The organism is Streptomyces sp. NPDC053069 (genome assembly GCF_044546895.1).
Taxonomy (GTDB): domain Bacteria; phylum Actinomycetota; class Actinomycetes; order Streptomycetales; family Streptomycetaceae; genus Streptomyces.
On record NZ_JBITZN010000003.1, the window covers coordinates 1 to 56,443 of the forward strand.

The window sequence follows — 56,443 nt, forward strand, 5'->3', positions numbered from 1 at the left end:
TGGTCCACGTGGACGTCAAGAAACTCGGCCGGATCCCCGACGGCGGCGGCCACAAAGTCCTGGGCCCACAGGCCGGCCGGGCCCGGCGAAACAGTATGGGCTTCGACTACGTCCACTCCGCCGTCGACGACCACAGCCGCCTGGCCTACAGCGAGATCCACAGCGACGAGAAGGCCGCTACCTGCGCCGCCTTCCTGCGGCGGGCGGCAGCCTTCTTCGCCACCTGCGGCATCGACCGCGTCGAGCGGGTCCTGACCGACAACGCCTGGCCCTACCGCAAGAGCTTCGCCTGGCGGCAGGCCCTGGCCGACCTCGGCGCGGCCGGCAAGCTCACCCGCATCTACCGGCCGCAGACCAACGGCAAGGTCGAACGCTTCAACCGCACCCTGCTCGACGAATGGGCCTACCTGCGGCCCTACACCACCAACCAAGAGCGGACCGAAGCCCTGTCAGACTTCCTGCACACCTACAACCACCATCGCTGCCACACAGCACTCGGAGGCCAGCCACCGATCAGCCGTGTGAACAACGCTTCAGGTCAATACAGCTAGGACCTGTCCGGCCGATCACGCGGAGAGCGTCGACGTGAGCGTGGGTGATCCGGTTGCAGTCGTTGATGTCGTCGGCCGGCTGGAGTCAGGGTGCACAGAGACACCGAACGGCAGGGCCGTATCCTGAGGCAGGCGATGCAGGCACCGCCGATGCGTCGCAGCCGCCCGTCGAGCCGGGCGCCGCCCCACTCCGGGTACCTGGTACCCGGCAAACGATCAGGAGTTGACCGGTGATCAGTCTGGCCGCAGTGGGGGGAGTGGCCCTGGTCGAACTGGGCATGGCTCTGACTCCGGGACCGAACATGATCCACCTCGCCTCTCGCGCGATCACTCAAGGCCGCAGGGCGGGTCTGGTCAGCCTGAGCGGGACCGCCGTGGGATTCCTGTGCTACCTGCTGGCCGCAGCCGCGGGCCTGTCCGCGTTGTTCGCCGCCGTGCCGCTGGCGTTCATGGTGGTCAAGCTCGCCGGGGCCGCCTACCTGGCCCACCTGGCCTGGGCCATGCTCAAGCCCGGTGGCCGCTCGCCCTTCGCCCCGGCTCAGGACCTGCCTCCGGTCTCTGACGCCCGCCTGTTCTCGATGGGGCTCCTGACCAACCTGCTCAACCCCAAGATCGCTCTCATGTACGCCGCTCTTCTGCCCCAGTTCATGGATCCGCAGGCGGGCCCGGACTGGGCGCAACTGCTCCAGCTCGGTGGTGTACAGATCATCGTGGGGATCTCCGTGAACGCTCTGATCATGCTGGGCGCAGCACGGGTGTCGGGGTTTCTGGCCGCCCGGCCCCGCGTGATGACCGCTCAGAGGTTCGCGTCAGGCGGCTTGCTCGGCGTCTTCGCGCTGCGCACCGCCCTGTCCCGTACGCCTGTCTCGGCCTGAGCCATACCCGCGCCCCTGACACCGGTAATGCTGGGGTCAGCCGAACATGTCACAGTCCGCCCGCTAACCTGGAGTGACGGACACGGAGAGCGGGCGGCAGTGCCCGTCCGCGCTCGGGCGGGCGTGCGCAGGGCGCTGTGGCGGTCAGGTCTGACACTGGGAGGTCGCGGCGCCGGTCCAGTTGCTCCAGGCGCCTCCTGCGGGTTTGACGTGGACGCGGATCTCGACCTTGGCGTTGACGACGAAGCAGACGCGGGTGGTGCTGCCGATTTCGGTGGGGCCGGTGGTGGTGCGGCGGGGGACGAGGGTGCGTCCGTTGCCGATTTTGACCCAGTGGCCGCCGGAGACGACGCGGAAGAAGGCTTCGTAGTCGACGTAGGCGGCGTGGGGGCGGGTGTTGGTCAAGACGACGTGGGCTGTGATCTCGCGGGTGTAGATACGTCCTTCCTTGCCCTTTTCGGCGCTGATGCAGCCGTTGGCGGCGATGCCCTGGGTGGAGACGGATCCGCCGCAGGCGATGGCGGCGGCGTGGGCGTTGGCGGCGGGAAGCAGCAGGGCGAGCGCGGTGGCGGTGGTCAGGGCTGCGGTGCGCGTCAGGCGCATGGGGAGGTCCTTCCGGTGGAGGGAGGTCTCACCTTCCCGCGAAAGTTCGTCCTGGGAAAGGGAGTCTTCGAATGGGAAGGCGTCCACGACCGCCGGTGGCATGCGGCAGCGCGGTGCGTACGGCGGAGGGGAACGTGGCACACAGGTCGATGGCGACGTAGCGGATCGAAGTGGTCCACCAGGTCGGCTGGGCTGTCAGCCAGGCAGCAACGGCGGCGGCGTTGCGTCCCTCGATCTGCCGGGAGTCCATGATGGCCATGAACGGAGTCACCGGATCCACCCGGTGCGTGCTGTCCTGAAGCATCGAGTCGACCCGCTGCGCGGCCTGGACGTGATGGACTTCGACGTCGAGGTCGCACCCGACGTCTGGATCGCGGGCAGGCAGCCATGCCGGAACCCGACTACGCCTACGTCACCGCCGGCAACGCGACTGCCGACGAGGCCGCCCTGTTCGCGCAGTGGCTTCGCGACTCCTACCTCCCTCACCGGCCGTCGTGTGGTTCAACACCAGCGCCGCCATGGAGAACGGTATGGAGACTCCCTGTCCCTTGCCCGCCAGCGGCGACTCATCCGAGATCGAGGCCTTCTTCCGCAATCACCTCGCATCTGCCGGGATCGAGTGACGCCGTCGGTACCAGCCGTGACCACCCATACCGACGACACCGGCGCACCGCGCCGTTCACCGGGAAGCTCTGCGCTCCTGCACGGGGCGCCCACCAGAGGCGGCGTTCTAGCAGGTCAGCGAATTCCGTCGGTTGGCCAGTAGTTGGTTGGGGACGATGCGGATGACGGTGTGCCGCACTTCCCGCAGGGCCAGGCGCGATCCGCACCGGCCACCGCGATCCCATGGACGAGAGGACCGAGCAGCCCTGCCAGGTGTGGCTGGCACTGGAGTTCATGCAGCACACCGGATCCTTCAAGGCCCGCGGCGCGCAGAACTTCCTCCAGTCCCACCGCGACGCCGGCACCCTGCCCAAGGCCGGGGTGACCATCGCCTCCGGCGGCAACGCCGGCCTGGCCTGTGCCTGGGCTGCCCAGCAGCGGGGCATCACGGCCACCGTCTTCCTGCCCGCGACCGCCCCGCAGGTCAAGGTCGCCAAGCTGGCGCTCCTACGGTACCGGCGTACGGCTTGTCGGTACCGAGTACGCCGACGCCTTGGCCGCCTGTGAGGACTTCGCCGCCATCACCGGCGCGCTCGCCTCCCGCGCCTACGACTCACCCGCTGATCGCGGCGGGAGCCGGCACACTGCTCGAGGAGATCCACCAGCAGATCCCCTACCCGGACACCGTCGTGGTCACAGTCGGCGGCGGCCTTCTCACCGGCGTCGCGACCGCCGCCCAGCAGCACTGCATCCGCACCGTGGCCGTCGAGCCGAAAAACTGCCGCGCCCTGAATGCAGCCCTGCAGGCCGGCCGCCCCCTCGACGTCACCATCGACTCCATCGCCGCCGACTCCCTCGCCGCCCGCCGCGCCTCCGCCGTGGCTCTGCACGCCGCACAGCAGGACCGTGTGCACTCCGTGCCGGTCCCCGACACGGAGATCGTCCGCACCCGGCAGGCACTGTGGGACCACCGCAAGCTGGTTGTCGAACACGGCGCCGCCACTGCCCTCGCCGCGCTCACCTCGCCCGACCACCACGTGCCCGACCGTGACATGCCGTCCCGGCCGGACATCCCGGCCAGCAGCTACCGGCCGGCCAGCGGCGAGAAGGTCTGCGCCGTGCTGTGCGGGGCGAACTCCGACCCCACCTAAAGGGTGTTGCACAAGGCCGTGAGCTGGGCATCTCCCTTGTATGGCCGGGGTGTTACGTGCTGAGCGGGTGTGGGTGGAGACGTTAACGGGGCTGCGGATGGCGCAGTTTTCGGGTCTGTTGAGGGTGGTGCGGGAGCGGGGCGGCAACGGCACGCTGCGGGGCCGGCCGTGGTCGTTGCCGCTTGCCGAGCGGGTCCTGATGGTCGCGGTGTACTACCGAACGAACCTGACCATGCGGCAGCTGGGCCCGCTGTTCGGCGTCTCGTCCTCCACGGTGTGCCGGGTCATCCAGCGGCTGGGACCGTTGCTCGCGCTGGAGCCCGTCTCCCGCCCGGCCGATGCTCCAGATCGGATGTGGATCGTGGACGGAACGCTCATCCCGGTCCGCGACCGGAGTGTGGCTGCCTCCTCCCGTAACTACCGGTTCTCCGCGAATGTGCAGGTCATCGTGGACGCGGACACGCGGCTGGTGATCGCGGCCGCGCGTCCGGTGCCGGGAACGACGGCAGACGGGCATGCCTGGCGTGCCTCCGGGCTCAGCGAGCACTGCCAGGGCGTGACCGTGCTCGGTGACGGCGCCTATCTCAACTGCGGGATGGCGGTGCCGCACCGAAAACGCCCCGGGCGACCTCTACTGAAGGGCGAGAAGGACGACAACGCCGAGCACCGCAGGGTCCGTGCCCGCGTGGAACACGTCATCGGCCGGATGAAGAACTACAAGATCCTCCGCGACTGCCGCCAGCGCGGCGACGGCCTCCATCACGCAGTCCAGGCCGTCGCCCACATGCACAATCTCGCCCTCGCCTCATGAGCAGACAACCCCGTTCACCGGCCCTGACCTGCCCGAGCACGGCCTTGTGCAACACCCTTTAAGCGTTGTCCCGTATTAGGAGGAGTATCTCTGCGGCTCAATAGCCTTGAGCAGGCACTCGCGGTCGGCCCCGCTGATCAGCCCGCCCGGAAGAGTCTCGTCTGCCAACAAGGCGCGCAGCGCAGAAGCGTGTGCAGCGAAGGCGGCCCTGCACCATTCGCGTTCGGGGTGATCGCATTCGTTGCCGAGCAGCAGGACCTGGCGTTCGTTGTCCGCGTCGACAAGTTGAGACAGCTCCGCGGCAACGACCAAAAGGTCGACCAGGCCGGAGCGCACCACCATGTCAGGAAGGGCTGCCAGGCGGATGAGGAAGGGCAGGGCGGCCGACATCGCGGGGCTCACGTGAAAGACGCTGTTCAGCAAGACGTTGTCCAGCACGCGCAGGGCCTCGGGGCCGGCCACCTGATCGAGGAGACCACGGAGCAGGGCCGGGAGCCCGGCAGGGCACCCGGGGATCTGTGACCAAGCGACATCGGTGCAGCCCAGAAGCGCAGGGTGGTCGTCAACTTGCCCTGTCTGCGGGTATTCGCGGAGGAACCGAGCGACGGCAGCCTCCTTGGCCGCCGTATCCACTACGCACATCCTCTGCCCCTGCCCCAGCTCGCACGACATCGCCCCGAACGGCGTCCACCGGATGAAACTCTTCCCAGGGCGCGCGTCGAAGGCAAGCGCCGAGGTCACATCCGATGCCTCCTGCTCTGGGGATAGTGGCGTGACACCGCATTCCGGGACAGCCCTTAGGCGATCACGTAGAAGGGGTCGTGGTCCATGACGTGCATCTGGCCGCGCCATGCAGTGATACGTCCGCCCTGGGCCTTATTCTCACTTGACGACTATGGTGACGACGATGCCATGACAGCGGAGCTTCAAGGTGTACACCCGAAGCCCGCGTCGGGATCCTGCATCGTGATCCAGTCCTCACGCTCGGCCTGAACGTTACCCCCAGCACACACAGCCGCTTGACCTCTGCGGCCGCGTTGAAAATTTCCTTCCAATGGTGTGGTTTTAGGTGCCAACAATTGAACCTTGATAGTCGGAACCCTGAAAATTCCCCTGCGGGAGCTGGAAGGCGAAGGGAGTAAGATCCATGAGATCGCCGAAATGGGGAGCTTCAGTAGCTGTTGCGGTATGTGCACTCGCGGCCGTGTGCACTCCGGAAGCAGCAGCAGGGGATGCGTCCCAGGTTGATGGCATGGGCTGCATGTATCTTCGGACCGAATACCACATCAAGAGGAACGCGGTGAGTTGGCATAAGGGCGTTTCGGACGTCTTTAAAGATGGCCCGGGCGGGACAGTCAAGGGCGCCAATACGGTGACCACGACAGTAGGGGCTACCACCTCCGTGGGAGGAGAAGTGGCAGTCGCTGCGACCGTCGCGGAAGTCAAGGCGACATATAATCGTCAAGCGTCCGCCAGTAAATCGGTCACTGTCACTCACGAATACAGTCACGCGGTGCCGGATGGGAGGTACGGAAACATCCAGTATGGCGTTTGGATGTACCGGGTCGGAATGTACGAGGAAGCCGTCTACGACAACTGCCCCTCGAAAATCACTCAGTCGGGGACTGCGAATGTCCCCTATGCCATCGGTTGGCACTGGTGGGTGACTAACAGATAGTCGCGGCGCGGATTTTTCGCATCTCGCGAGTGCATGGGCGGGGCGGGCGGCCGCGATGGGATCATGAGGTCGGACGCGGGATGCACTCCCGACGGAGGACGGCCGCGGCCCGCCCCAACAAGAGCCGTAGAAAGAGCCCGGCACCGACGGGGGATGCGGTACCGGACCTGCGAATCACCGTGTTCGCTGGTACCGGAGTAATTGTCAAACAGTGTGGTTGACGTTCACGGCCGCCTCCCCGTTTCGGAGGCCACAGCCGCTCATCAAGTCGACGATCAGCATGGAAGGATCGCGCGCAGTTTGCCGAAGGCGTTGGCCTGGGTGGCCAGACCCGCACCGTTGCGCTCCCTGAGGCGGAGGCGAAGCCGTCAACCACCTTGTGGTCGAAAGAGTTCATCCGTCGGCTGGCGAGCGCCGGATGGAAATGGTGCTCCAGGAGGGAGTCGAGGTGTCGCACCGACGCGACAGACAGGTGCCGTTGCCCGGCCTCCACTGCGCTCCGCCTTCGACTGAGACCGCGGTGCCGCCTTCTTCTCGTTGTAGATCTCCGTCAAACGCCCAATTGACCTTGTCGCGGACCACGAACCCCGACTCCTCCATCTGCTTGCCGGCCGCCGACCGGTACCGGATCTTGTAGGTGTGGGGGCACTTCGACCGCCGAGACCGCGGATGCTCCGTCGCCCGCACCCTCATCTGCTCGAGGAGCCAAGGGCGGCCGCACTGCCGCAGCAACACCAGGCACCGAACGGGCAACATGAGTCAACCCCCGAGCGGGAGGCCCGCCTATCATTCCTGTCCATGTCAAACCTCCCCGACGTCGTATTCTGGTCCATACCCGCCTTTGCTCTGCTAACCGTCGTCGAAATCATCCTCGTCCGGTTGCACCCCGACGACAAGGACGCCGGATATGAGGCCAAGGACGCGGTGACCAGTGTCAGCATGGGGCTCGGCAGTCTCTTCTTCGGCTTCCTGTGGAAGTTCCAGGATGTCGCGATCTACAGCGTCATCTACGAACTGACGCCGCTTCGGGTGCCGTTACTGTGGTGGACCCTTCCGCTGATGCTGATCGCGCAGGACTTCTTCTCCTACTGGTCCCACCGAAGCCACCATGTCATCCGGATTCTGTGGGCCTGCCATGTCGTCCACCACTCCAGCCGGAAGTTCAATCTGACCACCGCGCTGCGCCAACCCTGGATGACGTTCACCGTCGGGTTCTTCTTCCTCCCGATGGTCGCTGTCGGTGTGCACCCGGCGGTGCTGGCATTCTGTTCCTCCTTGAACCTCGTCTACCAGTTCTGGGTTCACACCGAGCGCATCGACAAGATGCCCCGATGGTTTGAGTTCACCTTCAACACGCCGTCGCACCACCGTGTGCACCACGCGTCCCAGGGCGGTTATCTGGACCGCAACTACGGCGGGGTCCTCATCGTCTGGGACCGGCTGTTCGGAACGTTCGTCGCGGAAACCGAGCGGCCCGTTTACGGGCTGACCAAGAACATCCGGACGTACAACCCCCTGAAGGTGGCCTCGCACGAATACATGGCCATCGCCAAGGACGTCAGGATGGCCGACGGTTGGAGCGAGCGGGTCGGTCGCGTGTTCCGCAACCCCGGGTGGAGCCCGCAGGACGGGAAACCCAGCTGGGCTCCGTCCATGGCCAGGGAACCCGTCGAGTGAGACCGCTACGATTTTCCGGTCAGCTTCCGCTGAGGCGCTCCGGGATCGATGGCGGATCCGCCTGTCCCGGAGCGCTTCACCGCCACAGGGCGTGACCGGGGGACATGGCTCCGGGAGTCTCAGGCCGGAAGGGATCGCTGCCGGTACTGCAGCGGTGAGCAGCCCAGGTGTTTCTTGAAGACGCGGGCGAAATTCTCCGGATTGGGGAAGCCGCAGCGGCTGCCGACCTGGGATATGAGTTCGTTGCTCGCGGTGAGGAGACGACACGCGGTTTCGATACGTAACTCGGTCAAGTACTGTACGGGCGTTTTTCCCGTGGCGGCGGCGAACTGGCGTACGAAGTGGTAGCGGCTGAGCAGGGCCTCTTTGGCCATGTCTTCGAGTGTGATATGCGACGCCAGGTGGTCGTGCATGTAGTTGGTCACTGCGAGGAGTCGCTCCGGATTCAGGCCCGGAGTCTCCGACTTCATGTCCTGGTGCGGGTGGAGCAGATGGGCAGTCAGGTAATGCGCCGCTCTGTACGCGTAGTGCTCACCCACCCCCGCATGGTGGGCGCGGAGTAAACCGGGGGCCATGGCCGCGGCCACGGGGTCGAAAACCCGTGGAGTCTCCAGGGCCGACAGATCACGCAGGGTGACTTCCGGATGTTTGTCTGCGTAGCACCGAAAGTGCTGCGTGGGCAGGGCGATGAACGCCACCTCGACTCGTTGTTTCCCCGACCGCGGCCGCCAGAGCCGAACCGCGCTCTTGTCGACGAGGCGAGAGGTGTCTCCGCAGGCGAGTGTGGTCTGGTGCCAGCCTGAACCGTCCGGGTATTCACACTGGCATAAGCCTTGCAGAGGAGCCACGATGGTGAACCAGTCCTGGCGTGGTTGATAGGTCAGACGTCCCTGATCAGGGATCAATCGCCTCTCGATGGTCAGGGAACTCCAAGGCGGGATGCCGCGGGGGTCGGCCATTTCGTGTCGCCTTTCTGGTAGCTACTGCTCGGGCACCCACTACCTGAGAGCGTTCTCACGGTCTGGTTGAGTGGGTGAGATCGCTGGTTATCGAGTGGTGGAGATCTCCGACGGGTGCGGTGCGCACGGATCGAGGCTCCCGATGCAGACGGATGACTTTGCCAGTCTTCGCCTTGAACCGGAGCCTCAATGTGCCGCCAGTCTGCCACTGTCTGTCTCGTCAAGTCACTTGCAAAGGGGCAAAGTTCAGCCGTGTCGTGGCCCGATCGACCGGCGACGGCTGCCGGCCCCACGCTGTCGTCGTGGCACGTGTCACCGGGTGGCGGAGGCGCTGCTGATCGCCGCTTCCACGGTGGTGGCGAGACGCGCTCGTATGTGGCGATGGGGCAGTGGAATGGGAGCGGGAGACCGCCCAGGGACCCGGGCCAGGGTCGACGTCCGCCTGGTGGCCCAGCCGAGATGACAGGAGCTGATCCGTCCGATGCCCGGTTGAGGCTCCCTTGTTGCTCAGGACCCGCTGATCAGCTGGTCAGAGAGGGGGACAGTTTTCATGTTGGCCATGGCCGGATAGTGGTCGAGGTTCTGGCGACCACCGATTCCGGCTCGGCCTCCGGACTCACGACCGCCGCCGCGCCGTTGGGCATCGGACGCGGGACGGTGAGAGACGACGACAGCCACGGTCCGAGTGCTTCGAGCCGATCGTCCTGATCGCGCGTCGTCAGTACTTCGCCGACGCCTGCACCCACCACCACGGCCGGCCGGACCGGACCCACGTCTGGAGAGCCCGCACGCGTCCACGCCCCACGGGCGGAGATGAGTGCGGCTTCTCGGCTGCGATCCAGCCGCCGTGCTCGCAAGCGGTGCACGACCCGAGCGGGGTCGAGGTACCCATGTCGGCGACCACGGCGTCCGCGCTTGACGGGTTGTCGGCAGCGGATCGGTCAGTCCGCCTCATACGCACGTTTCGCGAGAGCGTCCGCAGCCGTGTAGCCACCATCCACCGTGATTTCCGTTCCGGTGACGAAGCGAGCCCCGTCGGTGAGCAGGAACACCACCACCGAGGCGATGTCGTTCGGTACACCATTGCGCCGCAGGGGAGTCAGTCCGGCTGATTCCGCGGGTGCGTCGGCATCGATGTAGCAGGGCGAGACGGCGTTGACGCGGATTCCGGACGGCCCGAGCACGTTGGCGAGGCTCTTCGTCAGGTTGGTGAGCGCGGCCTTGCTCGCGGAGTAGGCGAGGGAGGTGAAGGAGCCTGTCGTCCCGGCCGTGCTGGAGATGTTGACGATTGAGCTGTCGGGCGGCATGCCGGGGGCGAGCGCGATCGCGGTGGCCAGCGGGCCCCGGAGGTTGACGTCCAGCACGCGGTCCCACGAGTCCAGGCTGGACTCCCAGGAGGCAAACTCGATCACTGCGGCGTTGTTCACGATCCCGTGGAACGGGCCGCTGTCGGCCAGTCGGCTGAGCGTGGCTGCTGATTCCTCCCGGTTCAGGTGGTTGAGGTGCACCATCTCCTTGATGCCGAGAGCAAGGAGTTCCTCCGCGTCGGACGCGCCGGTGTTGTAAGTGCCGACGACGGTGGCTCCGTGCTTGGCCAGGTCGAGCGCGATGCCCCGGCCGATGTCCTTCGAGGCTCCGGTGACCAGGACGCGCTTGTCCGTGAGCATCACGCGTCCGCCTCTGATGTCACCAGGTGCGGCTGCCGGCCGTGAGTGGCGGCCAGGACATGGGCCAGTCGACGCGCGAGAGCCAGGGTGGTGAGCGAGGGGTTGGCAGCACCCATGCGGGGAAAGGTCGCCGGCCCGCAGGCGTAGAGACCCGGGACGGCGGCGAACGCGTGGCGTTCGTCGAGTACGCCCCCCAGCGGCAGCGTGCAACCCTCGTGGTCCTCGGTACCCAGCGGGCTTGACCACGTGAAGGGCCCTTCGGACGTCTCCGCGCCGATCGACTCCGGCAGCACGAACGCGTTGGTTCGAACCGGGTGGTCGAAGTCGTCGAAAGCCAGAGGCGTAGCGGTGAGACCGAACCCGGCGGCCAGCTGGTTCCAGACCTCTTCCAGCACCTCGCGCTGGCGTCCGATGACACCCCGGTCGGCGTGGGCCAGGTCCGCGGTGACGGTTGTGCGCCACGGGTATGTGCCGGTCGGCTCGCATGTGACGTGACTACCGGTGCCGGGCATTTGCTCCCCGGTGAGCCGTACGTCGAACAGAAGGAGGCCGGGCTCAGGCCGTTCAACCGTGATGAACAGGTTCGACCGGGTTTCGTCCTTGCACGCAGTCACATACGAGCCGGGTGTGACATCTGACAGGCCACGAGGCGCCCTGTCGTCGCCCGAGTCGCGCACACGCAGAAAGAAGCCCTGGACGATGTGGTCAGTGAGCCCGTCCAGCCGGGGCGGGCGGCTAGGGTCGATCGCACACAGCGCTTGGATGGCCAGTCTGCTGCTCTCGATGGTCCCGGCGGCCAGGACCACCGAGTCGGCGGCGATCCGGCGGCCCTTGGCGTTCGTGCCGGTTTCCCGGACGTGGACGCCACAGGCCCGCCCGTCTTTGATGTCAGCCGAGAGGACTTCGGTGTCGCACAGGAACCGGATACCGCGCGGGCCGTCCAACGCGGCGCCCGTTACCGGGTGCCGCCAGTGGTCCAGCGGCGAGTAGGCGTACCAGCGGCCATCGTCACCGAAACGGGTTTCGGCCTGCGGGGTGCGCACGAGGCGGAAGTCTCCGACCTTCAGCACCGGTTCCTGTGAGTCGAGTCGGCTCGGATCCACTCCGAGGTCTGCCGCGACCTGCTCGTAGAGCGGTACACCGCCCTGCCAGGAGTCGCGCAGGTCCGTCGCAACCGATTCCGGCCAGTCGGTCAGTGCCCACTCCTCGACCGGCAGGGACGCGCCGTACCAATACAGTGAGCGTCCACCCAGGCGCTTCCGCAGACCGGCGTTGACGGCGTAGTGCGGGGCGGATTCGGATGTCCAACTACGCTGGAAGTGAGGGTCGTCGGCGGGATCGAGGAAGGTGCGCAGCGCTTGATCGGGGTTGTGCGCGGAGTTGATGTGCAACAGATCACGCGCGGGTCCAGCCTCGATGACCAGGACATCGTCGACACCGAGAGTGGCCAGGTGCCGGGCCACTTCGAGGCCGGCGAGCCCGCCTCCGACGATCACCACCCGACCATGCGGGTCTTCGGTGTCCGGTGCCGTGGGCCACTGCCATTCGGCGAGATCTGCGGGGAGATCAGATGTCGACACAGTAGTTCTCCCTACTGAGTTCGTCGGGTCCGTGCATCTGGCCTGCGGATCGGAGGGTGTGATGTGACCGGGCGCGAAAATCCGGGTGAGTGAGGCGGGCACGTCGAAAGCTGTGAACCGAGGGAATCGCGCCAATTCCCTGGAAGTGACGCGTGTTTCTCCACCTGGGGGCGGAATGAATATCGAGCTGCATCCTCCGTTCCGGGGCCGTGCCTGTCAACCCCCGCCTGCCTGCGGTTCCGATGGGCCTCAGATTTCCTGATGGAATCCGTCAGCCGTGACAACTGTGGTAGCCGGCCACGCCCATCCCTAGGCAATCAAGCGGGTTGCAGTTGGCCGGAGTTGCGCGGTCCGTGGCTGATATTGCGAATGTCTTTCCCGTGCGACCGCAGTGCCCGGGGATGTCCGCAGGGCGTCCTTCCGTGGAGATCGCGTGGCGAGCAGCCCCACCGGCACTGGTACCGCCTCAGTCTGAACGCCGTCTCGACATGCCGTCTCAACTGCGCGAACACCGGGCCGTGTCATCATGCGGCCCCTACAATCACCCGCAACATCGGCCATGGAACGCGCAACTCTGGTCAACTGCAATCCACTTGATTCCCTAGAGTTGTGCCCAGGCAGCGAACAATGGGCTCGCCTGCCATGGTCGGCGTGCTTTTTGCATCACGAGGGAAGGGGATGCGGCGGACGTGGCGGCGGCCTTCCTCAGGAGTCCTGGCTCTTTCTGGCCACCGTGTCGAGACGGCACATCCTGAATGTCCCGCTGACTGGCGCAAAAGAGACCCGTCTCTTCCGTCAGGAACGTGCTCGGCCGAATACGGTCTGCCGACCTCGTGCCTCAGGGACACCACTGTGACAATCGGAGGGTGACTTGGGCTCCGTGAAATCGGATGCGGACGTATCAGACGGAGAGACTTCGTCACTCCTGAAGGAAGGTCGCGACGTGGCCGGCAAGTCGCTGGGCCGTGCCCATGCATGCACCTCGGTCACGGCCTTCGACCACATCAGGCTGGACGTGGCGGACATCGACATCGCCGAACGGTTCTATGCGGAGGCCCTCGGGCTGTCGATCGTTGTGCGCTACGAACTGGCCGATCGGGTCATCCTGCAGATGGCGCCGGGCGGCAGACCAGCGGGCGTGGAACTGTGGCAAGAGCGAAACCTCGTGCCCACGCCGCACCCTACGCAGCATGTCGCGTTCCGCGTCGCCGACGTTTCGGCACTGGTGGAACACATTCGCGCACTCGGCTACCGAGTGGTCACCGAACCACACCGAATCGAGCAGGAGACGGTGGCGTTCGTGGCCGACCCCGATTGCCACACCATCGAACTCAACGACTTCCTGGGGCGCCCAACAGGAGGAGCACCGGCATGACGGCCGACACCTCGACCGCTACGTCCTACCTGAAACAGCTCACCACGGCCCTGCCCGAGCTCAATCTTTCCCGGGTCGTCGACTGGGGGGCACGGCTGGCTCGGCTGGGCGGCGACGGCCGGCGTCTGCTGGTGGCCGGCAACGGCGGGTCCGCGGCGCAGGCCCAACACCTGACGGCTGAACTCGTGGGCCGATTCCAGGCGGAACGCGAGCCGATGTCCGCGTTGTCGCTGCACGCCGAGACGTCTTCGGTCACCGCGATCAGCAACGATTACGGCTACGAGCAGGTCTTCGCCCGGCAGGTCCGGGCGCACGCCCGGCCCGGCGACATCGTGCTGCTCATGTCGGGCTCCGGCCGCAGCGCAAACCTGTTGCGCGCCGTGGAGGCCGCGCGTGAGGTCGGCGCGGTGACCTGGGCTCTGACGGGACCGGTGCCCAACCCGTTGGCAACGGTGGTGGACGAAGCGGTGACCGTGGAGGCGCAGGCGCTGTCCACGGTGCAGGAATGTCACCTCGTCGTGATTCACCTGATGTGTGCTGCCATGGACGCCGCCGTCGCCGCCGTCTCCGCCAAGGACGACACTGCCACGCACGCCGTCGGTTCCACCCCGTCGGTGCCGCCGCCCTCGTCCGCCTCGTCATCGGAGCCGGCAGGGGAACGACGGCCGGGTGCGGCACGTGGAGACGGTACGAACCTTGTGGTGGTCGGCGACGCCTTCCTCGACCGCGACCACATCGGCCGTGTGGAGCGGGTCGCGTCCGACGAGCCGGCCCTGGTGGTCACCGGCGGCACCACGCACGCACGCCCCGGTGGTGCCGCGCTGGCCGCTGTACTGAGCGCGGGACAGGGCTACCCGGTCACCCTGGTCACCGCGCTCGGCCAGGACGCGGTGGGCGACCAACTGCGGACACTGCTGGACGAAGCGCGAGTGACGGTGGTCGATCTCGGGCTGGACGGCTCGACCGCGGTGAAAACGCGGATCCGCGCCGCCGGGCGCACCGTGATGATGCTGGACGAGCACGATGTCTGCCCGCCGGTCGGGCGGGAGGGCGACACTGCACTCGCCGCCGCACGGCGCGTGCTGATCGAGGCCGACGGCGTCCTGGTGTCCGATTACGGTCGAGGAGTCGCCGCACACACCGGCCTGCGTGCCGTACTCGCTGAGGCGGCCCGGAGAACCCCGTTGGTCTGGGATCCGCATCCGCGCGGTACGGTGCCGGTCGCCCATACCGCGGTCGTGACGCCGAACAGCCGGGAAGCCCGGGTGATCGCCTCCTTCACAGGCGGCGACACGTTGTCCGACGACGTCGAAGCGGCACGTGCCGTAGGACGCAAGTGGGGGCCGGTCCAGGTGGCGCTCACCCGGCACGAGCATGGCGCTGTCCTGCTCGCCGACGCGGATCTGCCGCCGCTGGTCGTACCCACGAAGGTTGCCGTGGGACTGAAGGCCGACCCCTGTGGTGCCGGCGACTTCTTCGCCGGTCACCTCGCCCTCATGATGGCCTGCGGCAAGTTGCCCAGCGAAGCGGTGGCATCGGCGGTAGAGGCGGCCTCGGCGTACGTCGCGGCAGGTGGTCCCAGGACCGTGGCCCACCCGTCCGATGGCGGCTCGCCCAGGACGGGGCTTTCGAGCGCCGGGCTCGCGACGGGCACTCAAGGCGCGATCGAACTCGCCGACGCGGTCCGCGCCAGTGGCGGTACTGTGGTCGCCGCCGGTGGCTGTTTCGACCTGTTGCACGCAGGACATGTCCGGCTCCTCGAACAGGCGCGCGAACTGGGTGACTGCCTGATCGTCTGTCTGAACAGCGACGATTCGCTGTCCAGGCTGAAAGGCCCGTCGCGCCCGATCGTGCCGGCGGCACAACGCGCTCAGGTGCTCGCAGCACTCGCATCCGTGGACGCCGTCCTGGTGTTCGAAGAGGACACTCCTGAAGCGGCCATACGCTCGCTGCGACCCGCGATCTGGGTCAAGGGCGGCGACTACTCGGGGATGCAGATTCCGGAAGACGCACTGGTCAGCTCCCTGGGCGGACGGACCGTCGTCGTCCCCTTCGTCGCCGGCTGGTCGACGTCGTCGCTGATCGATGCGGCACGGACACGGTGATGACGAATCCCCATCCCCTTCACTTCCGCACGGCCTCTCCGCCTCGGCCAACGCGGACCGGACCACAAGGACGGCAGGCGTGAGCCAACGGAGCGTGCTCGTCACCGGAGCGGCCGGGTTCATCGGGAGGCACGTGGCACGGGCCTGTCTGAACGCCGGGTACCTGGTGACCACGGTGGACCTCGCCACGCCGCCGGCCGACGTGTGCCGGGACACCACCGTCCACACCGGTTCGTTCGACGACCCGACGATCCTCCACGCCGTGGATGCCGGGCAGTTCGCAGCAGTGGTGCACCTCGGCGCGATCAGCAGCACCGTCGAGGAGAACTGGCAGGCCCTGGAGCAGACGAACGTCACCGGGCCCGCGGCGCTGGCGGAGAGCTGTGAGCGCAGCGGCACGCGTTTCGTCTACGCGTCCTCGTCAAGCGTCTACGGCGAGATCGCCGACCGGCGGCCCCTGCCGGAATCGGCATGGGGGTCTTCGGCGTGCTCCGGCCCGCTGAATGCCTACGCCCGGTCGAAGGCCTTGTTCGACGCGCGCATGACCACGCGGTTCGATGTCGACGGCGAACCGGGATGGGCGGGCCTGCGGTTCACCAACGTCTTCGGCACCGGGGAGCGGCACAAGAAGTCGATGGCTTCCATCATCGGCCAGCTGCTCCTCGCAACCGCGCGGCAGGAACCGCTCAGGGTCTTCGCCGATACCTTGGAGGCATGCCGGGACTATGTTCCCGTCGCCACAGTCGCGCAGACGTGCGTCCTCATGGCTGATCCCGCAGCGCCCTCCGGCATCTTCAACCTCGGGTCGGGCCACGCGACCAGCTTCGCCGAGTTGCTCCGCTGGTGTGCGGAGTTCGCGGAGGCACCGCTGAACGTGCGGTTGGTGCCGAACCCCCACATCGGCCGTTATCAGTACTGGACCTGCGCCGACATGTCCGCTCTGGACACGGCGCTCCCGACGCGGCCCCGGCCGGGTTCGCGCGATCTGCGGAGCGCTGCCCATGAGCTGTACCTGCATTTCAAGAATGCGGAAAAGCGTAGCTGAAGGTACGTCAGCCCTGGTACGGGACCAGCCGATCGATGGAATCACCACAGGAGGATGGAGAACACATGGGTCTGGAAACGGTTGTGGTGAGCAAGGATCAACTGGACATGCTGATGCCTCTGATTGTCGAGCAGCAGCATGACTGCGGAAAGGAGGTCGATCTGGCCAGTACCCGCACCTTCTTCGAGGGCATTGTCGGCCAGGAGGCGAGCTTCCAGATCATGGCGGTCGAAGAGGGCACCGCCGTGGGTCTGGTGATGGTCGATCCTCTTCCCAACCTCCAGTTCGCCGACAATGTGGCCTATGTGCACGACGTCTATGTGACCGAGTCCCTTCGCGGCAGCCGGGGCATCGGCGCACTTCTGGTAGCCGCAGGCTTCGTTGAGGCGATGCGGCGAGGCTACGAGTTCGCCGAAGGCGAGACCGAGCCGGACAACCATCCCGCGCGGAAACTCTACGCCCGTATGGCGAAGAAACTGGGAGTCGGCTGCAAGGAAGTGGACTCGGTGCGTTACCTCTTGGACCTTCGTCCCGCCATCGAGCGGGTGCGCAACGAGCCCGACTTTCAGGACCAACTTGCCACCCCTCGGCTCCTGGGCCGTCTCAGTGCGCGATCGGGAGCCGACGGCTGAATGCGTACGGCAATGGTCGTCATAAACGAAGGCGTAGGCAATGGAATAATTGCGGCGCCACTGCTGGCGGCGTTCGAGCGGGCTCATCCGGGTTGGCGCTACTTCATGGCACCGAACATCGCACTCGACACCGAATGGGTACGCAGGGCAGTCGGCATGCAGGGTGCCTCCGGGACCTTTCCGGCCCTGTGGCGACGGTTCCTGCCGGCTCACCGGGAGGAACTTTGGGACTTCCTCGACCGCAACGGTGTGACACTGGTCGTCAACCTGAGAATGGAGTCTGCCGAAGAGGACGGAAACTACTTCGGGTTCCGGACGGACGCCACTGAAAGGGGAGTCGAGTGCTGGGATCTGCACGAACTCGGCGAACGGCCGCAACGGCTGCCCTTCGGTGAACAGGCCGCCGGACTCCTACGTGCGCACAATGTCCCTGTCGACCCGAACCCGGCCTGGCTCACCGACCGGCGACAACCACGCCCCGGCGTGGCCGGCTGCTACGTCGGTGCCAGTGCCGCGGTCAAACGTTGGCCCGCGGACGAGTGGTCGACTCTGATCACGCGGCTGGACGACCGAGGGCTCGACGTCGAAGTCGCGGTCGGCCTCGCAGAGGACGAGCAGGTACTGGCACGGCGGCTGTCGTCGGCGCCGGGTGTCAGCGACACGGTGTTCCTGAACTCGCTCGAAGCCCTCCGTGACTGGATCGCCGGACTGGACGTGCTGGTCAGCAACGACACGCTGGCAGCCCATCTCGCGGCCGCACTCGGTTGCCCGGTGGTGACGCTGTACCTGGCGACTGCCGGTGACATCTGGTCACCGATGGCGGCCCCTGAGGTCTCGCGGGTCGTGCAGAGCGCGGTGGCGCTGTCTTGTTCCTACATGAAGCCGAACGGCACCTGCCGGCGCTACTACACCGGCTGCCCGGCGCCGTGCGCGTCCGGTGTCCGACCGGCTGACGTGCTGATCGAACTGGACCAACTGGAGTGGAGTATGCGGCAAGCCGGTCACCGGGAGATGGCCAAATGACCCGCCGACGCGCGATCGCGGTCCTCGGGGGCCGGCCCGGCAATGCGGGAGCCGACGTCCTCCGGCTGGCGGAGATGATCGGCAAGGAGCTCGCTCAGCGCGGTTACGGCCTGGTGAGCGGCGGCGAGGGAGGCGTGGCGGCCGCGGCCAACAGGGGCTGCCAGGCGGTCGGCGGCGACACACTCGCGTTGTTGAAGTGGAACCGTCTGTCCGACGCCGAGGACGGGACCACCTGGGCCCTGCCCACGTCGATGGACTTGGCCCGGAGCAACATCCTCAACTGGTGCGGCGACGGCATGATCGCGTTCGAAGGACGTTACGGCACGCTCACCGAGATCGGTCTCGCCCTGGACACGGGACGCCCCTTGCTGGTTCTGGGCAACCATCCGTTCCTGACCGCCGAGGCGTTCGCGGCGCCCACATGTCGCGTCGTGCCGGACCCTCGGCCGGAGCACGCCGCCGAGCTGGTCGACCTGCTGGAGACCCTGATCGAGGCCGGCGAGCAGGCATCGGTGCGGCCCGGTGCCGCCGTTGTCGAGGACGACCAGGTCGACGAGAGCGGTATCGGGCTGCGACGTGCGATTCCGGGGGACATCGAGCTGTTCCGCCGAACGTTCAGCGACGCCGCCGTGCTGGCGTGGCGAGCGCTGGAACCGACCGACGGGGTGCTCAGCCGATTCCAGCACGAACGCTGCCTGGTGATGCTCGAACGGAATCGCCCCATCGGTTTCCTGGAGTACCGCAAGGAGGCCGATCCGGAGTTCGACCACATCCAGGTCGCGGCACTGGTCGTGTCCGACGCGGCCGACCGGGGCCGGGAGATCGGGACTCGGGCGCTGAGACTGTTCGCCGGGTCGGTGTTCACCAGCGGCGGGCACCGCATCACCGCGGCGCCCAATGCCGACAACGCGGCTGCCGTGCGATGCCTGGAGAAGGTGGGTTTCCGGCGAGTCGGCCGGATGAGGGCGTACGAACACCACCGCGGTACGTGGCGGGACGCGCTGCTGATGGATCTGGTCCCGAGCGACGTGGCCACCGGGTCGTCGAAGCCACCACGGACCGCGGTCGGGCACAGGTAGCAGGACAGAGTCGCACGAGAGGAGGGATCGCCATGGCAGGACCAGGAGTTTCCCGTATCGGCCCGGAAGAGGAGGCCGAGGTGCTGAGCGTCGTACGTGAGCGAGAGCTGAGCCGGTACCGATTCGACGACCACGACGGGTCCGCGCTGCCGTCGAAGGTTTCACGGTTCGAGCAGGAATTCCGCGCCCTGACCGGTGCGCGCCACTGCCTGGGCATGAACAGCTGCACCAGTGCCCTGTACGCCGGGCTGCTGGCCGCCGGCATCGGTCCGGGCGACGAGGTGATCGTGCCGGGCTACACCTTCATCGCCTCGATCGCCGCGGTCGTCCACACGGGCGCCGAACCGGTGCTCGCCGAGATCGACGAGAGCCTGCTTCTCGATCCGGTGGATGTGGCCGCGAAGATCACCCCGCGCACGAAGGCGGTGATCGCCGTCCACATGCTCGGAGCGCCGTGCGACCTCGACGCCCTGGACGCCGTCACACGTGAGCACGGGGTGCTGCTCGTGGAGGACTGTGCGCAGTCCGGTGGTGGCACGCACCGCGGCCGGCACCTGGGCACAGTCGGTGGATTCGGCGCGTTCAGTCTCAACGTCTTCAAGACCTTCACGGCAGGCGACGGCGGCATACTGCTCACCGACGACGACGATCTGTACGAGACGGCGTTCGCCCTGCACGACCACGGGGCCGCGCCCTTGCGGCAGGGTGTCACCGATGGGCCGCCGCTGTTCGGTCTGAATCTACGGATGCACGAGTTGACCGGTGCGTTCGCGCTCGCCCAGGTGCGCAAACTGCCTGACATCCTGCGGACGTTGCGAGCCAACCGGGACAAGCTCGCGGACGCGATTGGAGACTTGCCCGGAGCGACGCGTCGCCGACTGCACGATCCGGACGGAGACTGCGCCACGGTGCTCGCGTACACCTTCGCCTCCGCGGCCATGGCCGACGAGGTGGCAGCCCGACTGGGCACGATCACCCTGAGCCGGTCGGGCAAGCACAACTACGCCAACATGTCCCAGCTGCGCCCGGCGCCGGCGGCCCCGGCGGATTCCGGGACGCGCCGGCCGGATCGTGCCGTCCTGCGTCGGTCGTATCCCCCGGGCAGCCTGCCGCGTACGGACGATCTGCTCAGCCGCAGCATCGCGTTGAGTGTCGGGGTGGTCGACTCCTATCTCGGCAGCGGAGTGGGCATCGACGCGACCGCCGGGGACGACACGATCGAGACGGCGGCGCGGCTGTTCAGGACCACGGTGGAGGACGTGGCCAAGGCAATGTCATGAGCGGGGCCCGGGACCTGAAACCGGTACCGCCGGCCCACACCGAGCAGGCGTTGCGGTGGAAGGAACACACCGGATGAATGCCGTTGCGTTCGAGTACGGTGCACGGGCGACGACGGACTTCCTGGACGCGCACCGGCTCTCGGTGCGGACACCTTTCCAGACGAGTGGTTGGTGGCGGGCGTGGATTCGTGAGGCGGCGGAGGCGGAGGGAACGATCCCGGTACTGGTCCGCATCACACGCACCGACCGGCCCACCCTGGTGGTTGGCCTGCAGTTGCACCAGGACGGCAGCACGACGCTCCTGCGCCCGTTGTCCTGGCCGTGGGCCGACTATCACGAGGTCGCCGAGGTGGGGGACGGGCCGTTCACCGGACCGGGGCCCGACATCGGCAGGCTGGCCGAGGCGATCGACGCGTGTCAGCGGGAGTTCGGCGCCCGGCTGGAGCTGAGCAACCTGATCGCCGATGGACCGCTGCTGCGCGCCATGTCCGAGCTGGGCGCCACGCTCCGGCCGTCAGAGACGGTATTCCGCCTCGACCTCACTGACCCCGACGTTGTCCGACGCGTCAGCGATCGGCGGGACATGCGGCGAAAACGCCGCAGGATCGGGCGGCTCGGCAAGCTCCGGCTCACCTGCGCGGACACCTCGGCGCAGCTCGCCGCCCGCCTGCCGGCCTTCATCGAACTGCATACCCAGCAGTGGGGTGACCGGCCGGACGCCGTGGCGCCGTTCGACGGCGGCGTGGTCGACCGGACGTTCGAGGCCGTCGCGGCCGAGCCGTCCAGCACCGCGCGATTGCACGAGCTGTGGCTGGACGAAACCCCGATCGCCGGGTGGTTCGGCTTCTGGCACGACCGCACGTACTACGCCTACCGAGCGGCCTACGACCTGGGTCACGGTCGCGACTCGCCGGGGCACCTGCTGACAGCCGCGATGGTCAGCGAACTCGCCGTCCAAGGGACAAACACCTTCGATCTGACCCGCGGTGCCTACGCCTACAAGCTCGAACTGCCCTGCAGCCGCGCGCCCACCATGACGGCGAGTCGGGAGCGACCGTGCCGGGCGTGACCAAGTTTCCTCACCGCCGAATGACAACGCTCAGACCGCAAACAACCTTGGGGTGTCAGTGGAATCGTTGGCCGACGTCGAGACACTCGTGGTCGGTGCCGGAATGGCGGGCCTCGCCACGGCGGCGGAACTCGGCCGGCGGGGCCGGGGTTCGGTAGCCGTACTGGAGGCCGGACCCGACCGGGGACGCACACACATCCAGAACGCATACTCCTCGACCGAAGCGCTCCAGCTCTGGCTGCGCCCGGAGACCGACCCTGACTTCCACCGTCCCTATCAGACAGCCGACGGGGCCTACCGCGGCTTGGCCGGCCTGCGTCGACGGGTCGGCGGCCGCTCGCTCTACTGGGGTGGCGTACTGCTGCCCATCGAGCGCTGGGCCCTCTGCGAGCACTGGCCGGAAGCGATCGTCACCGAACTGACAGAGACATGGGACGGGGGGCCGTCGTTGTACCAGCGGGTCGTCGACGATGTGGTCGGCTGGGGTGCCGAGCCTCCTGGAGCACCCGGGCTGACCCTTGGCACGCTGGAGTTCGATCGCACGCCGCACGCCACCCGCACGGAACGCACCGGAAAGTGGAGCGCTTTCAGCCCGTTGGCATGGTGGGAAGACGACGGCGACCCCAGGGTGCGCCGCGTGCCGATCCTCGCCGGCCATGAGGTTCTGGGAGTCCGTGTCGAACACGGCAGGGCGACCGGCGTGCTGGTACGCACCGCGGACGGTGAGCTGGGCGACCTGCGTGCGAAGCGGGTGGTGCTGGCCGCCGGTACGATCGTCAACAGTCGGCTGGCGATCCAGGCACTGGCTGACACCGATGCCGCCGCACCGCGTGAGCTGCCGGGACTCGTGGACAAGATCTCACAGGGGTTCACGGTCGCCTTCACCGATACCGAACGGCTTCCCGATGCCGTCCGGGCGGCCGCTCACGAGGGCCACGTCTACCACCGGACCGGTACCGCCGGTACCCGGTCCAACCACTTCGTACGCTTCACCGAAGGGGTGAACGGCGCGATCAACCTGGACAGCTGGACCATGGGCGAGCAGCGCCGCGGCCCGCACGGCCAGGTGCGGTGCGACGGCCACCACGCATGGCCCTGGCCGACGACCGTGCACGCCCCGTTCGACACGGCCGATGAGACAGTGCTCTCCGCGCAGCGATACCTGCTCGGCGAACTGTGGGCCGAAATGGCGCGACTCCTCGGTGTCCCGGCCGAGCCGCTCCAGTTCTCGACGCGGCATGGTTCGCCCGACCTGGCCGACCGGCTGACAGCGGTTCGCAGCCCGACACCACTGACCTACAGTTTCCCGCTCGGTTCCGAGCAACACGAGGCCGGAACGCTGGCTTTCGGTGAGGTCCTCGACATCAACCACCAGTTCACCGCCGTAGAGGGTTTGTACGCGTGTGGGCCGTCGGTGATGCCACGTACCGGAGCGGCGAATCCGTCGATGACGACACTCGCGCTCAGCAAGCGGTTGGGAGCGGCACTCGCCGGGTGACAGGCAGCGAGCAGAGAGGGAATCCAGATGCAGGGCATGGCGATCGCGGTATCCGGCACCGAGTTCACGGACACCGACGGCGTGGACGGACTGATCGAAATGGCCAGGTCTGCCCAGTGCGAGGCGGTGGAGTTCTGGTACCCGAAAAACGCCCTGCGCGACGGTGTCGACGCCGCACTGCGCAAGCTGGACCGTGCCGGGCTGCGGACAGCCTGCGTGTCGACCCCCAGCCAGCTCTACGGTCCCGGCGAAGCGGACTCGGTCGCGCTTCTCCAAGAGGCGATCATGCTGGCGGCACGAACCGGTTGCAACCGCGTGAACACCTACTTCGGCCACGCGCCGCTGGTCGACGACCAGCGTGCGACCGAGGCATACGCCCGCGCGCTGGCACCGGTCCTCGACCTCGCCGCGACGGAGAACGTGGTGATCGTGCTGGAGAACGAGTTCGACGCGTTCGGCTGGGACCCGGCCGGGTCCGACATCAGCAGGCGGCCGGCAGCACTGGCGGCGCTGTTCGCTCGGGTCGACTCACCCTGGTTCGGCTTGAATTTCGATGCCGCGAATTTCTTCTGCGCGGCGGTTTCCCCGGTCCGCGACGCATTGCCCCTGCTCCTGCCGTGGGTGCGCTACGCCCATGTGAAAGACGTACGTCGAGCGTCGGTGGCAGAGCCCCCGCGCGACGGCTGGATCCGCTACACCGATCACGGCAGGGCCTATGACACGGCGCCTCTCGGCACCGGGGAACTGGACTGGCCGGAGCTGATCGGAAGCCTTGCGAGCGCGGGTTACGACGGGCACCTCACCCTCGAACCACACTGCGTGCCGTCGATTCTCCTGACCGAGACGGCCGGGGCAGCCGGCTACCTGCGCGAGGTGATCAAAGTTCACGCGCCGTCCCACCGATGAAACGGAGAATCCCTCTCACCAGGCCTGATCTGCTCCCGCGTGTGCTGCGGCAGGCGGCCGTGTGGGGGTCCGTCGGGCAGGACACCGAGGTCGTAGCGGTCGCGTCAGCCACCGGTCGTCAGTGACCGGAGCGTTCTGGGAAGGACCTTCGATGAGGAGTACATCGCCTTGCTCAGCCGACACCGTGAATCCGTCCCCGCCCTGCGGCACGTCGCCACACTGTTCCGTGCCGTTCCCGCCCCCGACCCGACGGAGGGGTCGTGACCTCCACGGCCGCCGAGCCGTCGCTGTGGCGGAACCGCGACTTCGTCACGCTCTGGAGCGGTCAGGTCGTCTCCACCCTCGGCGCCCGGACGAGCGCGACAGCGATGCCGCTGCTCGTACTGGCCACAACCGGCTCGCCCGCCGACGCGGGCCTGGTCGGAGCCGCCGGCACGCTGCCCTTTCTCGTCGCCTACTTACCGGCCGGACCGCTGGTGGACCAGTACAACCGCCACCGGATCCTGCTGACCAGTGAGATCCTGGCCGGTCTGGCTCTGTCCACCGTTCCGATCGCCCTGTGGCTGGGACTGCTGACGGTTGCTCAGCTCATCGTGGTCGCATTCGTCCAGGGGCTGTGCTTCGTGTTCTTCAGCGTGGCGGAGACGGCCGCCCTTCCCAGAATCGTGCCGGCCGCCCTGCTGCCCGCGGCTGTGGCCCAGAACGAGGCTCGCAGCCGGGGCGCCGCTCTGGCCGGTGGACCGCTCGGCGGCCTGCTCTTCGGAATCGACCGCGCCCTGCCCTTCCTGGCCGATGCGATCTCCTACGCCGCCGCCTCCGTCGCGCTGCTGTACCTCCGCAAGGACCTTCAGAGCAAGACGACCGTGCCGAGCGAGCCGCTGTGGCAGGCGACGTTGACAGGACTGCGCTGGATCTGGCGCCACCCACTCATCCGCACCGCCGTCCTGCTGATCACCGCCACCAACCTGGTCTTCCAGGCGTTCGTCCTGACTGTCGTCGTTCTCGCCCAACGCCACGGTGCCACTCCCGGCGCCGTCGGCACGATGCTCGGCATCTACGCCGGCGGCGGGCTCGCCGGCGCCCTGGTCGCCGGCAGGGCCCACCGCTGCTTCACGCCCAAAATGGTGATCATAGGCGTCAACTGGATCTGGGCCGCGCTCCTGCCGCTCTTCCTGCTCACCACCGACCCCCTGCAGATCGGGGTGATCGGCGCGGCCACCTCGTTCCTCGGACCCGTGTGGAACGTCGTGATCTTCAGCTACACCGCTCTCCTGGTCCCCGACGAAATCCTGGGCCGGGTCACCAGTGCCGCGATGACCCTCGCCTGGGGCGTCATGCCCATCGGTTCGCTCGGCGCAGGGCTGTTGCTGACAGCCGCGGGCCCCGACGGTGCCGTCCTCGCTCTCACCGCCGTCATGGTTGTCACCGCGGTCGCCGCGACGATCAGCCCGGCCGTTCGCCATGCTCCGCCGCTCAGCGCACCCAAGGAGGCGGTCTGAGGGTGCGCTCCGTCGCAGCCACCGCGTTCGTGAGGGCGACCGACCTGTTCCACGCCGTCGGCACCCGTGCAGTGGTATGACCGGCCCGGAGCACACCAGCGCCGTTCGGCGGCCGGCGGTGTTCCTCGACCGCGATGGCACCCTCACCGAGCCCCGGCACTATCCGTCCCGCCCCGAGGAGCTGGTGCTCCAGGCGGGCATCGGGCCACCGCTGCGCGCTCTCCAGCAGCATGGTTTCGCCCTGATCGTGGTCACCAACCAGAGCGGACTGGCCCGCGGCCTGATCGACGAGGCCGCCATCGCGCCGATGCACCAGCGGCTGCGGCAGCTCCTGGCCCGCCACCGGGTACGGCTGGACGGGATCTACCTGTGCCCGCACCATCCGGACGGTGTCGTGCCGCGTTTCTCCGCCGCCTGTGCGTGTCGCAAGCCCGCCCCGGGGATGCTCCACAGGGCAGCCGACGACCTCGGTTGCGATCTGTCCTCCTCGTGGATGGTCGGCGACTCCGTCTGCGACATCGACGCCGGCCGCCGCGCCGGAACCCGCACCGCCCTCGTCGGACCACGGCCCCTCGCCGGCGCCGTGCCGACCCTGCACCGGACCACGACTGTCCAGGCGCTCACCGCCATTGCGGGCTCCGAGATCCCCGGTGTACGAGGATTGAGTTGACTCCGTTGCTGAATAGTGTGTCCCTCCAGTCCGACGGAGACTCTTACTGATCGTTTCAGAAACGAGATGTACTCGGTGGTCTTGTGCCTGGAAATCTTGTTCGGCCTGGTGTCAGGGTGCGCTCCGGTCTTGTTCCGGATGACCTGGTGGGAGCGTGTGGCTCCGCTCCTGCCTCCTGTTCCTGAACGGCGCCGCCGCTGTCCCGGCGCTTGCGTGTTGCGGACCGGTGTCGCATGGCGCGACGTTCCCACCGAGGTCGTGGGCTGCTCCGGGGTGACGGGTGGCGCCGACTGCGGGACTGGACCGAGGCCGGCGTCTGGCCCGCCTGCACGCCGCCCTGCTGACCGAGCTGCGCCATGCGGACCTTCTGGAGTTGGACGACTGCGCCGTGGACGGGTCCAAGGCGGCAGCGAGAGTACGGGTGTCCGGTCGGTCCTCGGGGGCCCTTCGTCAAGAGTGCGACGGCGCCGGACAGAGGTGGTGCTCCATACTTCTGGATGCTCTCCGGTACCGGATCTTGTAGGGGTGGGGGTTACGACGGGGCTCCGCTGCCCGCACCCGATCTGCCGCCGGTACCGCTGAAACCACGCGGAAGAGTGCGCTGACCCGGGAGTACCCGGGTGGCGGGCGGCGGCCCGGATGTCGACTGGGCCGCCGAGGGAGTAGCCGGAGACCGCGAAGGCGTCCAGGCTCTCGGCGACGGCGGCCACGAGCTGGTCGGCCAGGTCGTCGAGAGACGGCAGCGTGGTACAGCGGGGGCGTCGCCGCTGCCGGGGTAGTTGATGCCGACGACCGACCGGACCAGGTACCTGGCGGTCGCCGCGCCGACGGGACTCTTACCAGGTGACAGGCAGGCGGAGCATGCCCTGGACGGTGTCACCGGCTTTGAAGGGGATGCGGTCGGCAGGCTCGGCGAGTTGGAGGCCGGGAAAACGGGTGAGAAGGCTTTGGAAGGCGATCTCGAGTTCGGCGCGGGCGAGGTTGCTGCCAAGGCACTGATGGATGCCGTGACCGAAGGAGAGATGGTGGCGGGTGGGGCGATGCCAGTCGAGGCGGTCGGGGTCGGGATAGACGGTGGGGTCGCGGTTGATGAGGGAAGTGGCGAGGATGACGCCATCGCCGGCACGGATGGTGTGGCCGGCGATCTCGATGTCCTCCACGGCCAGGCGCAGGGCACCGTCGTGGACGGAGAGATAGCGCAAAAGCTCCTCGACGGCAGCCGGGATGAGCGAGAGATCGGCACGCAATTCGGCCAGCTGCTGCGGGTGCTGGAGCAAGGTGTACGTCCCCAGCGAGATCATGTTGGCCGTGGTCTCGTGGCCGGCCATCAGCAGAGCCCAGGCGAAACCGGCCAGCTCTGCCCGGTCCAGGACGCCCTGGGCGAGCTGCTGCTCGATGAGTTCATCGATGAGTCCGTCGCCGCGGTCATGCTCCTTGCGGTCGATGAGCCGGCCGAAGTATCGCTCGAGCTGCGCGCGGCCGTCGGCAGCATCGGCGGGTGTGGCACCACGCAGCATCCGGCGGGCCTGCTCCTCGAAGAAGCCATGGTCTTCATAGGGCACGCCGAGCAGCTCACAGATCACCATGGAGGGCAGCGGCAGGGCGAACGCGCTGACCAGATCGGTGGGGCCGCCCCTGTCGGCCATGGCGTCCAGGAGCTGGTCCACAGTCTGCTGGATCTTCGGCCGCAGCAGGGCGGTGCGCTTCTGGGTGAAACTGGGGATCAGCATGCGGCGTTGGGCAGCGTGCTCGGGGTCGTCGTATCCCACGAGCGTGATACGGCGGGCGTTGAGTGCGGCAAAGCGGGCCGTGGACACCGGGAAGCCGGGCTGGGTGCGGTCGGAGGACAGACGAGCATCGGCCAGCAGGGCCCGCGCTTCGGTGTGTCCGGTGACCATCCACACGGTCCGGCCGTCGTAGAGAACTGCCCGTGCGAGCGGGCCGTTCTCAGCGGCTGGGCGGTAGCCTGCGGGTGGCTGGTAGGGGCAGCTGCGGTCCTGCGGGAAGGGGATCGGGACACCGCCCGGCGCCGGGGCTCCGGGTGTCCCGATGCTCGCGTCTGTTCCTGTGTCAGTCATCAAAGCCTCGCGTGGGTACGGATTGCGTCGTGATGATCTCCACTACATGCCGCGACGGCGCCACCGTCTATGCGCCTTTCGGCCACATGATCCAAGCCAGTTGAGGTTCGAGTACGTCGCCAGGATGGTCGAACCGGCGGTCACCGTCAGCTCGTCGTACGTGGTCCTGCCGGTGGTCAGGCGTAGGACGAGCCGCTGTGCTCCACCGGCCGTACGTCGAAAGCGCCGCTCATGCTGTGGCAGCAGCGGCTCCGTACCCATATCGCACCGAACGCTCAACTCCCGTCGCAGACATGGCGATCGGCTCCGGTTCCCCCTCACGGTGTCAGCCGCTGTTGGGGAGGCAGCCCAGGCCCAGGCAGAACGTCCCGCCGGCAGGCAGCCGGCGGGACGTTCCTGTGCCCAACCGTCGGAGGGCTTGGCGAGTGAGCGTCGCTCAGCGCCGAAAGCTACGCGAAATTCTTGGCCAGGGGGCCGTTCGCCGGCTTCGTGACCTGGAACGTCTTGGAGTACGCATGCTTCTCGTTGTCACTGTCCACACAGGTGACCTTGGCGGTGGCCGACGTTCCGTTCTTCGGAATCCCTGTGAGCACGACCGAGTACGGCTCGGACTCGTCGTTACCGGGAAGCTCGTCAGAGTCCGCGTTTCCCTTCTTGGGCGTTATCGTGATGGTGTCCGGTACCGAGTCCCCGAATTTCGCACAGCTCACCGTTCCTGAGACGGTGACCTTCACTGCGGCGTGTGCCGTACCAGTCACTACCACCGGAGCAGCGAGTGCCAGCGAGGCCACGACCGCGACGGAGCCGAGCGTCTTCCTTGTGTTGCTGCTGATATTCCGCATTTCAGACTCCCAATGTCCGGACGGCTTTACTGAGAGCACATGTTTACTGGGAGCACATGACCGCTTACGGCGCAAGCCACGCCGCCGATTCGCGCGCTGCATTCGCACGAGATGGCGCTGAGCGCCATTGGGGAGGCCACTTGGTTCCGGCTTCGCGCGCCAACTTCCTTGCGACGGAGCACTTCTGCAGGCGTGACGTACATTTCGACCCTAGCGAGCTGTGGGCACTGTGTCCACTTTTGACCCAGAGTCTGCGATCAGTCGACGCCCAAGGCAATCAAAGGCGACGTTCGCGTGCGGAGGCGGACCCGTCAAAAGTTTCTCGGCAGCCAGTCGACGGCGCTGACGGCGGCGTTGACACTGACAGGCCGAGCCGAAGCAGCCCCGCGGCCGGCGCCGCTCCGGCAGCGAGGTCCTTCTCCGGTTGTCCCGCAGACCGGGATGGCGCAGGGAGGTCAGCCACCCCATTACCTCCGACAGCCGGGAGTGGACGGCCGGTGCGGGCGACACGACGGTCCGCGACGAGCGGGGCACGAGCCTCGTACGGCTCACGGCACCGGCAAGCGGGCAGAAATCACCGTGGATGGCCCGCTGGCAGTGCTCGGCGTCACCTTATCCTTCCGACTGGTCCTGCACACCGAGCGCACTGACGACCCGGAGCTGACCCTCGCCGAGGAATACGCACGTGCGTCCGGGGTCAAACTGGGCCGGCGCGCTGGCCCCGCCGGCCGAGAAGGGTTCGGGCACGCGCACATGGCGGCCCGGCGGGCGGGAGCGCGCCGGGCACTGCGGGCGCAGTGAAGGTAGTGGTCACGGACAACGCTTGCCCCACCGCCGCTGATCCAGCCGCGCCACCGTTTCGAAGACATCCGCAACGAACTCCGACAACTCCCCCCGGAGCCGCTCCCCCTCCCCCAGCTTCGCACCGCGAAGACTCCCACCACGAGGGAAGATGACTCAACGTAACGACGCACTACTAGGGGGCCGGGGCGGCCGCCCGCTCCGTGCCAGGGGCGTTCGTCGTCGTGCTCGGGGCCGCGGCCCTGGCGCCCGCGGACCGGCCCCAGCGGCGCATGGCGGGGTTCTCGACCAGGATGTGCAGCAGCCAGGCGAGAACGAGGCTGATCGCCAGGGTCAGTCCGGCGTCGACCAGAGCCCCGTGCGCGCTGAGCGGCTTCATCCAGTTCTCGCGGTGGGCGGCACCGATGGGCCCGTACGAGACCACGAGGAAGTGCACCATGTAGAAGGTGTACGAGACCTCACCCAGCCAGACGAAGACCCGGTTGTTGAACGGTGTCCAGCGGCTGCGCACATCGGCCGTGGCCAGTGCGGCGATCGCCAGGGCGAGGGGGAGTGCGGTCGGAGCCACCGAGCTGTACACACCCGGCAGATAGGCGCCGCCCACGAAGGCCGCGGCCGCGAGGAGCAGGGCCGCACCGGGCTTGAGGCCGATCCAGCGCTTGTTCAGGACGATCAGGGCCATCAGGATCCCGAGGACGAACTCCAGGAGCCGGGTGACGGGGAAGTAGTACGTGAACCAGGTCGCCCACCAGGAGTTGGTCGTCAGCGGCATGTACGGCTGCGTCGGCAGCAACTGGGCGACGAAGGGCACCGCGAAGATCCCGACGGTCGAGGCGGCCACCCAACCCCACAGCCGCTGCGGACGGATGCGCCGGGCGAGCACCAGGATCCAGGGGAAGGCCAGGTAGAACAGCATCTCACAGGCCAGCGACCAACTCGGCGTGTTCGAACCGTAGTTCAGGATGACGTCCTGCCGTGGTATCCAGCCCTGAACGAGGAAGAGCGTGGGGGCGGTGTTGGCGGCGGTCACCGTGATGCCCGCGGAGATCATCAGGAGTACGGCGGCGGCCAGGGTGACGAGGTGGCTCGGGTAGATCTTCCAGAAGCGCCGGCGCCAGAAGCTGCGCCGCGTGTCCTCGGAACGGGCCACCCAGGTGAGGATGAAGCCGCTGAGGATGAAGAAGAACGACACTCCCGTCGGTCCGCTGGACTCGAAGAAGCGCTGGTATTTCGCCAGTCCGTGGTTCTGGAGCCGGGGGATGACGCTGGTCCCGACATGACAGAGCAGCACCATGAAGGCCGCGACGAACCGTATCCCGGTCAGTGACGGAAGCCTGGACTGTTCGTTCGTCCGCAAGGGCCTGAATCTAGCCGTTCGCATGTGGTCTCCCTCGGCCAAGTTTGTGTGGATCCGCAACGTGCGAGGCCCTCGTGGAGAACCGCTGGTGCGCGCGTGGAGCCCGCCCGGCTGGGCGGCGGGAACTGCATCGACGCTCCACGGGAGTTCGAGCCCGGCCCCTGAGGGTGGGGGCGTCCAGCCCTTCGGCGCGTTGTCCGCTTCGATCAGTTCCGAGGATGGTGGTCAGCCATGCGTACGCGTGAACTCACCATGACCGGAGCGTTCGGGTCACACCCCTCGACGCCGAGCTGTCCCTGCCCTGGCCGAAGAATCTCGACCTCGTCCCGTCCGAGCGGGACCGGGTGGTGCGCGGCCCCCACGTCGTCGCGGTCCCCCGGCACGAGGCCCCGCACGTACGTCCCTACCGGCTCCTCCACCGCGACCGCGCCCGGTGCACCGGCGCCGAGCCGGCCGCGGTCCTGGCGGACGAGGGCGTGAACGTTTGCCATCACGGTCGAGGAGTGGGAGCGGCGGGCGCCGTCGAACAGTGTCTCGGCGAGGCTCCCGATGACGCGTGGCCTTAACCACAAATTGCCCACTTTAGGACATATGCGCGCCCATAAATGTTAGACAGATACGTGCCTATAAGTGGATTCAAGCGGGTTGCCCCCCTCCGGCGATCAGCTCGCAGGTACGCAAGGACGAGTGGCATGGGAGAAGTTTTGATCACGGTACGTAAACCACGCAGCGGACTGCTGGCTACGGCCGGTGTACTCGGCGGCATACTCTCAGTCACGGTCTTCGGCGGTACCAGCAACGCTGCGACCAGCAACAACGACGCCGGGAACCCCCCGAAGTCGCAGTCGCCGGTGAATCAGGCGGCCGCCCCGGATGCTTCCGACGCCCGAATCAAGATCACGCCCGGGCAAGGTGCCTACGGCGTGGGGGTCAACGACCCCGTCAAGGTCACTGTCAGTGACGGCAAGCTCACCAAGGTGACCATGACCGCCGTCGCGACCGGTGCCGAAGTCCCGGGCACACTGTCCGCCGACGGCACCTCCTGGACGACGAACGGCCGGCTGGAGCGGGCCACCAAGTATCAGGTCGCCGCAGAGGCCGAGGACGCCAAGGGCCGCTCCGCCACCGGGAACGCCACGATCACCACGGTCTCCCCGGCCAACGACTTCATCGGGCACCTCTCCCCCGAGAACGGCTCGACCGTCGGCGTGGGCATGCCGGTGACGGTCAATTTCGACAAGGCGATCAGCGACAAGGCCGCCGTGGAGTCGGAGATCCAGGTCAGCTCCAGCAGCGGCCAGCGGGTCGTCGGTCACTGGTTCAACGACCACCGCCTGGACTTCCGCCCCGACACCTACTGGAAGCCCGGCTCCACCGTCACCGTCAAGCTCACCCGCCACGGCATCCAGAAGACGATCACGTTCAAGATCGGTCGGAGCCAGATCAGCACGGTCGACGCCAAGACCAAGCAGATGACCGTCGTGCGGGACGGCAAGACGATCAAGACCATCCCGATCTCGTCCGGCAGCCCGGAGCACCCGACGTACAACGGTCAGATGGTCATCTCCGAGAAGTTCCGGCAGATCCATATGAACGGTGCGAGCGTCGGCCTCAGGGAGAAGGACGGCAAGCCCTCGTACGACATCAAGGCCGTACCGCACGCCATGCGCCTGACCGACTCGGGCACGTTCATCCACGGCAACTACTGGGGTGCCGACTCGGTCTTCGGCAAGGTCAACACCAGCCACGGCTGCGTGGGTCTGAAGGACGTCAAGGGCGGCGGCGACGGCACACGGCCCGCCGCGTGGTTCTTCGACAACTCGATGATCGGTGACGTCGTGATCGTCAAGAACTCCGAGGACAAGACCATGCTGGCCGCGGACAACGGCCTCAGCGACTGGAACATGCCGTGGAGCGAGTGGGTCGCAGGCAGCGCGACCCACTGACTCCGCCGCGTGGTGCCCGAGGTCGTGTCGCGTCCGGCGCCGGGCCGGTACGTCGTCGCGTCCGGCTTTCGGCGAAGCGGCCCAGCGGTACCGCAACGTGCGGGCCGACCCGCAGGTGCGTGTCCAGGTCGAGGCCTGGTCGGCGCTGCGGCTGACGTCGCCGAGAGCAGGGCCTAAGCAATCGCTAGCCTCACCTCGACTGCGGCGTGATCGCCGTCATGGATCCACAGGTGATAGCTGCAGTCGAGGTCGGTGCCGGTGCCGGTGCGGCGAAGGTGCGGGCGGGGTTCGCCCCGTACGGTCATGCGGACGTGCTGCCACACTCAGTCGAGCACATGCCGCAAGTAGCTGTGCGGATCGGCGAGATAGCGGCGCCAGTGGTCGACCAGCGCCAGTTCGTCCCAGGTCGTTCGACGCAACCCGTGCTCGCCGACCTCGATGATGTCCGCACCGGGCAGTGCGGTCAGCAGCGGCGAGTGGGTCGCGCAGATCACCTGGCCGCCGTTCTTCACCAACTGGTCGATGTGCCCCAGCAGCTCCAGGCAGGACGTGAAGGACAGGGCCGCTTCGGGCTCGTCCATCACGTACAGCCCTGCCTGGAGGAACTTGCCTCGGAAAGCGGCGAGGAAGCCTTCGCCGTGGCTGACGGAGTCCGGTGCGAAACCCTCGCGGTCCAGCGCGTCCAGAGCCGTCTCGGCACGCAGGAAGAACCCCTTCCGGGCAGCCCAGCTCCCCAGCATCCGACGTCCACGCGGCGCCGCGTCGAAGCGGATGCTCTCGCCCAGCACCGACTTGGGGCGATGGCTGGCATGACGCCAGTCGTGCGAGCCGCCCCAGGAATCCAGGCCGAACCCCTCAGCCAGGGCCTCGACCAAAGTGGACTTGCCCGAGCCGTTCTCACCGACGAGGAACGTCACCGGCGCGGTGAAGCGCAGCCCGCCGACGATGAGGTCGCGCACACACGCCACCGACCAGGGCCACTCCTGATCGTCGTGGTCGTCCACATGCGCGTATGCACGTTCGACAATCATGCGGCGAGTCTCTCACGGGTGTCTCGGCCCCCAGCGCGTGACCATCGCCCGGGCACCGCTGGCCGAGGACGGCCCCGCACCACCCTTGAAGACACGACCGACTGCTGATGGGATGCGCGACACATCGCACCCGACGGCCCGGAGGTTCCCGTGGTGCTGCGAACCGCCTTGACGGCGAGCGCTGTTGTCGCCGCGCTGCTTGTCCCCACGACCGCCCGTCCCCCGCAGGCCGCGCGCGGCATACCCGCTCTCACCGACGAACACGGGCGTGTCCTCACCCTGCGCGGCTGGAACATCGAGGACAAGGCGAACCGGGGTGAGAAGGCCCTGACGGCCATCACCGAACGTCACTTCCGCGACATGCGGGCCAGGGGGTTCAACTTCGCCCGGTTACTGGTCTTCTGGGATGACCTGGAACCTCAGCCCGGTCGGTACAGCCAGACGTATCTGCGGAAGATCGAACGTCTCCTGAACTGGGCCGCTCGCTATGACATCAAGGTCGTGATCGACGCCCACCAGGACGTCTTCGGACCCGCTTTCGGCCACCGCGGCATACCCGAGTGGGCGACCAGGACCGATGGACTGCCGTTCACCGCGCATCCGGACGACTGGTTCGCCGAGTACTTCGAGCCGGCCGTCCAGCGCGCCTTCACCCACCTCTATCAGGACCAGGACCTGCAACGCGCCCAGGCCCGGGCATGGCGGGTCCTCGCGGGCCGCTTCGCCCACCATCCGGCCGTCCTCGGCTACGACCTGATCAACGAACCCATGGGCGAGCTGCAGCAGGGGGAGGACCTGCCGACGGCCGCCCGCCGGATCGAGCACGATCAGCTCACCCCCATGTACAACCGCCTGGCGGACTCCGTGCGTTCGGCCGACCCGGACGCCTGGGTCTTCGTCGAACCCACCCCGGTCGTGGGTGAGGGCGTACCGACCGGCCTCGGGCGCATCGACGATCCGAAGGTGGTGTACGCGCCGCACTTCTACAACGCCGCCATGGAGGCGGGCGCCGACTATGATCCGGGCGCCGGCTGGATCGAGACCTACGAGCGTGCCGTCACCGAGTACCCGAAGCGGTACAAGGTCCCGATCGTGGTCGGGGAGTGGGGGCCGCCCAACAGCTCCCTGCCGAACATGAAGCAGTTCTACCGGGACGCGATGCGCTCGCTGGGCCGCTACAGCTCCGGATGGGCGGGCTATGTCTGGTGCTACGGCGGCGGTTACTGCGCGGTCGACGATTCCGGCGCCTTCCGCACCCACAAGGAGCTGACCGCGCAGCCGTACGCGGAGTCGGTGGCAGGCGCGATCCGCTCCGCCTCGTACGACCCCGACGATGCCGAGTATCGGCTGACCTACAGAGCGGCACCGCGCGGCTTGAGGTTGACAGAACTGTCCCTGCCCTCGCGCGCGTGGCGGATCACGACGGACGGCAACGCGGTCGTGCTGCGCAGGGCGGCAGGCAGGGCATGGGTCCTGGCCGCTCCGGGCAGCGACGTCACCCTCACCGTCAAGCCCGGCTGAACAGGGCTATCCGGGAACCGACTTCGAGATCGGCCGCCGGGCCGGCCGCGATACCCGGCACCACCTCCTCGCCGACCAGGGCCATGAGAAGCCGCCCTTGAGAAAAACATACGGTCGACTGTACGCTCTTCTGCATGGAGCAACCCGTATTCAACGAGGCGACCGACCCGTTCTGCCTGGACGAGGCGGAAGCCGTGGCATTGCTGACTGGAGCCCCGTGGGGCAGATATGGCGTCATCGGAGACAGCCTTTCGGCGGGGACCGGCGACCCCACCCCGGGCTACCGGGACCAGGGCTGGTCAGACCGGGTTGCCGGTGTCTTGCGGTCGGTCCGGCCGGATCTGGAATACCTCAATGTCTCCGAGATCGGGGCAACGACCGCCGGGACGCTCAAGAACCAGGCGGCCCGCATGGTCGAGTTCTGTCCGGACCTGCTCCACCTGCCCTGCGGGGCCAACGACATCGTGCGGCGCAGTCCGGACTTCGGTGAAACAGAGCGAACGCTTCGGCAGATGTACGACCTGGCGAAGGGCGCCGGCGCCTTGCTGACCACTTTCACGCTCGGCAGGGCGTATGTCGTCCCGGTCTTCCCTGACTGGCCGGAGCGAATTGCCAGGGTCAACGAGATCGTGCGCGGGCTGGCCGCCGAATACGACGCCATCGTGGTCGACATGTGGGATCACCCGGTCAACGATCGCGACAACCTGCTCAGCGAGGACCGTATCCACTTCTCGACCTCGGGTCAGGCCGTCATGGCGGCCGAGGTGGTCAAGAAGCTGGCCGGCTCTCTGGAGCGCATCACATCGGCATGATCCTCACCCGAAACAAAGAGGTCTCTTATCGTGGCAAGTAGTCAGCAATCAGCCAGTCGGCCCTTAGTGACCGAGAAAGCTGATGCAATTCCGTGGACGACCATATCGGTTGTGCTGACCGCACTGTTCATGGCGGTCCTGGACTCGTTCATCGTCGTGGTCGCCGACCCCTCGATCGCGGCGGACCTGCATGCGTCCGACAGTGATGTGCAATGGGTTCTGGCGGGTTATCAGCTGAGTTACGCGGTCTTCATCATCACCGCCACTCGCCTGGCCGACCTGTACGGCCGCAAGCGCATTTTCCTCCTCGGGGTGGCCCTGTTCACCCTGTCATCAGTCGCTTGCGCGCTCGCACCGAACGCGGGCAGCCTCATCGCCGCGCGTGTGCTCCAGGGCCTGGGGGCAGCCCTGATGGTTCCGCAGGTGTTCGCGTACGTCACCGTGCTGGTGCCGGCGGCGAAGCGGCACAGCGTGTACGGCGTACTCGGCATCGTCATGGGTATGGCCACCATCGGCGGGCAGATCGTCGGCGGACTGCTGATCGGCGCCAACCTTTTCGACTCCGGCTGGCGCATGGTGTTCTGGGTGAACGCGCCGATCGGAATCGCGATGTTCCTGCTCGCCGTGCGATATGTGCCGGAGACGGGCTCAGCCGCCGACCGCAGGCTGGACGTGCCCGGCGTCCTGGTGCTCAGCGCGGCCCTCTTCCTCCTGGTCCTCCCGCTCATCCAGGGGCAGGAGGCAGGCTGGCCAGGGTGGGTGTGGGGGTGCTTCGCGGGCAGCGCGGTCGCGTTCGGCTTGTTCGTCGCGATCGAGCGGGGCCTGGAACGGCGGGGCGGGGATCCGCTGGTGCCGCTGACGCTGTTCGGACAGCGCTCCTTCGCGCTCGGAATCATTCTCGTCCTGACCCTGTACGCCCTTATCTACTCGTATTACCTGGCCTTGTCGGTGACGTTGCAGCAAGGCCTCAACATGTCGGCGCTCGGCGCAGGCCTGGTCTACGCACCGGCGGCCACCGCGTTCTTCGTGTTCAGCATGGTGGCGAGCCGGACCATCCCGAAATACGGACGACGTGTCCTCGAGGTCGGGGTGATCATCATGGCGAGCGGTTACCTGGCGACCGGCCTCTTGCTGGTGTCCGGCCCGCGGATCACTCCGCTGCTCGTGATCCCCACCCTCGTGCTGCAGAGCGTCGGTGGCGGACTGGTCATCACACCGGCGCTCAACACGGTGCTGAGCCGCGTCGCGCCGGAGTCCGCCGGTGTCGCATCAGGGGTCCTGTCCACGGCCCAGCAGTGCGGCGGAGCGCTGGGCGTCGCCGTCATCGGAGCGGTCTTCTTCAGTTCGTTCCATCCCACGGCAGTGGGCAGGATTGCCGCCGCCGGCCACGCCTTCGCCATCGCGTCCTTCGGGACGCTCGTCATCGCCGTCATCGCGGGCATCGTCGTCTTCCTTCTGCCGAAGCGGCCAGCGGCCCAGGGCTGACTGCGTGGATCACCAGGCATGGCCAGGGCTGTCGGCAGGTGGAGTGGAGATGCACCTGGGTGACGTGGATGCGGGAGCTGCGAGTCCTGTCAGAGACGTCGCCGAGACCCTCTGTGCGCGGGCTGGAACGCCCCGGACCGCGGATGAACTCGGCCTCCTTCCACCCCGACGGGTCTGGCGCGCCGTGCCGGTGATCCAAGGTGGTGGAATATTAAACAACTGTGTTCCGTTGTGGCCGTCGAAGGAGGTCACGAGTGGAGACGCAAGTGGAGACCACGTACTACGACCACGGCACGCCGGCCGAGCGCTGGGAGCGCGCGCGGCAGTTCTTCGACGCCAAGGACTACACCGGCGCGGCGCGGGTGCTGACCGGGCTGGTGGAGGAGGTGCCGGAGCAGACCGGCCCCCGGCTGCTGCTGGCCCGCGCCTACTACCACTCGGCCCGACTGCGCCTAGCCGAGGCCGAGTTGCGGGTCATCGTCGAGCGTGACCCGGTGGAGCACTACGCCCGCCTGATGCTGGGCCGTACGCTCCAGCGGCAGGCCCGGCACGAGGAAGCGGAGCAGCATCTGAGGATCGCCTCGGCGCTCGCGGGCGACTTCCCGCAGGAGTGAACTGGAGGGAGGGGGCGAAGGCCACTGCGGTGGGGCGGCAGGCGTGGCGCACGAAGAAACCAGGTGATCCGTCCCCCGGGATCAGAGCGAGGCCGTCGCGCGCAGGAGCAGGAACAGGGTGACGGCGGAGTTCGCCGAGGACATCGCGGACACCAGCGCTCCGGCGGCGGCGCCCCACGCAGCGAGGCCGACCGAGGTGAAGGCCGGCGGCCAGGTGCGGGCCACGGGTGCGGGGGCCAGCAGCGCGGCGACCCGGCGCGGCACCGGACCGGTGGCCGCGAGCGCGGCGAGGGTGGGGGCCGGCGTGCCGGCGGAGAGCAGGGCCGCCGTGCCGATGGCCCGTGCGACGGTGCGCCGATCCCCCACCGCCCGGGCCGCCTCCTCGTCCGCCCAGCGCTCGGCCGTGTAGACGACAGCGGTGCGCAGCGGCCGCAGGAACGGGTTGGCGCGGGCGGCCAGGTGCGTGGCGAGCAGCCGGCGGTGGTGGCGGGCGGTCAGGTGCGCACGTTCATGGGCGAACAGGGCGCGCCGCTCGGCGGAGGTGAGCCCGGCCAGCAGCGCGGTGGTGACGACGATCCGTCCCCGGCCGCCGGGCAGGGCGTAGGCGTACGGCGTGCTGTCGGGCAGCACCGCCACCGTCCGGCCCGGCAGCGCGGCGACGGCCCGGCGGGCGCGGCGAGTGACCCGGAGGTGCCGGCGCAGCGTACGGACGCAGCCGCCCGCGACCAGGGCGAGGGCGGGGATGGCGGCCCGGCCGGCGATCTCGTCGTACGGGACGGCGGCCCGTACCTGCGGGTCGGACCAGCCGTCCGGGAGCGGGTTGCCGGGCAGCTGAGCGGTGCCGACGACCATGAGCAGGGCCAGACAGAGCGTGCTGCAGACGGCCATGACGAGGGCGACCGCCGTCAGCAGCCGGGTCGCGGTGCGCGGATGCAGCCGTGTCTCGGCGAGCCGGGCGACCGGCCAGGCGGACAGCGGCAGCACCAGCGGCAGGAAGACGAATACCCCCATGACCGGTCAGTCTTCCGTACCCGCGCCGCCGGTGTGCGGGGCGTCGAGCAGGGCCCTCAGGATCTCTTCGTCGCCCGGCGGCAGGGCGGTGACGAAGCTGGCCAGGACCGCCTCGCGGTCCCGTTCGCCGTCCAGCAGACGGCGCATGCGCAGGGCCGCTAGCCGGGCCACGTCGGCCGTCGGCGTCCACAGGAAGGAGCGGCCGTGGCGTTCGCGGGAGACGACGTCCTTGGCGAGCAGCCGGGTGAGGATGGTGACGACGGTGGTGTAGGCGAGGTCGCCGCCGAGGTGCTGCCGCACCCAGGCCGCGGTGACCGGTCCGTCCGCCTCGCGCAGTGCGCCGAGGACCTGGCCCTCCAGCTCCCCCTGCCCGCGCCGCCGGCCCCGGCCGCCTTCCCGCACCATCTCCGTCTCCCTCCGGCGTCGGCGTGTCGGCCCACGCTACTTCATGCCGGGCGCACCTTCGTATGCGCAGGTGCAGGGTCCGCGTCGGTGTGCGATCCGCCGAGGACCATGTCGACGGCGAGGGAGGCGGCCGACGGGATGCCGGGCAGCGGCACGAAGGAGCCGAGTACGGCGACGGTCCGGTGGCCGGGCCGCCAAGGGGCGGAGTTCTCCGGGGTTTTGGTGACCGGTGACACAGGGAGTGCCAAGAGGGCATGGCATGCTGACGCGATGGCACCTCCCCGTGATCACGCGCCGCTCGCCGAGCGGGTCGAGGAACTCCTCGCCGCCGGCGGCCCCCTGCCCATCGTCGCCGCCGGGCAGCCGGTGCTGCGGCGCGGTACCGAGCCGTACGACGGTCAGCTCGGCCCGGCCCTGCTCGCCCGCTTCATCGAGGCCCTGCGCGTCACCATGCACGCCGCGCCCGGTGTGGGCCTTGCCGCGCCGCAGGTCGGTGTGGCCCTGCGGATCGCGGTCATCGAGGATCCGGCCCCGGTACCGGAGGAGGTGGCGGTGGCCCGGGGCCGGGTCCCGCAGCCGTTCCGTGTCCTGGTCAATCCGGTGTACGAGCCCGTCGGCAGCGCGCGTGCGGCGTTCTTCGAGGGCTGCCTGAGCGTGCCGGGCTGGCAGGCGGTCGTGGCCCGGCACGCCGAGGTGCGGCTGCGCGGCGAGGACGAGTACGGCCGCGCGCTGGACGAGCTGTTCACCGGGTGGCCCGCGCGGATCGTCCAGCACGAGACGGACCATCTCGACGGCATGCTCTATCTGGACCGCGCCGAACCGCGCTCCCTGTCCACGAACGAGGCGGTCGCCGCGCTGTGGAACCAGCCGACGCCCCGGGCGGCGGCCGACGCGCTCGGCTTCGAACTGCCGTAGAGCACAGCTCAGTTGTCCCGGTACGCCTCCAGCAGCCGCAGCCACACCTCGCTCAGCGTCGGGTACGACGGGACCGCGTGCCACAGCCGGCTCACCGGGACCCGGCCGGCGACGGCGATGGTCGCCGAGTGGATGAGTTCGCCGACGCCCGGGCCGACGAAGGTGACCCCGCGCAGGATCTCGTCCTCCAGGTCGACGACCATGCGGGCGCGGCCCTTGTAGCCGTCGCCGTACAGGCCGGCGCCCGCGACGGAGGAGAACGCGACGTCGACGGCGCGGACGCGGTGGCCGGCCTGTTCCGCTTCGGCGAGGGAGAGGCCGACCGCGGCTGCCTCGGGGTCCGTGAACACGACCTGCGGTACGGCGTGGTGGTCGGCGGTGGCCACGTGCGCGCCCCACGGCTCGTCCGGCACGGGGTCGCCGGACGCGCGGGCGGCGATCGCGGCGCCGGCGATGCGGGCCTGGTACTTGCCCTGGTGGGTGAGGAGGGCCCGGTGGTTGACGTCGCCGACCGCGTACAGCCAGTCGGTGCCGGTCACGCGGAGGGTGTCGTCGACGTCCAGCCAGGAACCGGGCTCCAGGCCGACGGTGTCGAGGCCGATGTCGTCGGTGTGCGGGACGCGGCCGGTGGCGAAGAGGATCTCGTCGGCCTCGATCCGGTCGCCGGCGGAGGTGACGGCGACGACGGTGCCGTTCTGACGGGTGACGGACTCCACGGAGGTGCCGGTGCGGATGTCGGCGCCCGCGTCCGTGAGCGCTTCGGCGACCAGTTCCCCGGCGAACGGCTCCATGCGGTTCAGCAGGCCCTTGCCGCGCACCAGCAGGGTGACCCGGGAGCCGAGGGCCTGCCAGGCGGTGGCCATCTCGGCGGCGACGACACCGCCGCCGACGACGATCAGCCGGCCCGGGGCGGACCGGGCGCTGGTGGCCTCGCGGCTGGTCCAGGGCTTCACCCCGTCGAGGCCGGGCAGATCGGGCAGCTGGGCGCGGGTGCCGGTGGAGACGGCGACGGCGTGCCGGGCGGTGAGGGTGGTGACCGTGCCGTCGGGGGCGGTCACGGTGACCGTGCGGGGTCCGGCGAGGCGCCCGTGGCCGCGGTGGAAGTCGGCGCCGGTGCCCTCCAGCCAGGCGACCTGGCCGTCGTCCTTCCAGTGGGAGGTGTACGCGTCCCGGCGGGCGAGGACGGCCGGCGTGTCGAGCGGGCCCTGGGCCGCCCGGGCGAGACCGGGCAGGCGGCGCGCGTCGGCCTGGGCGATGACCGGCCGGAGCAGGGCCTTGCTGGGCATGCACGCCCAGTAGGAGCACTCGCCGCCGAGCAGTTCGCTCTCCACGAGCGCGGTGCTGAGCCCGGCCGCACGGGTGCGGTCGGCGACGTTCTCCCCCACGGGCCCGCCCCCGATCACCACGACGTCGTACGCGATGGTTTCCGTTTCCGTCATGGGGTCAGTCTGGTGGGTGGTGTGCGCCACGGCCACACGGGTAGGGGCGCGGGACACGTCGCGGAATACGTCACCGGGTGGCCGTGTTGTGCCCACGGCTTCGCCCGCACCTAGGAATGAGGGAGCACACCATGAGCAGCACCGTGGAGCTGACCAAGGAGAACTTCGACCAGACCGTCACGGAGAACGAGTTCGTTCTCATCGACTTCTGGGCGGAGTGGTGCGGGCCCTGCCGGCAGTTCGCGCCCGTGTACGAGAAGGCGGCGGAGAACAATCCCGACCTGGTGTTCGGCAAGGTGGACACCGAGGCGCAGCCCGAGCTGGCCGCGGCCTTCGGCATCCAGTCGATCCCGACGCTGATGATCGTCCGGGACAAGGTCGCCGTCTACGCCCAGCCGGGCGCCCTCCCGGAGCCCGCCCTGGCGGACATCATCGGGCAGGCCCGCGACCTGGACATGGACGAGGTCCGCAAGAGCATCGCGGCCCAGCAGGGCGGCGCCGAGTAACCCCCGGCAGGGTACTCACGGGGAGCGGGACGGCGCCGGCGCCGGGTCAGCTGGACTCGCGGCGGATCACCGAGGCACCCAGGACCGTGTGCACCTCGGGCTCGCCGCCGGGGTCGCGCACCGCCCGGTCGACCAGTTCGGCAAGGTCGCGGCCCGAGGGCAGCTCGATGTGGACGGTGCTGAGGCGGGGCCGCAGCAGCCGGCCCAGCATCAGGTCGTCGGCGCCGATCACGGCCACGTCCTCGGGGATGCGCAGCCCCTCGTCCTGCAGGGCGCGCATCAGCAGCATCGCGTACTCGTCGTTGTAGGCGAACACCGCGTCCAGGCTCAACTCCCCCCACTGCGAGGCGAGTTTCGCGGCGGCTTCCTCCGTGTACGCGAGCGGCAGCTCCGTCACGGCGGCGTCGGTGCCGTGCAGCGCCTGACGCACTCCGGCGAGCCGGGGCCGGGAGTAGACCTCCAGGCCCGACTCCTCGGGCACCACGACACCGATCCGGCGCCGGCCCCGGGCGTACAGATGGGCGCCCGCGCTCTGGCCGACGGCGTCGTGGTCCATCAGCAGGGCGTGCGCGCCGTCGACGCGTTCGGGGCCGAGGGTGACCACGGCACGGGCACCGGAGCGTTTGAGGACGCCGACGCCCTGCGGCCCGAGCTCCGCGCCGGGCACCAGGACGGCGACCGGCCGCAACTCCGCCCAGGCACGTGCGGCTTCGTCCCCCTGGAGGCCGACGGTGCCGTACTGCACCACGGTGTAGTCGAGCCGGCCGAGCGCCCACTGCAGCTCGTTGAGGAACCTGTTGTACAGGGGGCCCACCGGGATCGCCGGGGCGGGCATGAGAACCATGCGGCTGTGCCCGGCACGCAGGCTGCGGGCGGCGGCGTGGGGGACGTATCCCAGTTCCCGCGCGGCCTCGCGCACGCGCCGGCGCGTCGGTTCGCTGATCCGTACGGCGCTGGTGTTGTTGAGGACGTAGGACACGGTCGCGCGCGAGACGCCGGCCAGGCGGGCCACGTCGGCACTCGTGGGCGTGTTCGGTATCTGCACCATGACACTGCGCATCTTTACAGAGGGGCGGGAGCCGGGAGCAGGCGGGGCGACGTCGTTCACCGTTCCACGAGATCCGGCCCACCGAGCCCGCGCTTCTCGGGGGCACTGTCACACACCGTCTCCCGCGCGGACGCGCCACAGCCGCTGCTCGACATGTTCACGGCCCGAGCCCCTGCCCGACCGACGCCCAGCGGGCGCTCAGCGCGCCGACTGCCGGGCGGCCGGGGATCCGCGGCACCGACGGGGCAGGGGGCCGAGCTGGCGCGGGGGCGGCTGACGGGGCTTACGTGGCGGCGGCACTGGGGTGGCCGGCGGGCTTGCTGGGCGGCTGACGGGGCTTACTGGGCAGCGAGGCTCGGGCGGCCGGCGGGGCTTGCCGGGCGGCACGACCAGCGATCGACGAGGCTTACGGCCGGCGGAACCGGGCGGCCGACGAGCCCTGCGGGGCGGGACCGGAGCAACCGACGGGGCCACTGGCGCAGCGCGACTAGGGCGACCAGGGCGACCAGGGCGACCAGGGCGACCAGGGCGACCAGGGCGACCAGGGCGACCAGGGCGACCTTAGAGGCTTGTGGGGCAGCGACGCCAGGGAGTCCGACGAGGCCTGCACCCCGCGTCACCCGACAGCACCCGCCCCCGCCCACCTGGCGAACCCACACCTCCGCACAACCCACGACGCCGGCCCCCGCCTCGCCCGGCGACGTGGTCCCGCCGATCCGCCGGCCTGTTCTCAGCGGGGCGGTGGCGTGCCGGTCACCCGGGCGACCAGGTCGATCCAGCCGGCCTCCAGCCGCTCCATGGGCAGCCCGCACTGCCTGGTGTGGTAGTGGATCAGCGCGGGGTCCAGTGAGGCCAGCAGCGTCTGGGCGAGCAGTTCGCAGTCGGCGTCCGGCACGATCTGCCGCAGCAGCATGAGCACATGGGTGCGCAGAGCCTGGTGCGCCGGATGGGAGAACCGGCGGGTCGGCTCCGTCTGGGCGGCGAGTTGCAGGTCGAGTCGCTCGTCCGAGCGGTACAGCACCGCCACGCCGAACGCCCGCAGCCGCTCCAGGGGCGGCGCCCCGGGCCCCAGCGGCGGGGGCCCGCCCAGGAAGTCGGCCTGCAACTGCTTAGCCGAGTGGTCGAGCAGGGCCATCAGCAGCCCGGTGCGGTCACCGAAGCGCCGGAACACCGTCCCCTTGCCCACCTGGGCCGCGGCGGCCACCGCCTCCATGGTGACCCCGGCCACGCCGTGCTCCGCGATCAGCCGGGCGGCGGCATCCAGCAGCCGGGCCCGGTTGCGCGCCGCGTCGGCACGCAGGCACGGCCCCTCGGGGGAGGCACCGACCTCCAGCAGTCGAGGTCCGTCAGGGGGCTCAGGAGACGGCGGGAAGGGGGGCAAGGCGCTGGACATGAAGCCAGCGTAAAGCATCCGGAACAAAACTGGACCGCGGTCCGTTTAAGGTGGTAGAAATCTAATCGGACCCTGGTCCGGATCGTAACAGCGATGTTTCAGCCCCTTGGAGTTCCCATGTCTGTCCGCATCCTCGCGCTCGTCGGCAGCCTCCGCGCCGGTTCGCACAACCGCCAGCTCGCCGAGGCGGCCGTCAAGCTCGCTCCCGCCGGCGCCGAGGTCGTGCTGTACGAGGGCCTGGCCGAGATCCCCTTCTACAACGAGGACATCGACGTCGAGGGCAACGTGCCGGCCACCGCCGCGAAGCTGCGTGAGGCCGCGCAGGCCGCCGACGCCTTCCTGCTCTTCTCGCCCGAGTACAACGGCACCATCCCGGCCGTCCTGAAGAACGCCATCGACTGGCTGTCCCGTCCGTACGGCGCCGGCGCCTTCGGCGGCAAGCCCGTCGCCGTCATCGGCACCGCCTACGGCCAGTACGGCGGCGTGTGGGCGCAGGACGAGGCCCGCAAGGCCGTGGGCATCGCCGGCGGCAAGGTGATCGAGGACATCAAGCTCTCCATCCCGAGCTCGGTGACCCGCTTCGCCGAGACCCACCCGGTCGACGACGCCGAGGTCGCCGCCCAGCTGACCGAGGTCGTCGCCCGTCTGCACGGCAACGTGGGCGAGGCCGCGGCTGCCTGAGGCGTGTCACCGTGAAGGCCGAGGCGTATCACGTGAAGGGGGCCGGTTCCGTCCGGCCCCCTTCTCCGTGTGCGCCTCCCTGGTCTCGCAGTGGCCGCCGTCCCCGCCGGCCGACGGAGGCCGCCCACCCCCGCCGAACACGAGCCGTTCCCCGGCGGGCCGAGGGCAGCACCGGCGGTCACCCGCCACGCCGAGCGCGGCCGGGCTGCCCGCGCCGGCCCGGTACGGCACCCCCGGGCTGACGGACGGGCCGCCGGACGGCTCACGGGCGGGCCGTCGGACACCTACCCCGTGGCAGGTCGGTCCGGGCCCCCACGGGGTAGGTGTCCGACGGGCGCACAGGGCGCCCCGCGGAGCCGCTCGCCCGGCAGCGACCACGCCGCATGCACGGCAGTGGCCCTGCCGCACGTACGGCGCCGCGCTCCGCCGCTCGTACGCCTCGTAAGGCCGCGTCAGGCCTCGTGGGCCGCGCAGGCCTCGTGCGCCGACACGCCCTCTCGGTGCCGTACGTCACCACGCCACGTCAGGAGGTCCCATGCCGCCGCTGGTCCCGCCGCCCTTCGACCCGGAACTCGCCGCCGCGCTCGCCCTGCTCGGGGACGCGGCCGCGCCCGGATTCACCCTGGAGGAGCTGGCGTCCGCCCGGGCCACCGGCAGCGAGCTGCGCGGTCTGCTGGACCTCACCCTGGACGGCGCCTTCGAGGTGGAGGACCGTGCGGTGCCGGGCCCGCAGGGCGCCCCGGACGTCTCCCTGCTGCTCTGTCGCCCCGCCCGCACCGAGTCCGCGGCCCCGCTGCCGGTGCTCTACCACGTGCACGGCGGCGGCATGATGCTCGGCACCGACCGGGCCGGCGTGGAACAGCCCCTGGAGTGGGCGCGCGAGCTGGGCGCGGTCGTGGTCTCGGTGGAGTACCGGCTCGCGCCCGAACATCCCCACCCGGCGCCGGTGGAGGACGTGTACGCGGGTCTGCTGTGGACCGCCGGGCACGCGCGGGAGTTCGGCGCCGACCCGGACCGGATCGTCGTCGTGGGTGCCAGTGCCGGCGGCGGCCTCGCCGCGGCGCTCGCCCTGCTCAGCCGGGACCGGCAGGGCCCGCGCCTGCTCGGCCAGGTGCTGCTGGCCCCGATGCTCGACGACCGCAACGACACGGTCTCCAGCCACCAGATGGCCGGCGTCGGCCTCTGGGACCGCACCGCCAACGAGACCGGCTGGACGGCACTGCTCGGCGACCGCCGTGGCGGCCCCGGCGTCCCGCCGTACGCCGCCCCCGCCCGCGCCGGTGACCTGTCCGGTCTGCCCCCGGCCTATCTCGACGCGGGCTCCGCGGAGACCTTCCGGGACGAGGTGGTCGCCTACGCGTCCCGTATCTGGCAGTGCGGCGGCGAGGCCGAACTCCACGTCTGGCCGGGCGCGTTCCACGGCTTCGACACCCTCGCCCCGCATGCCGCCCTGTCCCGCGCGGCGCGGGCGGCCCGACTCGCCTGGCTGCGGCGGCTGTTGGGGCGGTGAGGGCGCGCCTGCGTTCCTGAGGCCGTCTCAGGAGGGCCGGAACGCGGGCGGCCGCCGTCGCAGACATCCGTGCGAAAGCCGTACGCACGCCCCCTTCCGACGTTACCGTTCAGTAGACACCGTTCCCCGGAGTCTCCCGGAGGCCGCCCATGCCGCACGACCACTGCGCCGGACTCGTGGAGTCCCGGCGTGCGCTCGCCACGGGAGAGGTGAGTTCCCGTGCGCTGGTGGAGGCGGCGCTGGGCCGGATCGAGGCCACGCAGGGCACGTTGAACGCCTTCCGGATCGTGCGGGCCGAGGCCGCGCTCGCCGAAGCCGACGCCGCCGACCGGGAGTTGGCCGCCGGGGCGCGGCTCCCGCTGCTCGGGGTGCCGGTGGCGGTGAAGGACGACATGGACGTGGCCGGCGAGCCGACCGCGTTCGGCTGCCGGGGCGCGTTCCCGCCGGTCGCCGAGGACGGGGAGGCGGTACGGCGGCTGCGTGCGGCCGGTGCCGTGATCGTCGGCAAGACGAACACGTGCGAGCTGGGACAGTGGCCGTTCACCGAGGGAGAGGCGTTCGGGGACACCCGCAATCCCTGGCACACCGGGCACACGCCCGGGGGTTCGTCCGGGGGCTCGGCCGCCGCCGTCGCCGCCGGACTCGTCCCCGCCGCGCTCGGCTCGGACGGCGCCGGATCGGTGCGCATTCCGGCCTCGTGGACCGGCCTGATCGGCATCAAGCCGCAGCGCGGCCGTATCTCGACCTGGCCGCGCGGCGAGTCCTTCCACGGCATCACGGTCAACGGCACCCTCGCCCGGACCGTCGCCGACGCGGCCCTGCTGCTGGACGCGGCGAGCGGCAACCACGACCGGGACCCGCACCGGCCGCCCGCGCTGACCGTGGCGGACGCGGTCGGCCGCGACCCGGGCCGGCTGCGCGTCGCCCTGTCCCTCAAGCCTCCGTTCACCGCCGTACCGGCCCGGCTGCACCCGGAGATCCGTGCCCGGGTCGTCGAACTCGCCGAGCAGCTCGCCGCGTTGGGGCACGACGTCGAGGAGGCCGATCCGCCGTACGGGCAGATCGGGTTGACCTTCGTGCCGCGCGCCACCGCCGGTATCGCCGACTGGGTCCGCGAGGCCCCCGACCCGGCGCTGCTCGACCCGCGCACCCGGGAGGCGGCCCGGCTCGGCCGGCTGCTCGGCGGGGCCCCGCTGCGGGCGGCCCGGCGCGCGGAGGCGGTGCTGCACCGCCGTATCGGCGGGTTCTTCGGGCGTTACGACCTGATCCTCGCGCCGACGACGGCCGCTCCCCCGCCCCGGATCGGTGCCCTGTACCGGCTGCGGCGCGGGCTGGCCACGGACCGCGCGATGATCGCCGCCTGCCCGTACGCGTGGCCGTGGAACGTGCTGGGCTGGCCGGGCGTCAACGTGCCCGCGGGGTTCGTCGGCGACGGCCTGCCGGTGGGTGCGCAGCTGCTCGGGCCCGCCCACAGCGAACCGCTGCTGGTGTCCGTCGCCGCCCAGGTGGAGGCGGAGCTGCGCTGGCACGAACGGTGGCCGCCGGAGCCGGCCCCTGAACCGCGGGCCGCCTGAGGCCGGTCCCATGAGCGTTCGATCAGCTGCCGCCCGCCGGGAAGCGCACCTGTCCGCGTCCCTGTGCCGGCGAAGTCCCGGCACTGCATGCCGGGGAACGTCCGCCGCTGCCCGAAGGCCGCCGGCGGCGGCGATGGCCGAGCGCCCGAGCCGGCTCGGGCCCGTCGGCGGCAGCTGCTGAGCCGCGTCACCGGCCGAGTCCGTCGCAGCCGGTGTCGCTGGAAACGGTCACATCACGGCTGGCGGCACTCGCCATCCGGCCCGCCCGCCGCGGCCCCGGTCCGCGGCCCTGCGTGATCGGCCGCCGGGTTGGGGTGCATCGGGGTGCCCTCACACCGCGAGCAGGCCGACTCCCAGGGCCAGCAGGGCCACCACCTTGAGCGTCTCCAGCCCCACGTACCAGAAGTGGCTGCGGGAACGGGGCAGTTCCTCCCCCGCGAGGATCCGGTCGGACCGGCGGTTGAGGGAGGGCCGGACGACGGCCAGCTGCGTGAGGAGCAGCACCGCGACGACCGCCGTCAGAGCCGTGATCCCGGCCGGGGCCCCGCCCAGGGCGAGCGCGGCGATCACGACGAGGGCCAGCACCACCTCCACGGCGTTCAGTGCGCGGAAGACCAGTCGGCCTATGCCCAGGCCGACCGGGATGGTCACGCCCGGTGCGCGGAACTTCAGCGGGGCCTCCAGGAAGGAGATCGCCAGCACCATGCCGAGCCAGACGAAGGTGACCGCGCTCGCGGTGGCGGCGGACGTGGCGTTCATCGGCGGGGCCTTTCTCCGCCGGGGCCGGCGGGTGGAGTTCGGCGGGAGTGGTTCCTCGGGGGCGGGCCGGACCGGCTGTTCGGCGCACGGTGCGGCGGCCTGAGCGCGCCTGTCGACCCGGCGGGGCTAGGCGGCGGTGGTCGCGGCCAAGTGGGCCACGCAGGAGTCGGGGTCCGCGAAGGGTTCCAGGCCGGTTGCCGTCAGCGGGGCGTCCAGCCGGGCCAACGCGCCCTGCATCAGGCCCAGATGGAGCGGGCACACCAACCGGCCGTGTTCCTCGGCGAGTTCCAGGAAGGGGCAGTGCCGCAACCGGATCCGCCGGGGCGGTCCGCCGGTCCCGTCCGCTCCTTCGGGCTGCGGCGCGAAGCCCAGCTCGTCCAGCAGCGCGAGGAGTGCGGCCACCGAACGCCCGGCCGTCGACTCCTCGAACGGTGGCGGCGGCTCCACGAGGAAGGCACCCCACGCCCGGCCCGTCTCCATCGCCTCCGTCCGCGCCGTCGCCGGGTCGGCGGATGCCCACCTGCTGAGCAGGATGCGGGCGAGGAGCCGGTAGTCACGCGTGCCGCCGCGGTCCATACCCGGACGCGCGGTGTAGACGGTGCGGGGCCGGCCGGGTCCGGGGGATCCCTCGGCGCGGCGCTCGACCAGGCCGTCGGCCACCAGGGCGTCCAGGTGGAAGCGCACCGTGTTGGGGTGGACGCCGATGCGCTCGGCCGTCTCCGCGACGCCGAGCGGTGACGGCGCGGCGCGCAGTACGTCCAGCACCTCTCGGCGGCGCGGGCTCTGCCGCGTGGTCATGTCCGGGCCCCTCTCCCACCTGCGCGTATTTTTTACGAATCCTACACGTATAAATTGTAGGGTGGTCGGGGGAAGGCAGTGGGTGCCGGTACCCCCGGGACATCCGGGGCCAGGGCGCCCGGGGCCAGGACGTCCGCAGACGCGGAAGAGCCGAAAGGATCACCAGATGACATCGCGGTCCGCGATCCGCACCGGGCCGGCCGGCCGCACCACGGGGGACGCACGCGTGCTGTGCGACGCCCGGGCGCTGGCCGAGGCTCCGCCGGTACCGGGCGGAGTGCTGTGGAAGCTGTCCGAGAGCGGACGGCAGCTCGACGCCAACGTGGTCCGGCTCGCTCCGGGCGGCCGGATCACCGCCCACACCGAATCGCAGCTGGATGTGATGGTTCTGGTCGTGGCCGGGGGCGGTGTGCTCGGCGCGGGCCCCGCGGACGAACCCGAGCCGCTCGCCGAGGGCGCCCTGGTCTGGCTGCCGCACGGCGCGCCGCGCAGCATCACCGCCGGTGAGGCGGGGCTGACCTATGTGACCGTGCATCAGCGCCGCCCGGGCATGCGGATCGGCACGCGCCCCGACGCCTGACCGCCCGTACCGGCCACGCCCTCGCGCGCTCGCCGGTCACGCACACCCGGCCGTCGACGCGCCGCCGGCCCATGACCCGGTTCACCAAGCACAGCCGCCGGTCACCGCCGGCCCGGCCCCGCCGCACAACGTGCCGACGTCGGGAGGCCCTTGCGCTCCCGGTACGGCCCACCAGGGCCTAGGGTGCCTGCGTGACCACGTATACCGATGAGAACGTCCCCGGCCGGTACGGCCCCCACGCGACCACCGAGGCCGACCCGCGCGAGGTCGGCCGGGTGCGCACCGAGTACTCCCCGGCCCACGACGGCGACCCGGACCCCGGCGAGATCGTCTGGACCTGGGTGCCCTTCGAGGAGAACGACGGCCGGGGCAAGGACCGCCCGGTGCTGGTCGTCGCCCGGGAGACGGCCGGCACCTTCCTCGCCGTACAGCTGTCCAGCAAGCGGCACGACGGCGACCGGGAGTGGGTGGCGATCGGCAGCGGCCCGTGGGACCGGACCGGCCGGGACTCCTGGGTGGACGTGGACCGGGTGCTGCGGCTGCACGAGGAGGGCATGCGCCGTGAGGCGTGCGCGCTGGACCGGATGCGGTTCAACCTCGTCCGGCAGCGGCTGCACGAGCGCTACGGCTGGACCTGACCGGCCCACGGCGCCTCGGCCCGGCCCTCAGGGGAACGCCCGGGTGAACGCCTCCCGCACCACCGCCCCCGGCGTCCGGTCCAGCACCCCGAACACCACGTGCTCGAAGGTCCGGGCGAACCGGCCGCCGGGGCCGAGCAGCGCCCGGAACGCCTCCGCGACCTGCGCCGGGTCGTTCTGGAACACGCCGCAGCCCCAGGCGCCGAGCACCAGACCGCGATAGCCGTGCGCGGCGGCCGTCTCCAGCACCCGCTCGGCCCGTACCGCCAGGGCGCCCGGCAGCTCGGCGGCGCGCTCCGGTTGCGTACGCCGTACGACGCCCGCGTTGGGGGCGGCCGCGGTCAGAAAGCCGACGAGATACGGCTCGGTCAGCAGCCGGCCCCGGTCGTCACGGAAGACCGGGACGGCCGGTGAGTGGATCACCCGGTCCGTGTAGAACGGGTCGCGGTGGGCTCGGTGATGGTCGTAGAAGGAGCGGGCCGTCAGCAGGCACGTGTACAGCGCGGAGGCGCGGCACAGGGCCTCCTCCTGGGCCTGCGCGCCGTTGAGAAAGCCGCCGCCCGGATTGCGGGCGGACGCGAAGTTCAGTACGGCGACCGGAGCGCCGGCCAGCCGGCGGGCGGCTTCGAGGCTGCTCTCGCCGGTGACCTCGACAACGGTGTCGACACTGGTCCCGCCCTTCTGTGACACGGAAACCGGTTCCGGACCGAGCATCCGCGTACCATCCCGCGCGGCCTGGATCTCCGCCGCGAGGGACACCTCCCGGCCGTCCGGCGCGCGGTACCGGCCCGCCGCCACGATCTGCTCCGTCTCCGCGGCGATGCAGCGTCTTTCCGTTCGCCCGCGGGGCGCCTCAGCCTTCGGCTCACTCGCCGGCAGGCGCGCGCTCACGGCGCCACCCCCGTGGACGCCGTGACCGCGGCCCGCGCGGCCTCCCCCGTCGTGCTCATGCATGCATCCTGGGCGATGCTGGTGATGCGGTGCAACGGAGTTTCCCGCCCCCGGAACGGCCCGGAACAGCCCGAAAACGCCTACGAAAACGGAGATGACCGATCCGGAACGTCCGCCGGGGCACCCTTGTGCGAAGCGGCTCAAGGGTTTTGGGTGGGACCCGTGCCTGCCCGGCCCGGTGCTTGAACCAGGCCGGTGGCATGGTGGAATCTCAGGAGGATCCCGACATGTCCGATTCACAGAGTGACGGTGGCGACTGTACGGACCACCGCACCGCCATCACCGAAGCCGAGGTGGAGGCCCTGGTCCGGGGCATCTGCTTCAAGACCGGGCCACCCCGCGCGCTGGGTGTCGAGCTGGAGTGGCTGATACACGAGCTGCGCATGCCGCAGCTCCCCGTGACACCCGAACGACTCGAAGCGGCGTACGCCGCGCTGCGGGCCGTGCCCCTGCGGTCGCCGCTCACCGTGGAGCCCGGCGGCCAGCTGGAGCTGAGCTCGCCGCCCGCCGCCTCCCTGATGGAGTGCATCGGCACCGTCTCCGCCGACCTGGACACCGTCCGCGCCGTCCTCGCCGAGCACGATCTCGGTCTGGTCGGCATCGGCCACGACCCCTGGCACACCCCCCGCAGGTTCCTGCACGAACCGCGCTACGACGCGATGGAGACCTGCCTGGACCGCACCGGCCCGGCGGGCCGCCACATGATGTGCACCTCCGCCTCCGTGCAGGTCTGCGTGGACGCCGGTCATGAGGAACCCGGCCCGCTCGGGCACGAGCGGCGCTGGTGGCTGGCCCATACGCTGGGGGCGGTCCTGGTGGCCGCGTTCGCCAACTCCCCCCTGCTCGGCAGCGAACCGACGGGCTGGCTGTCCACCCGGCAGCTGCTGTGGTTGGAGATCGGCGCCGGCCGTGCGGGCGCTCCCCCGCTGGACGGCGACCCACGGGCCGCCTGGGCCCGGCATGTCCTGGACGCGCCGGTGATGTGCGTGCGCCGGGACAGCGGGCCGTGGGAGGTGCCCGAGGGGCTCACCTTCCGCGAGTGGACCCGTTCCCGGTCGCCCCGGCCGCCCACCCGGGCGGACCTCGACTACCACCTGACCACCCTGTTCCCGCCGGTGCGGCCGCGCGGCCATCTGGAGCTGCGGATGATCGACGCGCAGCCCGGCGACGACGGCTGGATCGTGCCGCTCGCGGTGACGGCGGCGCTGTTCGACGATCCGGAGGCCGCCGAGACGGCGTACCGGAGCGTGAAGCCCCTCGCGGAGCGGGCCCTGAACCTGCCCGCCCCGCACAATCCGCTGTGGACGGACGCGGCCCGGTGCGGGCCCGCCGACCCGGAACTGCGCGAGGCCGCGGAGCTGTGTTTCGCGGCGGCGCTGGAGGCGCTGCCCCGGCTCGGCGCCACCGCCGAGGTGACCAACGCGGTGGCCGCGTACCGCGACCGCTATGTCGCCCGGGGCCGCTGTCCGGCCCACGACCTGCTGGACCGGCTGGACGGCGGCGACCCGCGCCCCGCCCGGTCCGGCCGCACCGGGGGCACCCCCACCGCCCACGGGAGGAAGGACATCCGCACATGACCGCCCCCGAGACCGACACCACGACGGCAGGGACGACGGAGCCGGACACCGAGGCGCTGCGGGAGCGCGCGCTGACCTCGCTGACCACCGCCCGTGCCCGCACCACGCTGCTGACCGGCTGTGTCGAGGACCCGGACCTCACCGCCCAGCACTCGCCGCTGATGTCCCCGCTGGTGTGGGACCTCGCCCACATCGGCAACCAGGAGGAGCTGTGGCTGCTGCGGGCGGTCGGCGGCCGGGACGCCATGCGCCCCGAGATCGACAGCCTCTACGACGCCTTCGAGCACCCGCGCGCCGAGCGGCCCGCACTGCCGCTGCTGCCACCCGCCGAGGCCCGGCACTACGCGGCCGAGGTGCGCGGCCGGGTCATGGACCTGCTGGAGAAGGCGGACTTCCACGGCACCCGGCTGACCGAGGCCGGTTTCGCCTTCGGGATGATCGCCCAGCACGAACAGCAGCACGACGAGACCATGCTGATCACCCATCAGCTCAGGAAGGGCCCGCAGGCGCTCACCGCACCGGACCCCGAACCGGCTCCGCTGTTCACCGGTCCCGCCGAAGTGCTGGTGCCCGGCGGCCCGTTCACCATGGGCACCTCGGCCGAGCCGTGGGCGCTGGACAACGAACGCCCGGCGCACGCCCGGGAGGTGGCGCCGTTCTGGATCGACACCACCCCGGTGACGAACGCGGCGTACCAGGCGTTCATCGAGGACGGCGGCTACGACACAGAGCGCTGGTGGACACCGGAGGGCTGGACCCACATCAAGCAGCACACGATCACGGCCCCGCTGTTCTGGCGCCGGGACGGCGACCGCTGGCTGCGCCGCCGTTTCGGGGTGACCGAGGCGGTCCCGCCGGACGAGCCGGTGCTGCACGTGTGCTGGTACGAGGCCGACGCCTACGCCCGCTGGGCCGGGCGCCGGCTGCCCACCGAGGCGGAGTGGGAGAAGGCCGCCCGGCACGATCCGGCCACCGGCCGCTCGATGCGCTACCCGTGGGGCGACGCGGACCCGGCGCCGGAACACGCCAACCTGGGCCAGCGGCACCTCAGGCCCGCCCCCGCCGGCAGCTATCCCGCCGGTGAGTCCCCGCTCGGGGTACGCCAGTTGATCGGTGATGTGTGGGAGTGGACGGCGAGCGACTTCCTGCCGTACCCGGGGTTCCAGGCCTTCCCGTACAAGGAGTACTCGGAGGTGTTCTTCGGCTCCGACCACAAGGTGCTGCGCGGCGGGTCGTTCGCCGTGGACCCTGTGGCCTGCCGGGGCACGTTCCGCAACTGGGACTACCCGATCCGGCGGCAGATCTTCTCCGGGTTCCGCACCGTCCGCTCGGCGGCCGTCTGATGTGCCGTCACCTGGCCTATCTGGGGCCCGAGGTACCGCTCGGCCGGATCCTCGTGGAGCCCGAGCACAGCCTGTTGCGCCAGTCGTGGGCGCCCCGGCGGCAGCGCTACGGGACCGTCAACGCCGACGGTTTCGGGGCCGGCTGGTACGCCCCGGACGATCCGGTCCCGGCGCGCTACCGGCGTGCGGGACCGATCTGGGCGGACCTGTCCTTCGCCGACCTGGCCCGGGTGGTGCGCTCCGGCTGCGTACTGGCCGCCGTACGGGACGCGACGCTCGCGGGCGCGGACGCGGAGGCCGCCGCGGCGCCCTTCGCGTCGGGCCGGTGGCTGTTCAGCCACAACGGCGTCCTCGCGGGCTGGCCCGACTCTGCGGCCCCGCTGGTGTCCGCGCTACCCCCGGTCGAGCTGCTGTCGCTGCAGGCCCGTACCGACTCGGCGTTCGTCTGGGCGCTGGTCCTGCACCGGCTGCGCTCGGGCGACGAGCCGGAAC

Annotated in this window: 52 protein-coding genes and 2 pseudogenes (1 of these 54 cut by a window edge); 33 read left to right on the forward strand and 21 right to left on the reverse strand. The window is 69.6% G+C overall.

Going from position 1 to position 56,443, the window contains the following annotated elements; genetic code table 11:
* The coding region (locus ACIGXP_RS06975; protein WP_399764910.1) for an integrase core domain-containing protein at positions 1-551 on the forward strand (551 nt) is incomplete at its 5' end.
* Positions 552-781: 230 nt separating this feature from the next.
* On the forward strand, positions 782-1,426 hold the full coding sequence (locus tag ACIGXP_RS06980; RefSeq protein WP_399764912.1) for a LysE family translocator: 645 nt from the start codon (positions 782-784) through the stop codon (positions 1,424-1,426).
* 144 nt (positions 1,427-1,570) lie between these two features.
* On the opposite strand, the gene ACIGXP_RS06985 is transcribed toward ACIGXP_RS06980, so the two are convergent.
* Positions 1,571-2,029 (reverse strand): hypothetical protein, encoded by a 459-nt coding sequence (locus tag ACIGXP_RS06985; protein WP_399764914.1) that lies wholly within the window; start codon positions 2,027-2,029, stop codon positions 1,571-1,573.
* Positions 2,030-2,057: 28 nt separating this feature from the next.
* Complete coding sequence (locus ACIGXP_RS06990; RefSeq protein ID WP_399764917.1) at positions 2,058-2,333, reverse strand: transposase; 276 nt, start codon at positions 2,331-2,333, stop codon at positions 2,058-2,060.
* Between the two features lie 518 nt (positions 2,334-2,851).
* On the opposite strand from ACIGXP_RS06990, the pseudogene ACIGXP_RS06995 reads away from it, so the two are divergent.
* Positions 2,852-3,783, forward strand: a pseudogene (locus tag ACIGXP_RS06995) (pyridoxal-phosphate dependent enzyme).
* 40 nt (positions 3,784-3,823) lie between these two features.
* A complete protein-coding gene (locus ACIGXP_RS07000; RefSeq protein WP_399764919.1) occupies positions 3,824-4,594 on the forward strand; it encodes a transposase family protein in 771 nt (256 codons plus the stop codon).
* A gap of 75 nt (positions 4,595-4,669) precedes the next feature.
* Here the strand turns inward: ACIGXP_RS07000 and ACIGXP_RS07005 are convergent, their stop codons facing one another.
* Entirely contained in the window at positions 4,670-5,335 is a 666-nt protein-coding gene (locus tag ACIGXP_RS07005) for a hypothetical protein (protein ID WP_399764921.1), read from the reverse strand.
* A gap of 1,735 nt (positions 5,336-7,070) precedes the next feature.
* Here ACIGXP_RS07005 and ACIGXP_RS07010 point away from each other — a divergent pair.
* Complete coding sequence (locus ACIGXP_RS07010) at positions 7,071-7,949, forward strand: sterol desaturase family protein (RefSeq protein ID WP_399764924.1); 879 nt, start codon at positions 7,071-7,073, stop codon at positions 7,947-7,949.
* Between the two features lie 119 nt (positions 7,950-8,068).
* On the opposite strand, the gene ACIGXP_RS07015 is transcribed toward ACIGXP_RS07010, so the two are convergent.
* From ACIGXP_RS07015 to ACIGXP_RS07025, 3 genes are all read right to left on the reverse strand, one after another.
* Positions 8,069-8,908, reverse strand: coding sequence for a helix-turn-helix domain-containing protein (locus tag ACIGXP_RS07015; RefSeq protein WP_399764927.1), 840 nt, complete (start codon positions 8,906-8,908; stop codon positions 8,069-8,071).
* 941 nt (positions 8,909-9,849) lie between these two features.
* Complete coding sequence (locus ACIGXP_RS07020) at positions 9,850-10,575, reverse strand: SDR family NAD(P)-dependent oxidoreductase (protein WP_399764929.1); 726 nt, start codon at positions 10,573-10,575, stop codon at positions 9,850-9,852.
* On the reverse strand, positions 10,575-12,155 hold the full coding sequence (locus ACIGXP_RS07025; protein WP_399764932.1) for an FAD-dependent oxidoreductase: 1,581 nt from the start codon (positions 12,153-12,155) through the stop codon (positions 10,575-10,577). The genes ACIGXP_RS07020 and ACIGXP_RS07025 overlap by 1 nt, the downstream gene beginning before the upstream one ends.
* A gap of 943 nt (positions 12,156-13,098) precedes the next feature.
* Between ACIGXP_RS07025 and ACIGXP_RS07030 the strand changes: the two genes are divergently transcribed.
* From ACIGXP_RS07030 to ACIGXP_RS07090, 13 genes and pseudogenes are all read left to right on the forward strand, one after another.
* Positions 13,099-13,530: a VOC family protein gene (locus ACIGXP_RS07030; RefSeq protein ID WP_399764935.1), complete on the forward strand. Its 432-nt coding sequence runs from the start codon at positions 13,099-13,101 to the stop codon at positions 13,528-13,530.
* Positions 13,527-15,635, forward strand: a complete 2,109-nt coding sequence (locus tag ACIGXP_RS07035; RefSeq protein WP_399764938.1) for a PfkB family carbohydrate kinase — start codon at positions 13,527-13,529, stop codon at positions 15,633-15,635. The genes ACIGXP_RS07030 and ACIGXP_RS07035 overlap by 4 nt, the downstream gene beginning before the upstream one ends.
* Positions 15,636-15,729: 94 nt before the next feature.
* Positions 15,730-16,680, forward strand: coding sequence for an NAD-dependent epimerase/dehydratase family protein (locus ACIGXP_RS07040; protein WP_399764941.1), 951 nt, complete (start codon positions 15,730-15,732; stop codon positions 16,678-16,680).
* Positions 16,681-16,745: 65 nt separating this feature from the next.
* Positions 16,746-17,312, forward strand: a complete 567-nt coding sequence (locus ACIGXP_RS07045) for a GNAT family N-acetyltransferase (protein WP_399764944.1) — start codon at positions 16,746-16,748, stop codon at positions 17,310-17,312.
* On the forward strand, positions 17,313-18,335 hold the full coding sequence (locus ACIGXP_RS07050; protein WP_399764946.1) for a glycosyltransferase family 9 protein: 1,023 nt from the start codon (positions 17,313-17,315) through the stop codon (positions 18,333-18,335). It abuts the gene before it with no gap.
* The gene (locus ACIGXP_RS07055) at positions 18,332-19,414 is read left to right on the forward strand and encodes a GNAT family N-acetyltransferase (protein ID WP_399764950.1); all 1,083 of its coding nucleotides are present in this window, start codon (positions 18,332-18,334) and stop codon (positions 19,412-19,414) included. Before ACIGXP_RS07050 ends, ACIGXP_RS07055 begins: the two co-directional genes overlap by 4 nt.
* 32 nt (positions 19,415-19,446) lie before the next feature.
* Positions 19,447-20,694, forward strand: coding sequence for a DegT/DnrJ/EryC1/StrS family aminotransferase (locus ACIGXP_RS07060; protein WP_399764952.1), 1,248 nt, complete (start codon positions 19,447-19,449; stop codon positions 20,692-20,694).
* Positions 20,695-20,767: 73 nt separating this feature from the next.
* On the forward strand, positions 20,768-21,763 hold the full coding sequence (locus ACIGXP_RS07065) for a GNAT family N-acetyltransferase (protein WP_399764956.1): 996 nt from the start codon (positions 20,768-20,770) through the stop codon (positions 21,761-21,763).
* A gap of 58 nt (positions 21,764-21,821) precedes the next feature.
* A complete protein-coding gene (locus ACIGXP_RS07070; protein ID WP_399764959.1) occupies positions 21,822-23,261 on the forward strand; it encodes an FAD-dependent oxidoreductase in 1,440 nt (479 codons plus the stop codon).
* Positions 23,262-23,288: 27 nt separating this feature from the next.
* Complete coding sequence (locus ACIGXP_RS07075) at positions 23,289-24,167, forward strand: sugar phosphate isomerase/epimerase family protein (protein WP_399764962.1); 879 nt, start codon at positions 23,289-23,291, stop codon at positions 24,165-24,167.
* A gap of 260 nt (positions 24,168-24,427) precedes the next feature.
* Positions 24,428-25,666 carry an MFS transporter gene (locus ACIGXP_RS07080; protein ID WP_399764965.1) on the forward strand — a complete coding sequence of 413 codons (1,239 nt, stop codon included), beginning with the start codon at positions 24,428-24,430 and terminating at the stop codon, positions 25,664-25,666.
* 76 nt (positions 25,667-25,742) lie between these two features.
* A complete protein-coding gene (locus ACIGXP_RS07085; protein ID WP_399764968.1) occupies positions 25,743-26,336 on the forward strand; it encodes a D-glycero-alpha-D-manno-heptose-1,7-bisphosphate 7-phosphatase in 594 nt (197 codons plus the stop codon).
* A gap of 116 nt (positions 26,337-26,452) precedes the next feature.
* Positions 26,453-26,757: pseudogene (locus ACIGXP_RS07090) on the forward strand (transposase); the annotation flags it as partial.
* Between the two features lie 415 nt (positions 26,758-27,172).
* Here the strand turns inward: ACIGXP_RS07090 and ACIGXP_RS07095 are convergent.
* From ACIGXP_RS07095 to ACIGXP_RS07105, 3 genes are all read right to left on the reverse strand, one after another.
* Positions 27,173-28,414 carry a cytochrome P450 gene (locus ACIGXP_RS07095; RefSeq protein WP_399764970.1) on the reverse strand — a complete coding sequence of 414 codons (1,242 nt, stop codon included), beginning with the start codon at positions 28,412-28,414 and terminating at the stop codon, positions 27,173-27,175.
* A 449-nt stretch (positions 28,415-28,863) separates the two neighbouring features.
* On the reverse strand, positions 28,864-29,256 hold the full coding sequence (locus ACIGXP_RS07100) for a hypothetical protein (RefSeq protein ID WP_399764974.1): 393 nt from the start codon (positions 29,254-29,256) through the stop codon (positions 28,864-28,866).
* Between the two features lie 976 nt (positions 29,257-30,232).
* Positions 30,233-31,414 carry an acyltransferase family protein gene (locus tag ACIGXP_RS07105; RefSeq protein ID WP_399764976.1) on the reverse strand — a complete coding sequence of 394 codons (1,182 nt, stop codon included), beginning with the start codon at positions 31,412-31,414 and terminating at the stop codon, positions 30,233-30,235.
* A gap of 692 nt (positions 31,415-32,106) precedes the next feature.
* On the opposite strand from ACIGXP_RS07105, the gene ACIGXP_RS07110 reads away from it, so the two are divergent.
* Positions 32,107-33,360, forward strand: coding sequence for an Ig-like domain-containing protein (locus tag ACIGXP_RS07110; RefSeq protein WP_399764979.1), 1,254 nt, complete (start codon positions 32,107-32,109; stop codon positions 33,358-33,360).
* Between the two features lie 323 nt (positions 33,361-33,683).
* On the opposite strand, the gene ACIGXP_RS07115 is transcribed toward ACIGXP_RS07110, so the two are convergent.
* Positions 33,684-34,391 (reverse strand): AAA family ATPase, encoded by a 708-nt coding sequence (locus tag ACIGXP_RS07115; RefSeq protein ID WP_399764982.1) that lies wholly within the window; start codon positions 34,389-34,391, stop codon positions 33,684-33,686.
* A 153-nt stretch (positions 34,392-34,544) separates the two neighbouring features.
* Here ACIGXP_RS07115 and ACIGXP_RS07120 point away from each other — a divergent pair, with 153 nt between their 5' ends.
* On the forward strand, positions 34,545-35,912 hold the full coding sequence (locus ACIGXP_RS07120; protein WP_399766137.1) for a cellulase family glycosylhydrolase: 1,368 nt from the start codon (positions 34,545-34,547) through the stop codon (positions 35,910-35,912).
* Here the strand turns inward: ACIGXP_RS07120 and ACIGXP_RS07125 are convergent.
* The gene (locus tag ACIGXP_RS07125; protein WP_399764985.1) at positions 35,899-36,048 is read right to left on the reverse strand and encodes a hypothetical protein; all 150 of its coding nucleotides are present in this window, start codon (positions 36,046-36,048) and stop codon (positions 35,899-35,901) included. The genes ACIGXP_RS07120 and ACIGXP_RS07125 overlap by 14 nt on opposite strands.
* Between ACIGXP_RS07125 and ACIGXP_RS07130 the strand changes: the two genes are divergently transcribed.
* The 3 genes from ACIGXP_RS07130 (at position 36,047) to ACIGXP_RS07140 (ending at position 38,823) form a co-directional block, all read left to right on the forward strand.
* On the forward strand, positions 36,047-36,724 hold the full coding sequence (locus ACIGXP_RS07130) for an SGNH/GDSL hydrolase family protein (protein WP_399764988.1): 678 nt from the start codon (positions 36,047-36,049) through the stop codon (positions 36,722-36,724). The two genes, ACIGXP_RS07125 and ACIGXP_RS07130, sit on opposite strands and share 2 nt — an antisense overlap.
* 30 nt (positions 36,725-36,754) lie before the next feature.
* Complete coding sequence (locus ACIGXP_RS07135) at positions 36,755-38,209, forward strand: MFS transporter (RefSeq protein ID WP_399764990.1); 1,455 nt, start codon at positions 36,755-36,757, stop codon at positions 38,207-38,209.
* A gap of 266 nt (positions 38,210-38,475) precedes the next feature.
* Positions 38,476-38,823, forward strand: coding sequence for a tetratricopeptide repeat protein (locus tag ACIGXP_RS07140; protein ID WP_363219298.1), 348 nt, complete (start codon positions 38,476-38,478; stop codon positions 38,821-38,823).
* An 81-nt stretch (positions 38,824-38,904) separates the two neighbouring features.
* Here the strand turns inward: ACIGXP_RS07140 and ACIGXP_RS07145 are convergent, their stop codons facing one another.
* From ACIGXP_RS07145 to ACIGXP_RS07155, 3 genes are read right to left on the reverse strand one after another with little or no spacing between them, the layout of a single operon-like run.
* Entirely contained in the window at positions 38,905-39,834 is a 930-nt protein-coding gene (locus ACIGXP_RS07145; protein WP_399764993.1) for a M56 family metallopeptidase, read from the reverse strand.
* Between the two features lie 6 nt (positions 39,835-39,840).
* A complete protein-coding gene (locus ACIGXP_RS07150) occupies positions 39,841-40,239 on the reverse strand; it encodes a BlaI/MecI/CopY family transcriptional regulator (protein ID WP_399764996.1) in 399 nt (132 codons plus the stop codon).
* 41 nt (positions 40,240-40,280) lie between these two features.
* Complete coding sequence (locus tag ACIGXP_RS07155) at positions 40,281-40,487, reverse strand: hypothetical protein (RefSeq protein WP_399764999.1); 207 nt, start codon at positions 40,485-40,487, stop codon at positions 40,281-40,283.
* Positions 40,488-40,509: 22 nt separating this feature from the next.
* Here ACIGXP_RS07155 and ACIGXP_RS07160 point away from each other — a divergent pair, with 22 nt between their 5' ends.
* Positions 40,510-41,154 (forward strand): peptide deformylase, encoded by a 645-nt coding sequence (locus ACIGXP_RS07160; protein WP_399765002.1) that lies wholly within the window; start codon positions 40,510-40,512, stop codon positions 41,152-41,154.
* Between the two features lie 8 nt (positions 41,155-41,162).
* Here ACIGXP_RS07160 and ACIGXP_RS07165 read toward each other — a convergent pair whose 3' ends face one another.
* Positions 41,163-42,593, reverse strand: coding sequence for an NAD(P)/FAD-dependent oxidoreductase (locus ACIGXP_RS07165; RefSeq protein WP_363219292.1), 1,431 nt, complete (start codon positions 42,591-42,593; stop codon positions 41,163-41,165).
* Between the two features lie 131 nt (positions 42,594-42,724).
* Here ACIGXP_RS07165 and trxA point away from each other — a divergent pair, with 131 nt between their 5' ends.
* Positions 42,725-43,099, forward strand: coding sequence for a thioredoxin (gene trxA, locus ACIGXP_RS07170; RefSeq protein ID WP_363219293.1), 375 nt, complete (start codon positions 42,725-42,727; stop codon positions 43,097-43,099).
* A 46-nt stretch (positions 43,100-43,145) separates the two neighbouring features.
* On the opposite strand, the gene ACIGXP_RS07175 is transcribed toward trxA, so the two are convergent.
* From ACIGXP_RS07175 to ACIGXP_RS07185, 3 genes are all read right to left on the reverse strand, one after another.
* Positions 43,146-44,147, reverse strand: coding sequence for a LacI family DNA-binding transcriptional regulator (locus tag ACIGXP_RS07175; protein ID WP_399765006.1), 1,002 nt, complete (start codon positions 44,145-44,147; stop codon positions 43,146-43,148).
* 338 nt (positions 44,148-44,485) lie between these two features.
* A complete protein-coding gene (locus ACIGXP_RS07180) occupies positions 44,486-44,767 on the reverse strand; it encodes a hypothetical protein (protein WP_399765009.1) in 282 nt (93 codons plus the stop codon).
* Between the two features lie 110 nt (positions 44,768-44,877).
* On the reverse strand, positions 44,878-45,558 hold the full coding sequence (locus tag ACIGXP_RS07185; protein ID WP_399765012.1) for a TetR/AcrR family transcriptional regulator: 681 nt from the start codon (positions 45,556-45,558) through the stop codon (positions 44,878-44,880).
* 99 nt (positions 45,559-45,657) lie between these two features.
* Here ACIGXP_RS07185 and ACIGXP_RS07190 point away from each other — a divergent pair, with 99 nt between their 5' ends.
* The 3 genes from ACIGXP_RS07190 to ACIGXP_RS07200 all read left to right on the forward strand — a co-directional run bounded on the left by ACIGXP_RS07190 (position 45,658) and on the right by ACIGXP_RS07200 (position 49,305).
* Positions 45,658-46,221 carry an NADPH-dependent FMN reductase gene (locus tag ACIGXP_RS07190; protein ID WP_363219296.1) on the forward strand — a complete coding sequence of 188 codons (564 nt, stop codon included), beginning with the start codon at positions 45,658-45,660 and terminating at the stop codon, positions 46,219-46,221.
* Positions 46,222-46,756: 535 nt separating this feature from the next.
* Positions 46,757-47,731 carry an alpha/beta hydrolase gene (locus tag ACIGXP_RS07195; protein WP_399765016.1) on the forward strand — a complete coding sequence of 325 codons (975 nt, stop codon included), beginning with the start codon at positions 46,757-46,759 and terminating at the stop codon, positions 47,729-47,731.
* Positions 47,732-47,880: 149 nt separating this feature from the next.
* On the forward strand, positions 47,881-49,305 hold the full coding sequence (locus ACIGXP_RS07200; protein WP_399765019.1) for an amidase: 1,425 nt from the start codon (positions 47,881-47,883) through the stop codon (positions 49,303-49,305).
* A gap of 330 nt (positions 49,306-49,635) precedes the next feature.
* Here the strand turns inward: ACIGXP_RS07200 and ACIGXP_RS07205 are convergent, their stop codons facing one another.
* Together ACIGXP_RS07205 and ACIGXP_RS07210 are read right to left on the reverse strand one after the other, a co-directional pair.
* Complete coding sequence (locus ACIGXP_RS07205) at positions 49,636-50,064, reverse strand: hypothetical protein (RefSeq protein ID WP_399765022.1); 429 nt, start codon at positions 50,062-50,064, stop codon at positions 49,636-49,638.
* A gap of 126 nt (positions 50,065-50,190) precedes the next feature.
* Positions 50,191-50,862 carry a helix-turn-helix transcriptional regulator gene (locus ACIGXP_RS07210; RefSeq protein WP_399765024.1) on the reverse strand — a complete coding sequence of 224 codons (672 nt, stop codon included), beginning with the start codon at positions 50,860-50,862 and terminating at the stop codon, positions 50,191-50,193.
* 166 nt (positions 50,863-51,028) lie between these two features.
* On the opposite strand from ACIGXP_RS07210, the gene ACIGXP_RS07215 reads away from it, so the two are divergent.
* Together ACIGXP_RS07215 and ACIGXP_RS07220 are read left to right on the forward strand one after the other, a co-directional pair.
* The gene (locus ACIGXP_RS07215; protein ID WP_363215569.1) at positions 51,029-51,442 is read left to right on the forward strand and encodes a hypothetical protein; all 414 of its coding nucleotides are present in this window, start codon (positions 51,029-51,031) and stop codon (positions 51,440-51,442) included.
* Positions 51,443-51,633: 191 nt separating this feature from the next.
* Positions 51,634-52,080 carry a type II toxin-antitoxin system PemK/MazF family toxin gene (locus ACIGXP_RS07220; protein WP_399765028.1) on the forward strand — a complete coding sequence of 149 codons (447 nt, stop codon included), beginning with the start codon at positions 51,634-51,636 and terminating at the stop codon, positions 52,078-52,080.
* Positions 52,081-52,107: 27 nt separating this feature from the next.
* On the opposite strand, the gene ACIGXP_RS07225 is transcribed toward ACIGXP_RS07220, so the two are convergent.
* Complete coding sequence (locus tag ACIGXP_RS07225; protein ID WP_399765031.1) at positions 52,108-52,971, reverse strand: TIGR02452 family protein; 864 nt, start codon at positions 52,969-52,971, stop codon at positions 52,108-52,110.
* Positions 52,972-53,258: 287 nt separating this feature from the next.
* Here ACIGXP_RS07225 and egtA point away from each other — a divergent pair, with 287 nt between their 5' ends.
* The 3 genes in view from egtA to egtC are tightly spaced (each overlapping or abutting the next) and all read left to right on the forward strand, a layout consistent with a single transcriptional unit that may run on beyond the window.
* Entirely contained in the window at positions 53,259-54,608 is a 1,350-nt protein-coding gene (egtA, locus tag ACIGXP_RS07230; protein WP_399765034.1) for an ergothioneine biosynthesis glutamate--cysteine ligase EgtA, read from the forward strand.
* Positions 54,605-55,951: an ergothioneine biosynthesis protein EgtB gene (gene egtB / locus ACIGXP_RS07235; protein ID WP_363215565.1), complete on the forward strand. Its 1,347-nt coding sequence runs from the start codon at positions 54,605-54,607 to the stop codon at positions 55,949-55,951. The genes egtA and egtB overlap by 4 nt, the downstream gene beginning before the upstream one ends.
* Positions 55,951-56,443: the 5' portion of an ergothioneine biosynthesis protein EgtC gene (egtC, locus tag ACIGXP_RS07240; RefSeq protein ID WP_399765036.1), read on the forward strand. 323 nt of this gene lie beyond the right edge of the window; 493 of the gene's 816 nt are visible here — the first part of the coding sequence; its start codon is at positions 55,951-55,953; its stop codon lies off the right edge, out of view. The genes egtB and egtC overlap by 1 nt, the downstream gene beginning before the upstream one ends.

What these genes read in the sequence shown, in the direction of transcription:
- ACIGXP_RS06985 (WP_399764914.1), bottom strand. Translation starts at nt 2,029, where the DNA reads ATGCGCCTGACGCGCACCGCAGCCCTGACCACCGCCACCGCGCTCGCC.
- ACIGXP_RS06990 (WP_399764917.1), bottom strand. Translation starts at nt 2,333, where the DNA reads ATGCTTCAGGACAGCACGCACCGGGTGGATCCGGTGACTCCGTTCATG.
- ACIGXP_RS07000 (WP_399764919.1), top strand. Translation starts at nt 3,824, where the DNA reads ATGGCCGGGGTGTTACGTGCTGAGCGGGTGTGGGTGGAGACGTTAACG.
- ACIGXP_RS07010 (WP_399764924.1), top strand. Translation starts at nt 7,071, where the DNA reads ATGTCAAACCTCCCCGACGTCGTATTCTGGTCCATACCCGCCTTTGCT.
- ACIGXP_RS07015 (WP_399764927.1), bottom strand. Translation starts at nt 8,908, where the DNA reads ATGGCCGACCCCCGCGGCATCCCGCCTTGGAGTTCCCTGACCATCGAG.
- ACIGXP_RS07020 (WP_399764929.1), bottom strand. Translation starts at nt 10,575, where the DNA reads ATGCTCACGGACAAGCGCGTCCTGGTCACCGGAGCCTCGAAGGACATC.
- ACIGXP_RS07035 (WP_399764938.1), top strand. Translation starts at nt 13,527, where the DNA reads ATGACGGCCGACACCTCGACCGCTACGTCCTACCTGAAACAGCTCACC.
- ACIGXP_RS07045 (WP_399764944.1), top strand. Translation starts at nt 16,746, where the DNA reads ATGGGTCTGGAAACGGTTGTGGTGAGCAAGGATCAACTGGACATGCTG.
- ACIGXP_RS07050 (WP_399764946.1), top strand. Translation starts at nt 17,313, where the DNA reads ATGCGTACGGCAATGGTCGTCATAAACGAAGGCGTAGGCAATGGAATA.
- ACIGXP_RS07055 (WP_399764950.1), top strand. Translation starts at nt 18,332, where the DNA reads ATGACCCGCCGACGCGCGATCGCGGTCCTCGGGGGCCGGCCCGGCAAT.
- ACIGXP_RS07060 (WP_399764952.1), top strand. Translation starts at nt 19,447, where the DNA reads ATGGCAGGACCAGGAGTTTCCCGTATCGGCCCGGAAGAGGAGGCCGAG.
- ACIGXP_RS07065 (WP_399764956.1), top strand. Translation starts at nt 20,768, where the DNA reads ATGAATGCCGTTGCGTTCGAGTACGGTGCACGGGCGACGACGGACTTC.
- ACIGXP_RS07075 (WP_399764962.1), top strand. Translation starts at nt 23,289, where the DNA reads ATGCAGGGCATGGCGATCGCGGTATCCGGCACCGAGTTCACGGACACC.
- ACIGXP_RS07085 (WP_399764968.1), top strand. Translation starts at nt 25,743, where the DNA reads ATGACCGGCCCGGAGCACACCAGCGCCGTTCGGCGGCCGGCGGTGTTC.
- ACIGXP_RS07095 (WP_399764970.1), bottom strand. Translation starts at nt 28,414, where the DNA reads ATGACTGACACAGGAACAGACGCGAGCATCGGGACACCCGGAGCCCCG.
- ACIGXP_RS07100 (WP_399764974.1), bottom strand. Translation starts at nt 29,256, where the DNA reads ATGCGGAATATCAGCAGCAACACAAGGAAGACGCTCGGCTCCGTCGCG.
- ACIGXP_RS07110 (WP_399764979.1), top strand. Translation starts at nt 32,107, where the DNA reads ATGGGAGAAGTTTTGATCACGGTACGTAAACCACGCAGCGGACTGCTG.
- ACIGXP_RS07115 (WP_399764982.1), bottom strand. Translation starts at nt 34,391, where the DNA reads ATGATTGTCGAACGTGCATACGCGCATGTGGACGACCACGACGATCAG.
- ACIGXP_RS07130 (WP_399764988.1), top strand. Translation starts at nt 36,047, where the DNA reads ATGGAGCAACCCGTATTCAACGAGGCGACCGACCCGTTCTGCCTGGAC.
- ACIGXP_RS07125 (WP_399764985.1), bottom strand. Translation starts at nt 36,048, where the DNA reads ATGCAGAAGAGCGTACAGTCGACCGTATGTTTTTCTCAAGGGCGGCTT.
- ACIGXP_RS07145 (WP_399764993.1), bottom strand. Translation starts at nt 39,834, where the DNA reads ATGGGGGTATTCGTCTTCCTGCCGCTGGTGCTGCCGCTGTCCGCCTGG.
- ACIGXP_RS07150 (WP_399764996.1), bottom strand. Translation starts at nt 40,239, where the DNA reads ATGGTGCGGGAAGGCGGCCGGGGCCGGCGGCGCGGGCAGGGGGAGCTG.
- ACIGXP_RS07160 (WP_399765002.1), top strand. Translation starts at nt 40,510, where the DNA reads ATGGCACCTCCCCGTGATCACGCGCCGCTCGCCGAGCGGGTCGAGGAA.
- ACIGXP_RS07165 (WP_363219292.1), bottom strand. Translation starts at nt 42,593, where the DNA reads ATGACGGAAACGGAAACCATCGCGTACGACGTCGTGGTGATCGGGGGC.
- trxA (WP_363219293.1), top strand. Translation starts at nt 42,725, where the DNA reads ATGAGCAGCACCGTGGAGCTGACCAAGGAGAACTTCGACCAGACCGTC.
- ACIGXP_RS07175 (WP_399765006.1), bottom strand. Translation starts at nt 44,147, where the DNA reads ATGGTGCAGATACCGAACACGCCCACGAGTGCCGACGTGGCCCGCCTG.
- ACIGXP_RS07185 (WP_399765012.1), bottom strand. Translation starts at nt 45,558, where the DNA reads ATGCTTTACGCTGGCTTCATGTCCAGCGCCTTGCCCCCCTTCCCGCCG.
- ACIGXP_RS07190 (WP_363219296.1), top strand. Translation starts at nt 45,658, where the DNA reads ATGTCTGTCCGCATCCTCGCGCTCGTCGGCAGCCTCCGCGCCGGTTCG.
- ACIGXP_RS07195 (WP_399765016.1), top strand. Translation starts at nt 46,757, where the DNA reads ATGCCGCCGCTGGTCCCGCCGCCCTTCGACCCGGAACTCGCCGCCGCG.
- ACIGXP_RS07200 (WP_399765019.1), top strand. Translation starts at nt 47,881, where the DNA reads ATGCCGCACGACCACTGCGCCGGACTCGTGGAGTCCCGGCGTGCGCTC.
- ACIGXP_RS07205 (WP_399765022.1), bottom strand. Translation starts at nt 50,064, where the DNA reads ATGAACGCCACGTCCGCCGCCACCGCGAGCGCGGTCACCTTCGTCTGG.
- ACIGXP_RS07210 (WP_399765024.1), bottom strand. Translation starts at nt 50,862, where the DNA reads ATGACCACGCGGCAGAGCCCGCGCCGCCGAGAGGTGCTGGACGTACTG.
- ACIGXP_RS07215 (WP_363215569.1), top strand. Translation starts at nt 51,029, where the DNA reads ATGACATCGCGGTCCGCGATCCGCACCGGGCCGGCCGGCCGCACCACG.
- egtA (WP_399765034.1), top strand. Translation starts at nt 53,259, where the DNA reads ATGTCCGATTCACAGAGTGACGGTGGCGACTGTACGGACCACCGCACC.
- egtB (WP_363215565.1), top strand. Translation starts at nt 54,605, where the DNA reads ATGACCGCCCCCGAGACCGACACCACGACGGCAGGGACGACGGAGCCG.